Below are 57,671 nucleotides of genomic sequence, written 5' to 3'. Positions count from 1 at the left end.
GGGCCAGCGGGCCGCGCAGCAGCGGCAGCACGGCGATCGCGAGGGTGCCGCACAGTGTGACCAGCGCCACCGCGGCGGGGACGTCGTCGTCCTCGGTGTCCGTCACCTTCTCCATCGCCGCGATGGCGGAGGCGCCGCAGATGGCGAAGCCGGTGGCGACCAGCAGTGAGCGGGCGCGGGACACGCCGAGCAGCCGTCCGAGCAGCCGGGTGCCGGCGAAGGTGACCGCGACGGTGCCCACCACCACGGCGAGGCCGGGGACGCCGATCTGCGCCAGGTGGCCGAGGCTCAGTTGCAGGCCGAGGAGCACCACCGCGAGCTGCAGCAGGTGCCGGGAGGCCACCCGGGTGCCGGCACGCAACACCGGGCGGTGTGCGCCGAGGTTGACCACGACCATCCCCAGCGCCACGGCGACCGTCGACGCGGGCACGGCCGGCAGGACGCGTGCCACGGCGAACGCCACCGCGGTGGCCGCGGCGACCAGAAGCAGCCCGGGGGCGGCGCGCGGCATTCGGCGCGGTGCCGACCCGGGTGGATGCGCTCGTTCGCTCCCGCGCCGGCGGCCGGCGCCGCGTGCCGTCAGGGTGGGTCTGCCCAGGTCCTCGTCGACCACCGTGCCTCCCGGAAAGTGAGATCTCCTTGACAGTGCAGCAGCGGGGGCCGGGCCGGTAGGTGGCTCAGGGTGATGGGCCCATCAGGCCGCCTGATGGGTCGGCGTAGTGTCTGGGCGTGGAGTTGTCGCGGGTGCCGGATCTGGACGCGCTCGAGCTGTTGCTGCTGGTGGATGCCACCGGAAGCCTCGGCCGGGCGGCGCGGGCCCGGGGGCTCGGGCAGCCGGCCGTCACGGCCCGGGTCCGCACCATGGAGCGACTCGTCGGTTTCCCCCTGGTCGAGCGGGGGCCTCGTGGCTCCAGGCTCACGCCCGAGGGGCGCCTGGTGGCGGACTGGGCCCGCGACGTGCTGCAGGCGGCGGCGACGCTCGACGCCGGCATCCGCTCGTTGCGCGCGGAGCGGGACGTACGGCTGCGGGTCGCGGCGAGCCTCACCGTGGCGGAGCACCTGTTGCCGACGTGGCTCGTCCGGCTCGCCGCGCAGCGGCCGCAGACCGCGGTCAGCCTGCACGCGATGAACTCCACCGACGTCGCGCGGGCGGTCGGCGACGGCACGGCGGACCTCGGCTTCGTGGAAGGGCCGCGGGTGCCCACCGGGCTGGACTCGCGCATCGTCGCCCGCGACGAACTCACCGTCGTGACGCATCCGCGCCACCCGTGGGCGCGGCGGCGCCGGCCGGTCGACGCCGCCGAGCTCGCCGTGACCCGCCTGGTGCAGCGGGAGCCCACCTCCGGCACCCGGCACGCCCTCGAATCGGCCCTGCGCGACCACGCGCCGCTCGCTCCGCCGCTGCTGGAGCTGTCCACGACCAGCGCGATGCGCGCGGCGGTCGCCGCCGGCGCCGGCCCCGCCGTCCTGAGCAACCTGGCCATCGACGACGAGGTGGCCGCCGGACGTCTCGTCCGGGTCCCGGTGACCGGCGTGGACCTCAGCCGGCCGCTCCGCGCGGTCTGGCCGGCCGGTCAGCGACCCACCGGACCGGCCCGGGACCTTCTCGCCATCGCGGCTCGACACGGTCGAGGGCCCGGCTGATCCGGCGGGGCACGTCGTTGACGAGGGTGCCTCGGCGGGCCCCCGTGCGACGGATGGGCCTGGGTCGCGTCCCCGGTGACCCGGGCCCTCCGCATCAGGCGATGTCGTGCCGGTCCCCGTTCATCAGACCCGGCCCTTCAGGGCCGGGAGGATGTCAAGACCTTTCGGACCGGGGTGAGCGTGGCCCGGTGGACCGTCCCCGTCGCGGGCGTGCCCGCGGCGGTGGGGCCGGGTCCTGTCCCGACGGGCTCGGCCGTTCGACGCGGGTGGGGTTGCCGCGGACGAGTTCGTCGTGGATGCGCCAGCGGGCGGTGGTGGCGGCGCTCCGCGCGGCCTCGTCGCCGTGCTCGACGCGTTGCCGCAGCAGGTGGAGGGCGGTTCGGCGGTTGAGGCTGAACTGCCGCTCGGTGTCGACCACGACGACGAGGCCCGTGGGGCGGTGGGTCGCCCGTACCGCCGTGCTGGCCTTGTTCCGGTGCTGGCCGCCGGGTCCGCCGGTACGGCAGGCGACGATGTCGACGTCCGCCTCCGTGAACGTCGTGGTCGGGGTCTCGACCTGGCACGGGCGGGCGGTGACGTACCAGTTCTTCCGGCCCGTGCTCGCCCGGTAGGGGCTGGGAGCCTGCCAGCACAGCGTGCCGGTCCACGACGCGGCGAACGCCTCGGTGCCGGCCCCGGAGATCCGGATCAGCGCCGACCGGTAGGTGTCGGGCCGGTCGCCGGGCACGGTCTGCACCCGGTGGGCCGTCAGACCGCGCCGGGCGGCGTCCGCCTCCAGGCGACGCAGCAGCCGGGCCAGCGCCCAGGCGCACTCCTGCGGGCCGCGCCCGGCGGAGAGGAGCAGGTGGACGCTCACGACCGGCCCCGCTTGCGGCGGGTGTCCCGGCGGTCCGGTCGCAAGGCGGACCCGACGTCGGGCGTCTTGTAGGTGACCAGGGGGACCGTGGTGGCCACGGGGGTGGCGAGGTCGTGGTCGACGAGGTCGCCGACGACCTGCTCGATGCGCTTGTAGGCCGTGGGCGCCTCCTCGAAGAGCAACTGGCGGTCGCCGCACACCACCAGCGACCCCACCGGGGTGCGGCGCAGTTCCTCGACGGTGTGCTTGGCCCGGCCCCGGCGCAGGGCGTCGGCGCGGGACATCTTGCGGCCCGCGCCGTGCGCCACCGAATGGTTGGCCTCCGGGCCGGCGTGGCCGGCGACGAGGTAGGAGGGGGTGCCTCGCGTACCGGCGATGAGCACGTCGCGGCCGTCGCCCGGCGCCGCGCCCTTGCGGTGCAGGTAGATCCCGTCGCGGACCTCGACCAGGTTGTGGCACTGGTCGACGACCGGCTCGGTGGGCTCGGCCCCGAGGGCGTGGGCGACGCGGGCGGCCAGCAGCCGCCGGTTGAGCGATCCCCAGCGTACGGCGTCGTCGTGCACCGCCAGGTAGGCGGCGGCGTCAGGGGCGGGCCCCGCGCCGTGCACCTCGGTGTGCGCGCGCAGGATCCGCTCGCCCAGCCCCCGGGAACCGCTGTGGACGATGAGCACGAGGTCGCCGGCGGCGAGCCCGAGCCGGCTCGCGTGGCCCGGCTCGAAGACGGTGTCGATCCGCGACAGCTCGACGAAGTGGTTGCCCCGGCCGACCGTGCCAAGTCCCTCGACGTGACCGGCGGGAACGTCACCCGCCACGACGGCCCAGGCCGGGTCGTCGGCGTCCCGCTCGGGGTCGAGCGCACGGTCGAGGTCGGGGAACCGGGCGGCGAGCCTCTCGGGTACGGGGCGCTTGAGCCTGATGGGGAACACGGCGATGCCGCAACCGATGTCGGAGCCCACCAGGAACGGGTACAGCACGGTCGACGTCATGGCGGCGCCGATCGGGGCGCCCTTGCCCGGGTGCAGGTCCGGCATGGCGGCGACGTGGATCATGCCGTCGAGGGCGGCCACCTGCTGGCACTGCGCCAGGGCGTCGGACTCGATCCAGCTCGTGGGGGAGGCGAACACGGTGACGGTGGCAGGGGTGGACTGCGGCAGGGAATCCCGCCGCGACTGGTGCGGAGACAAAGACGCTCGCTTCTCGCTGAAGGGGTACGGGCGGACGGCATGACGGCGCCGGTCGGCGCCGTGGGGCCGGGGAGCAACGTGTGCTGTCCGTCAGAACGTCATGGACCCCACCCTCGCGGAACCCGCGGTGGGCGGCAAGCGACTTTCGGCGCTGCGGGCGGTGCTCCGACGAACGTCATGCGGCGACCGCCGACCGGGCCGACGGTCGCCGGCCAACCGGTGCCCTGCGCCGGTGACGCGCGAGCGGGAGATCACCGAACCGGTCGACCTGATCTCCGTTTCGCGACGCGTCGAGACTCGACCCGAGCCTGGCTGCCACTGTTGGCCGGACCGGCGTGCGGCAATGAGAGGATTGCCGGTGATGCGACGCAGTAAGGGAACCGCGCGGAGGTTGCCGCGCGTGGCGGGAGCGGCCGTCGTCCTCTCCGTCCTGCTGGTGCCGGGCGCCGTCGTGGCGAACCCGTCGCCCGCTCCGGTCCGCGGGACGCCGCTGTGCGAGGTGCGTGACGACCGGCTGACCGAGATCTCCGGCCTGGTCGCCACGGACGGCGGATACGTCGTGGTCAACGACGGCGCGGACAACGAGGCCCGCCGGCGGATCTTCTTCCTCGATCATGAGTGCGCCGTCGTGCGGACGGTGCCGTATCCGTCGCGGCCCCGTGACACCGAGGACCTCGCCGTCGGCGTGGACGGCACGGTCTGGGTGGCGGACATCGGCGACAACGACCGCTCCCGGCAGACGGTCGCGGTGTGGAAGCTGCCGCCGGGCGCCGACCGTCCGGTGCTGTACCGCATGGCGTATCCGGACGGCCCGCACGACGCCGAGGCCATGCTCGTGACCGGCGACGGCCGGCCGGTGATCGTGACCAAGTACTCGGCAAACCTGTACGCCCCGAGCGGCCCCCTGCGGCCGGGCACGACCGCGCCGCTGGCGAAGGTGGGACAGGTCCGGTTGCCGGCCTCCACGACGAGCAACCCGTTCTCGGTGCTCGGCCGGACAGCGGTCACCGGCGCCGCCACCGCGGCGGACGGGCGCAGGATAGTGCTGCGCACCTACGCCGACGCGTACGAGTTCGACGTCGCCGACGGCGATGTGGTCACCGCGCTGACCAGTGGGACCCCACGAATCACCCCGCTACCCGACGAGCCGCAGGGCGAGTCGATCACCTACAGCCGCGACGGGCGGTCCCTGCTCACCGTGTCCGAGACCGCCGGCCAGCCGCCGGGAACAAGGGCTGACCTTCTCCGCTACTCCCTGACCGCGGCTGACCCGTCGACAGCGCCGGTTGCCACCCCCGCGCCGACCGTCCGCGCCGGCGACGACGACAGAGCGGACCGGACCGACAACGTGGCCACGTCCATCGTGGCGGCCGGAGCACTCGGACTGGGTCTGGTCGTCGTGGCATGGGCTGTGGTGGCCCGCTCCCAGCGGGGCAGGTCGCGCTAGTCGTCGTGGCTCGGCGGGCCGCCGCGGATGCCGGACCTGACCCGGCGTTCGCCGGCCGCGTCAGCGCCCAGCAGGGCCTTGACGTTGTCGCCGAACGTCCAGCGCGTTGACCCGTCCCAGTTCAGCGACCAGATCATCAAGCCCTTCAGACCACCGTCGTAGTAGTTCCACGACTGGGCCACCGCCCCCGGGCCGTGCGGCCGCCCCCCCGGCACCGAGCTGCGCCGGCGGGGCCTGCGTGTCGTACGGGACGCGGATGGTGGCGCCCTGCAGATATCCCGCTCTGGACGCATATCCTGCTTCCCGATATATTGTGGCCATGGTGACTCGACCGATGACCGAGGCGGCGTTCTTCGTCCTGACAGCCCTGGCCGGTGCGCCCTGCCATGGCTACGGGATCGTCAACGAGGTGAAGGAGCTGTCGCAGGGGCGGGTGCACCTGAAGGTGGGCACGCTCTACGGCGTGCTCGACCGGCTTGTCGCCGACGGTCTGGTGGAGCTGGACCGCGAGGAGGTGCAGCAGGGCCGGCTCCGGCGGTACTACCGGCTCACCGACTCGGGCGGGCGAGCGTTGGCGGAGGAGGCTGACCGCCAAGTGGCCAATGCCCGTGCGGCCACTGAAAGGCTCGGTGTATGGCGGCCCGCCGCCGGCGGTGCGGCATGACGAGCCGTCTGGAGCAGCGGTACCGCCGGCTGCTGACGCTTCTGCCGGCCTCCTATCGCCGGAGGTGGGAAGACGACATGGTCCGCACCTTCCTCGAGTGCGTCGGCGCTGAGGAAGACACCGAGGACGCCGCGTACCTCCGGGACCACGGCCGACCGGACAGGTATGAAGTCCTCAGCGTCCTGGCGCTTGCTACGCGGCTTCGGCTCGGCGGCGTCGGCGCCGAGCCGAGGTCGCGGCTCTGGGGCGATGCGATCCGTGCGGTGGCGCTGCTCGGCCTGCTCTTTCATGCCGTCATGGCGGCGATGGAAATCGGCGTCATGCCCTGGCTCGCCGGCAACTTTCCGCCGCTGCCGTCGCCGCCCACCGAGCCGGCTTTCGACCTGCCCGGTGAAGCGTGGCGCCTGGCGTTCAATTCCGTTGGTCTGTTCGCGATCGCCGCGTTCGTCGCGCTCGCGGTGAATCAGCCCAGGCCGGCCCGCTGGCTGGCGGTGGTGCCCCTCGTCGCGGACTGGGTCGCCAGGACCTACCAGGCGGTCTCCCTGCCTGGCGGCACGCCCCCCAGCACCTGGTTCACCGTGCTCGTCAACACCGGCCTGGTGCTGGCGTTGGTGGCGTTCCATCGGGAGGCTCCGCGCGTGCACACGCGGGCCTGGATCCGTGCCTTCGTCGCCGGTGTCCTCCTGAGCCCTCTGTACGTCATCGGGATGTGGACGCTTCCCGTGGAGCAGGATCTGCGATTCGCCGCACTCGACTGGCCGGGCCTGTGTGCGTTGTCGGTGGCCGCAGCGGGTGTCGCCTACCTCGTCCTGCGCGCGTCGGCAGTGGCCCGGGCGGCCCACTGGCCGCTGACCCTCCTGTTCCTGGGGCTTGCCGCCCTCGCGCTGCGCGGCGTGTCCATCGCCGATTACGTCCTGCAGGGCGCACCTGCTGCCGTGATAGCGGCCTGCGCTGCCGAGGCGGTGATCCTGCTGGTGGTGTGCATGCCGCTGGCGCTGCTCGCGCAGCGGGCGACCCCAGAACTCCCCGTGAACCCCGCCGACGTGACGCGATGACGTGACACAGGTCGTGACGTGGCCAGCGACCCACTGAGTTGTGCGAGAGGAGACCCGCTCATGTCGGAACCTGACACGCCGCGCAGGACGCCGGATCCCGGCGGCGCGGAGAAGTACCGGCGGTTGCCGGCACGCGTGAGCCTCGACCAGGTCGTGACCACTCAGGCCGCGACCCCGGCCGGCCTGCTGTGGCTGGCCACTCTGGGCGACACCGGGGGCTGTGGCGGCGGCGACGGCGACGGCGATTGATGCAGGGCACCTCCGCACGGACCGCACCCGCGGTTCCTGCCTGGGAGGAGCCGCCGGAGCCGCCATTGCGGCAGGTGACGTGGCCGGCGGGCGATTGTTGACACGATCACCCCGCCGGGCCGCCGACGATCGACGCCTGCCTGTTTGACCTTGCCCCAGGGGCTGGGGACAAACTTCCGGACATGGCACGGTGGTTGACGAGCGGTGAGTTCCTGAATCGGTCACGACTCAGTCCGAAGGCGTTGCGCCTCTACGAGGAGCGGCAACTGCTGCGCCCGGCGCACGTCGACGCCCGAACCGGCTACCGGTACTACGGCGACGCGGAATTCGACCGGGCTCGCCGCATCACCCTGCTCCGCGCGATCGGCATGCCCATGGCGGACATCGCCGAGGTGCTCAGCCTTCCCGGCCCGCAGGCGGTCGGCAGGGTGGAGTCGTACTGGCGGGACGCCGAGGCCGCGCACGACTCCCGCCGACCGCTGGTGCGCCGCCTGCTGGATCTTCTCGACGATCGAGCGGCCCCGGCCGCCGCGTCCGGGGTCCGGTGTCGCGACGTGCCCACCCAGAAGGTGATCTTCATCCAGCGACACGTGACCGCCGATCACCTTCCGTTCTTCCTGCCCGAAGCGACGCGCCTGCTCTTCGACCACCTGACCGCCGCCGGCGGCACGCTGACCGGGCCCGTGTTCGTCGCCTACCACGGCCTGGTCACCGAGGACTCCGACGGGCCCGTCGAGGTGTGTGCCCCGACGGGTGATCCGGTGGAGCCCGAGGGGCCGGTGGGGGTCCGGATCGAGCGAGCCCACCGGCAGGCGTACGTGTCGCTGACCAGGGCGGAGGCGGCCTACCCGGCGATCCTGCAGGCGTACGACGTGCTGGGTACGTGGCTCCGGGATCACGACCAGCGGCTGAGTGCGTCCGCGCGGGAGGTCTACCACCAGAACTGGGCCACCGCCGCCGATGCCGAACCGTGCGTCGATGTCGCCTTCCCCTGCGAACCGGCAACGCACCGGTAGGCCGCGGCCCCTGTGCCGCGGCCCCTGTGCCGAGGTCACCAACCCCGGCCCGAGGGGGAGCGCCGCGTCGAGGACGCCCACGCCGCCGGCGACGCGGCCGTGGGCGGTTGGCGGTAGTGAGCGCCCGGCGGCCGATGCCCGCAGGTGCCGCGGCTGGTGGCGCCGGGCGGGCGTGATCAGCGGCGCCGCCAGCGGATCGGCAGGCGCTTCACCCCGCGCTGGAAGTTCGAGCGCAGGTAGTCGGGTGGGCCCGCGTACGTGACGCTGGCGGTGCGGGCGAGCAGTTCCTGGAACAGCGCCCGAAGCTGGCACCGGGCCAGATGCGCCCCGAGGCAGAAGTGCGGCCCGTGGCCGAAGACGAGATGCGGGTTGGGGTGGCGGGCGAGATCGAGCCGGTCCGGGGCGGCGAAGACGCGTTCGTCGCGGTTGGCGGACGCGAACGAGACCACCACCTTGTCCCCGGCCCGCACCGGCACCCCGGCGACGGCGGTGTCCACCGTGGCGGTGCGCCGGAACACCATCACCGGCGTCCACCAGCGCAGCAGTTCGTCGACGGCCGTGTCGAACAGGGCCGGCTCCCGGCGCAGCCGGTCCATCTCCGCCGGGTGCTCCAGCAGGGCGATCATCGCGCCGGGCAGGCCATTGCGGACGGTCTCGTTGCCGGCCACGGCGAACAGCCAGAACATGTTCTCGAACTCGTCCACCGAGAGCCGGTCGCCGCCGCGGTGCGCCAGCAGGATGGACATGACGTCCTGTCCCGGGCTGCGGCGCTTCGACCCGGCCAGCAGGTGCGCGTACGCGTAGAGGTCGGCCATGCCGGCCCGGGTGCGCGGATCCGGCATCCGGCCGTCGGCGTCCGGCACGGGCCGGTGCCGCAGCGCCTCGCGGGCCGCGGCGGTGCCGGCCCGCGGGTCGAAGGCGGCGGACACGGCGTAGTCCGGATCCTGGAATCCGATCACCCGGTTCGACCAGTCGTACAACAGCCAGCGGTCGCACTCCGGCACGCCGAGCACGTCCGCGAGGGTGAGCAGCGGCAGGTCGGCGGCGAGGTCGCGGACGAAGTCGCAGTCGCCCTCGTCCGCGTCGCCGAGCGCGCGCTCGACGAGGGCCGCCGCGTTCGCGCGGATCGCCGCCTCCAGCGCGGCCACCGCGCGCGGGGTGAACGAGCGGGCGACCGGCCGGCGCAGCCGGCCGTGCTCCGGCGGGTCCATGTTGAGCATCATCCGCCGGACGTAGCCCAGGTCCTCGGGGGTGGCCGGGTCGCGGATCTGGGTGGCGCCGAGCCGGGACGAGAAGAGCCGTGGCTGCCTGAGCACGTCCGTCACGTCGGCGTGCCGGAGCACCAGCCAGAAGCCCGGCCCGCCGGGCAGCCCGAGCAGCGGCGGCTCCTCGACCCACACCACCGGGCTGGTCGCGCGCAGCGTGGCGAGCAAGTCGTACGGGACGCCGTCGACGTAGGTGCGGGGATCGACCAGGCGCGCCGGATCGACGCTCACTGCCCGAGGAACTCCTCGATCACCGTGACCAACCGCACCGGCGTCTCGTACATCGCGTAGTGCCCCGCGTTGGCAAGCACCTCCAACCGGGCGTTCGGGTAGTGGCGCATCCAGGTCTCGCGCATGGTGTCGGCGCCCAGCGCCGGGTCGTGCTCGCCGACGACGGCGAGCGCCGGCACCGGGTTGCCCTTCACGTCGTCCGTGAAATCGGTGCGCGCCCACGCGGTGAGGTAGGCGCCGAACGCCTCCCGGGTGGAGTGGTCGAGGGAGAACCGCACCATCTCGTCCAGCCAGCGGCCGGACAGCCGGTTGCCGGTGGTGAGGTCGATGATGGCGCGCCGGTTGCCCGGGTTGGCGGCGGCGCCGTCGAACAGGGCCCAGCCCTGCAGGTCGAAGGGCACACCGCCGGCCGGGACGGGGCTGATGCCGACGAGGCGGTCCACCCGCCCCGGCGCGTCGGCGAGCACCCGCTGGGCGGCGCTGCCGCCCATGGAGTGCCCGACCACCGAGAACGTGTCCCAGCCGAGGGAGTCGGCGAGGGCCAGGGCGTCGCGGGAGATCTCGGCGATGCTGTGGTCGCCCGAGACTCCAGCACGCGCGCCGTAGCCCCGGTAGTCCATGAATGCCCAGGTGAAGCGCTCGGCGTCGATCAGTTCCGGCAGCCAGCCCCAGCCCCGCGCCGACCCGAACCACCCGTGCAGCGCCAGCACCCTGTGCGGCCCGTGCCCGACGGTGACCGGGCCGGCGACGGAGTCACCGACGCTGGTGTGGCTGATCGACATGACGGCGACCCCTCTCGCTGTTGCGGCGCTGCGCCGAAGTGAACAACCTGGAGTCGACGAGGTGAAGGCTGTAGTCGTGAAGGCGACCGTAGTCCGCGCCTCAGGTTGCGGCCCGCTGGAGCTCCGACCGGTGAGCGACGGGCTCCGCGCCGGCTCGACGGATGGGCGTGAACAGTCCACCGATCGCGACCAGAAGACACCCCGTTCCGGCGACGAGGGCCACCACGGTGACGCCGTACCGGCCGGCCGCCCAGGTCAGCACCGCGGCGCCGGCCGGGCCGAGCGAGTAGTGCGTGCTCCAGAAGGCCGACGTGACCCGCCCGAGCAGGTGATCGGGCGTGATCTCCTGGCGTAGCGACATGGAGCAGATCCCGCCCACGCTGACGCCGCACAGGTAGACCGCGGTCAGCAGGGTGACGCCGGGCACGGTCCCGACGACGCCGATGCCGGCGATGGCGAGACCGCAGATCGAGAGCGCGCCGATCCAGGTGACGCCGAAGCCACGCCTGCGGCGCATCGGCGCCACCAGCAGCGCGCCGGCGATCGTGCCCAGCGCCGCCAGCCCGAGCACCGTGCCGACGGTGCGGTCGGAGCCGCCGAGGTCGTGCTTGACGTGGTAGATGAGCACGTCGGTGAAGCCGTACGTCAGGAAGATGAAGACCGACAGCAGGACGGTCAGTGAGCGCAGCACGGGCTGACGCCAGAGGAACCGCGCGCCGGCCAGGAACTCGGCCAGCCGCGTCTCCCGCCCCGCCCCGCCTTCGGTCCCTTCACCGTCGGCGGGCTGCCGGAGCCGGACCAGCCAGAGGCCGGCGGCCGACAGGGCGAAGCTGGCCGCGTTGATGGCGATCGCCGCCGTGGGGCCGAACCGGGCGGACACCACACCCGCGAGCAACGGCCCGCCCACGGCCGCCGTCGCGTAGGTCGCCTGCAGCCGCCCGTTGGCTTCGGTGATCCGGTGCCGGTCGACGAGGTTGCGCACCGCGGTCACGGCGGCGACCTGGAACACCATGCCGGCCGCCTCGCAGATCGGCAGGACGACGAAGAGCAGCCAGATCTGCGGGCCGGCGAGCCAGACCAGGGGAATGAGGCTGTAGAGCACCAGCCGGGCCAGGTCGGCGGCGATCATGAGTGTCCGCCGGTCGTACCGGTCGACCAGGACACCGCCGAAGATCCCCGCGCCGACGGAGGCGGCGCCGGCCATGGCCGTGAGCAGGCCCATCTGGGCGACGGACCCGGTCGCGTGCAGCACGAGCAGCGGCACCGCGATGTAGGCGAACGAGTCGCCGGCGGCGGAGAGCGACTGCGCGGCCCAGTACGCGCCGAAGTTGCGATCCCGCCACAGGGGAGCCTGGACCGGGCCGACGCCACGACTCATAGCGGCGAGGATAGTCTCGCCGGCCTCGGACGACGTTCCCGTTCAGCCCCGGACGGCGGCGCCGATCCGGTCCCGCGAGGTGCGCCCCGGTGGCGCCAGCGGCGTACGCTGCCGCGATGAGCGCTCCCTCGCGCATCCTGGTCTACGCGGTGTACGGCGCCGGCAAGTCCACCCTGGCGGCGCGGCTCGCCCGGCACCTGGGGCTGCCGTGGTACCCGGTCGACGACCTGCTCTGGCAGCCCGGCTGGGTCGAGGTGCCGGTCGCGCAGCAGCGTAGCCGGATCGAGGCGATCTGCCGACGCGACCGGTGGATCCTCGACGGCGCGTACCACGGGTGGCGGGACGTGGTGTTGGCCCGCGCCGACCTGGTCGTCGGTCTGGACTACCCGCGCTGGCGCTCCTTCGGCCGACTGCTGCGTCGCACCGTCCGCCGGCTGCGGACGGGGGAGGAGATCTGCAACGGCAACCGCGAGTCGCTGGGCAGCGTCCTGTCCCGCGACTCGATCCTGGTGTGGCACCTCACCGCGTTCGGGCGGGCCCGGCGGCGGATGCGGGCCTGGCAGGCCGACCCGACCGGGCCGCCGGTGCTGCTGTTCCGGTCGCCGGAGGCCCTGGACCGTTGGGTGGCCGGCCTGCCCCGCCGGTGAGACGGGGCAGGCGCGTCCGCACCGCTCACGCCACCATCCGCTGCTCGGCCAGCTCGGTCAGCGTCACGGTGCACAGGCCGCCGCGTTCCGCCTTCACGCCGGTGACCTCGAGCTGGGTGCCGGGGGCGAGAATGAACTCCTCCTCGCCGGTGAACGCGGAGAACCGGCGGATGCCCACGGCCCGCACCGGGTGCACCTCGAAGAGCGTCCGCTTGCCGCGACCGCCGAGGAACGCCCGGGCCACGCTGAGCTTCGACGTGCACGAGGACACGCCCCACCACGTCACGGTCTGGCCCAGCGGGTACTGCGCCCGCAGGTCCAGCGACACCCCGCGCCACAGCGGCTCCGCGCGGGTCGGAAGCCGCGACACGGCCGAGAAGAGCAGTCGCAGGTACGGCAGGTACGGGACGATGCGGCTGCGGTCCGGGTTGCGCAGGGTGGCGTTGATCTGCCGGTAGAACGCCGACTCGCAGGTGTAGAGGTAGAGCGCCGCGACCTCGTCGGAGGACAGCGCCCCGGCCGGGCCGTCGGCCTGCTTCTCGCCGAACTGGTGCGACTGCTCCACGTGCCAGTCGAGCCCCGACAGCAGCTTGGCCACCGGCGCCACGGCCGCCCGGAAGTCCATGAGCGGGGTGTCGTACACGCCGGTGATCGCGGGAAGGACGAGCCCCTCGTCCTTGACGCTGGCGAGCCGGTCGAGGTAGAGCTTGTGCAGCTCCATGGTGGAGGCGATGAACGCCCCCATGCGGTCGGCCGTGTCCGGGTCCGTGCCGCCGGCATGCCCGGTCGACGTGCTCCACCCCTTGTTGGGCAGCCAGTCGATCTCGTCCGCCCCCAGCGTCCTGAGCGCCGCGTTCACGTCGGCGAAGTGGTTCCCGTCGCAGAAGATGTCGCCCTGTGCCGCGGGGTTGGGGTGGTCGATGTGGCGGACCTCCACGTCGGGGTACTTCTTCTCGAGCCTGAGCACCACCCTCTTCAGGTTGCGGGCGTGCGCGCCCCACCAGGCGAACACCACGCCCCGGTCGGCCTCGTCGGCGTGCTGCTTGGCCTTCAGGATCTCCTCGACGAGCGACTCGACGACCGGCCGCCAGAACGCGGTGTGCTGGTCGGTGGCCATCGTGCCGTCGCTGCTGGCGGTGAGTGCCGCGTTCAGGAGCAGCACGCCCTGGGTGAGCATCGCCTGGAACCACTCCGGCGGCTGCACCGTGTCGTGCTTCTTCAGCAGGGCGCGGATGTCGGCGATGGGCGTCTTCTTGGGGATGCCGTGCTTCCACATCGCCGCCGCCTTGATGATGCAGCGGATGGTGACGACCCTGCCGAACTGGCTGTCGTCCCAGTCGTGGAAGGTGTTGTCGAACATGGCGATGCCGGTGGCGCTCTCGGTCCGTGGGTACGGGTTCTGACCGAAGACGACCACCTTCCACTTGTGCGGCGGGTTCGGCTTGAGCGCCTGGAACGTCAGCTCCCGCACGGGGACGACCTTCGGGCTGCGGCCGGGGCCGATGAACGTCTCCGCGCCCGGCTGCGCCTCGACGACCGGCTTGAGCAACGGCAGCCACGGCTCGCCGCCGCCGGTGAAGAGCTCGGCGAGCGCCAGCGGGTCGTTCGGGTCGGGCGGGGTGGGGGCGGTGGTGTCGCTCATCGAGGGCTCCCGGAGTGGCGCGCCGTGCCGGTCCGCCGGCGCGGGTGATCAAGGTGGGGGCATTGTGCCGTCGACGGGTGACAGTCACGACGTCGGCGACGCCACCCGGAAGGTCGCCGCCGCTGGCAACCGGGTCGGTCGGTCCACGGGCGACGGGGATCGACCGCCGATTTTCCGACCGGCGGGGATGTCGGTGGGCCGCGTTAGCTTGATCCACGTCGGAGACACCCTTCCCGCCCTGGAGTGAGCCATGACCGTCGACCGTGAGAAGCCGCTGCTCAAGGTGGTGCTGACAGACGTCAACGCGAAGGTGGTGCAGGCCTGGCAGGCGGCGTTCGCGGACACGCCCGAGGTCGAGATCCACAAGGGCTCGATCCTCACCCGGCACGTCGACGCGTGGGTCAGCCCGACCAACTCCCGCGGGCGGATGGACGGCGGGGTCGACGCGGTGATCAAGCGGCACCTCGGCGCCGGGATCCAGTTGCGCGTCCAGCACGCGATCCGCGACGAGTTCGGAGGGTCGCTGCCGGTGGGCAGCGCCGTGTGCGTGCGGTCCGGGGCGACCAACCCGACGTTCCTGATCTCCACGCCGACGATGGAACAGTCGGTGCAGAACGTGAGCGAGACGCTGAACGTGGCGCTGGCGTGCGCGGCGGCTTTCCAGGCCATCCACGTGCAGAACGAGAAGGCGCCGGGCAGCATCGGGTCGGTGGCGCTCGTCGGCCTGGGCGCGGCGACGGGCCGGGTGCCGGCGCGGGTCTGCGCCAACCTAATGTGGACCGGCTACACCCTGTTCCACGACCACTACTTCCGCGACTACGACGACCTGCGGCAGACCGTCTGTGCGCAGCTCGACGACATCGACAGCCGCCCGGAGGAGGAGCGGGTGCGGATCGCGGCCCCCACGCCGCCCGGCTCCCGCCGCTGACGGGCGCTCCACCGGTAGAGTTCGTGGTGGCGACGAGCAGGTGACACGGGAGGCTGACGATCTCCACCCTCGACCAGGTTGTGCTCACGCTGCCGTTTCGCGGCACGTGGCTCGCGCGCAACAGCCCCGCCCGGCGCGTGCCGAGCCACGGCACCCACCTGTTCGCCACGACGTACGCCATGGACTTCGTCGCGGTGCGGGGCCGGCGCACGGCGCGCACGCGGGACTGGCGCGCGCTGTTGTCCACGGAGCCGGTGGAGCGGTTCTTCGCGTTCGGTCAGCCCATCCTGGCGCCCGCCGCCGGCAGGGTGGTGTCGGTCCACGACGGCGAGGCGGATCTCGTGGCGCGGCGGTCGCCGCTGGCGCGGGTGCCCTACGCCCTGACCCAGGCGTCCCGGGCGCGCGGCGGCGCCGGCGCCCTCGCCGGCAACCATGTGATCATCGAGTTGGAGGGCCGTCGCGGTTACGTCGTGCTCGCCCACCTGCGTGCCGGCTCGATCCGGGTGGGTGAGGGCGCGCCCGTCGCGACCGGCCAGGAGGTGGCCACCTGCGGCAACTCGGGCAACTCCACGCAGCCGCACCTGCACATCCAGGTCATGGATTCCGCGGATCCGTTCGCCGCGCGTGGCCTCCCCATGTCCTTCCGACAGTATCGGGCCTGGCGTCGACCCGGCGGGCCGCCGGTCGTGGTCGAGCGCGGCATTCCCCACGAGTCGGAGGTCGTCGAGCCGTTGTGACGCGCCGGACCCGGACGGTGGGGGAGCGGCGTGGTGGCCTCAGCCCACCTTGGGTACGGCCCGGGAGATGATCGCGGCGAAGTCGACCCCGGCCGGCAGCGTCCCGAAGGCGTTGCCGTGGTCGCCGCCGAGGCGCGAGGCGCAGAAGGCGTCGGCGACGGCGGGGTGACCGTGCCGCACCAGCAGCGAGCCCTGCAGGACCAGCGCCAGCCGTTCGACGACCCGGCGGGCCCGCAGTTCGAGGTCCCCGTGGTCGGCCAGGTCGGCCCGCACCTGTCGTACGGCGGCGTCGAGCCGCCGGTCGGCGCCCGCGGCGGCGGTCACCTCGGCCTCGAACGCCGCCATGACCTGTGGTTCCTTGGCGAGGGCGCGCAGCACGTCCAGCGCGGCGACGTTGCCGGAGCCCTCCCAGATCGAGTTCAGGGGCGACTCGCGGAACAGCCGCGGCATGCCTGACTCCTCGACGTAGCCGTTGCCGCCGAGGCATTCCAGGGCCTCGGCGGCGTGCGTCGGCCAGCGCTTGCAGACCCAGTACTTGCCGACGGCGAGGGCGAGCCGCTTGAACGTGGTCTCGTCGGCGTCACCGCGCGCGGACCGGTCGGTCGCCCCGGCGAGCCGCATCATCAGGACGGTGGCGGCCTCGGACTCCACCGCGAGGTCGGCGAGCACGTTGCGCATCAGCGGCTGGTCGACGAGGTACCGGCCGAACGCCTGCCGGTGGGTGGCGTGGTGGACGGCGGTGATCACGCCCTGGCGCATCCCGGCCGCCGCGCCGATGACGCAGTCGAGGCGGGTCAGGTTGACCATGTCGATGATGGTGCGCACGCCACGGCCCTCGTCACCGACGCGCCAGGCCACCGCGTGCTCGTACTCGACCTCCGCCGAGGCGTTGGACCGGTTGCCGAGCTTGTCCTTGAGGCGCATCAGCCGCATCGGGTTGCGCGTGCCGTCCGGGAGGACGCGCGGCACGAGGAAGCAGGTGAGCCCGCCCGGCGCCTGGGCGAGGGTGAGGAAGAGGTCGCACATCGGCGCCGACGTGAACCACTTGTGCCCGAGGAGCCGGTAGGTGCCGTCCGGCTCGGGGCGGGCGGTGGTGGCGTTGGCGCGTACGTCCGAGCCGCCCTGCTTCTCCGTCATGGACATGCCGGCGAGCAGCCCCCGCTTGCCGAGCGGGGCACGCAGCCCGAAGTCGTACGTCGCGGCGGTGAGCAGCGGCTCGTACCGTGCGGCCAGCTCCGGGTCGTGCCGCAGCGCCGGCACCGCCGCGTAGGTCATGGAGATGGGGCAGCCGTGCCCGGCGTCGGGGCGCCAGGTGTAGAACTTGGCGGCCCGGGCCACGTGTGCGCCCGGCCGGTCGTCCGCCCACGGCGCGGCGTGCAGCCCGTGCGTGACCGCGGTGCGCATCAGCTCGTGCCAGGCGGGGTGGAACTCCACCTCGTCGATCCGGTGGCCGTAGCGGTCGTGGGTGCGCAGGACCGGCGGGTGGTCGTTCGCCAGCCGCCCGTACTCGATCGTCTGCTCGGCGCCGCCGATCCGGCCGAGTTCGTGCAGCTCCGCGGCGGCCCAGCCGGCGCCCTCCCGGGCGAGCCCGTCGAGCAGCGCCGGGTCGTCGGCCGCGTCGTAGCCGGCCAGCGGGGGGACCTGGTTGAGAACCTCGTGCGTCGTCACGGCGATACTCCAAGCGCGCGGTGGATGAACGTGATCAGGCTGGGGATGGTGTTCGGGCCGGCGACCCCGGCCGCCAGCGGGCCGACCATCGCCTCGGCCAGGGCGCCGACGAGAGCGGTCGCGGTCAGCTCCGGGTCCTGCGGGGGCAGTTCACCGGTCGCCACGCCGGCCGCGATGTAGCCGGCGATCAGTTCGGCGTACGCCCGGCGGAAGACGAGCCGTTCGGCGTCGACCGCCGGGTCGACCGGCTCGGCGAGCAGGGCGTACGCCAACCGCGGGGACTGCAGCGCGCGGCCGGAGAACGTCTCGATGACGGCGGACACCTGCGCGGCGACGGTGGACTCCAGTGCCGCGGCGCGCGCGACGGCGTCCACCTCCCGCCGGGAGGCGGTGCGGAACACCTCGGCGAACAGGTCGGCCTTGGTGGGGAAGTGGCGGTAGACGCTGCCGGTCGCCACCCCGGCCCGCTCGGCGACGGCGGCGACCGAACAGCCGGCGTACCCGTGCCCGGCCATGATCTCCAGGGCGGCGGCGATGATCCGGTCGCGGGACGCGCTCAACCGGGCTTTCACCCGGTCGGTGCTCCGGTAGACCACGCAAGGATTGAACCACCATTCAAACCTTGGCCACAAGATGGCGGCGGGGGCGTCGGCCGCGCCGATGCCGGTGTCCACCGTGGTGGTCACGATCGGCGGCGGCCGGCGGCGACGCACCGCTCAGGTGAGGGTGGCCACCGCATAGGCGGCCGCCTCGGCGATGAGGGCCTGGTCGTACTCGGCGTCCCTGGTGGCCTTGCTGGACATGATCGAAACGACCAGCGGCGCGGAGCCCGGGGGCCACACGACGGCGATGTCGTTGAGCGTGCCGTAGTCGCCGGTCCCGGTCTTGTCGGCCACGGTCCAACCGTCCGGCACGCCGGCTCGGACGCGTCGGGCGCCGGCGCCGGTGGCGTTGCGTTCCAGCAGGTCCCGCAGGAACGCGCGCTTGTCGGCCGGCAGCGCGTCACCCAGGACGATCCGCTGGTAGTCGGTGCCGATCGCCCGGGGGGACGTGGTGTCGCGCGGGTCTCCCGGGACGGCCGACACGATCTCGGGCTCGATCCGGTCCATCCGGGTGACCGTGTCGCCGAGGCTGCGCGCGTACGCCGTCAGTCGAGCCGGCCCGCCAAGGTCGCGGAGCAGGAGGTTGCCGGCCGTGCCGTCGCTGTAGCGGACGGCGGCGTCGCAGAGCTGGCGGATCGTCATCCCGGTGGCCACGTGCTTTCTGGTGACGACTGCGCTCTTCAGCAGCTCGCCTTCGGTGTACCGGACGACCGTGTCCAGGTGCGAGAGCGGGTTGTGCGCCAACACCGCCGCTGCCGCCAGCCCCTTGAACGTCGAGCAGAACGCGAACCGTTCGTCCGCCCGGTGGGCGATGGTGACGCCGGTGCCGGTGGCGAGGGCGTACACCCCCAGGCGTGCGTCGAACCTCCGTTCCAGCTCGACCAGGCGATCGTGCTGGTCGTCCGCCGCGGCAGTGGGAAAGGAGGACGCGGAGGCGGCGGGAGAGGAGGACGCGGAGGCAGCGGGAGCGGAGGGCGCGACAGCGGATGGCCTGTCCTTCGCGCATCCGGCCAACGGCGAGAGTGCCGCCATCCCCAGCAGCGCACGGCGGGTGATGGTCGGTTGCGACGACGGGTCGCGGGTCATCGGCACTCCATTCGCGGGTCGTGAGCGACGAGCCGATCCGCCGACTTCTGCCGTCGGACGGCTTCATGATCTTTCCGATCGTGGGTTACACGCACAGTCACCCCTGCGCGGTTGCCGACGCTTCCGCCGCTGACTGATGTCGTGACGCGCGACGCCCGGGGCTGGCCGCGCTCGTTCCCGTACGTGGTCGACGACGTCGCCTGGGCCCGGGCACGTCCGCCGGGTCCCGCTCGCCCGGTCGCGCCGCCGTCCACGGTGGTCGGTCGCCGGCGGGCGTGGTGGCGTCCCGGCCGCCCGGGCGTCGCGGGCAGCCGATCTTGTCGGACCGTCGTGTTACGGTCGCTCTCGGTCGAGGTTGTGGTGGGCCGACGCTGGGGGCTGTCGTTGGGGTGGGACTTCTCCGTGCTCGGCACGTTGCGCGTCAGTCGTGACGACCAGGCGGTGCCCGTGCCGGCCAACCGGCAGCGGGCGCTGCTGGCGGTGCTGCTGCTCAACCGGGGCGAAGCGGTGAGCGTGCCCACCCTCGTCGACCGGGTCTGGGGCGGCGGGCTGCCCACGCACGCCAAGGCGTCCCTGCACTCACTGGTGCGCCGGCTGCGCGCCACCCTCGGCGGTGACGACGGCCGCGCCGAGCTGATCGCCACCGGCGCCAACGGTTACCGCATCGACCTCCCGCCGGACAGCCTCGACCTCGCCCGGTTCGACGCGCTGCTCACCGCGTCGGAGGCGACGGACGACCCGCGGCAGCGCGCCGAGCTGCTGCACCGGGCGTTGACGCTGTGGCGCGGCGATCCGCTGGCCGACGTCGTCTCCGACGTGCTGCACCGCGAGGACGTGCCGGCGTTGACCGAGCGGTGGTCCCGTGCGACCGAGGCGTACTTCGACGCCGAGCTGGCCGTCGGCCGCCACGTCGAGATCATCCCAGGGCTCCGGCAGGCGACCCGGCGCAACCCGTTGCGCGAGCGGTTCTGGGCGCAGCTGATGCTGGCCCTCTACCGCAGCGGGCGGCAGGCCGAGGCACTCGACTCCTACCAGGAGGTCGCCTCGCTCCTCGCCACCGAGCTGGGGCTGGACCCGTCTCCGGCCCTGCGGGAGCTGCGCACCACCATGCTCCGGTCCGACCCGGCGCTGCGCTGGCGGCCGCCGGCGTCCACCGCCACCGTCGGCCCGACCACCCCTGCGCCGCCGGCGAACCCGATGTTCCAGCTCCCGGCCGACCCGGGCACCCTGCACGGCCGGGCCGCCGCGGTGCGGTCGGTCCGGCAGACGATCGCCACCGCCGCCGCCGAGGGGCGTCTGCCGCTGGTGGCCCTCTCGGGCGCGCCGGGCGTGGGCAAGACCGCGCTGGCCGTCCACGTCGGCCACCAGTTGTGCGAGCTGTTCCCCGACGGCCAGTGGTTCGTCCGCCTGCGCGGGCAGCAGCCGGATCCCGCCCGGCCTGCCGACCTGCTGGCCGAGCTGCTGACCTATGCCGGCATCCGCGGGGCCGCGCAGCCCGGCACGACCGACGCGCGTGCGGCGGCGCTGCGCGCGGTCCTGGCCGAGCGCTCCGTCCTCCTCGTCCTCGACGACGCCGCCTCGGCCGAGCAGGTCGCCCCGCTGCTGCCCGGCTCGGCGAACTGCGCGGTGATCGTGACCAGCCGCCGTACGCTCGGCGGCCTGGTGGCCCTGCACGGGGGACGGGCGGTCAACCTCGACCCGCTCGCGCCGGACGAGGCCGTCGGCCTGCTCACCACCGTGCTCCGCCAGCACGCGATGGACGTCGCCTCGGACGCCGTCGCCGACCTGGCCGCGCTCTGCGGCTACCTCCCTCTGGCGCTGCGGATCGCGGCGGCCAACCTGGCGACCGCCGGCGAGGCCGACCCCCGGGACTACCTGCGGCGGCTGCGCGACGGCGACCGGCTCGCCGGCCTGTCCGTCCCGGGCGACCCGCAGGTGGCGATGCGCGCCGCGTTCGCGCCGTCCTACCGTCGCCTGGGCGCGCCCGAACGGCGGGCGCTGCGGCTGCTGGCGTCGTCGCCGATGGACTGCTTCACCGCCACCGACGTGGCCGCGCTGACGGGCGTCGGCTGGGCCGAGGCCGACGCCGTGCTGCGGACGCTGACCGCCTGCCACCTGGTGCGGCCCGGACACTGCGACCGCTTCGTCATCCACGACCTGATCCGTCTCTACGCGGCCGAGCTGTCCCAGGCCGAGGACACCGCCGACGAGCGCGCCGCCGCCGTCGACCGGCTGCTCCACTCCTACCTCGCCACCGCCGACGCCCTGGCCCGCCGGGGCCATCCCCGGATGGCGTTCCTGCCCCCACCGCCGGGAGCGGTCCCGGTGGCCGGGGCCCCGGAGCCGGCCGCGCCGGCCCAGTGGTTCCACGCCGAGCACGGCAACCTGCTGGCGGCGATCCGCCACGCCGCCCGGCACGGCCCGCCGCAGCTCGTCTGGCACCTGGCCGACCGGATGCGCGGGCACCTGCAGGAGATGGGCGCGCACGCCGAGTGGCGGTCCGTCGCCGAGCTGGGCCTCGACCAGGCCCGCCGGCAGGGCGACGACGAGGGCATCGCGGCGATGGAGCTCAGCCTGGCGACGCTCGCCGCCAGCCGCGCCGACTACCCCGACTCCCAACGGCGGTTCACCGCCGCCCTGGAGATCCAGCTCCGCCTCGGCAACCGGGCCGGGCAGGCGTCCATTCTGAACAACCTCGGCATCGTGCACCGCGAACAGGGCAACCTCACCGAGGCCGGCGCCTGTTACACCCGCGCCCTGGCCCGCTACCGGGAGCTGGGCAACCGGCACGCGGAGTGGAGCTGTCTGGTCAACCTCGGGGTGGTCCAGCTGGAACTCGACCGGGTGGCCGAGGCGGTACGCGCGCAGCGGACGGCGCTGGACGGTTACACGTCGCTGGAGCCGGCCGCGCAGCCGCACGACGACATCGCCACCGTGCTGCACAACCTCGCGGTCGGCCTCCGCGCCCTGGGCCGCCCGGCCCTGGCCGTGATCCACCTGACCCGCGCCCTGGCGATCCGGCGACGGACGGGCAACCGCTACGGCGCCGCCACCGACCTCGACCAGCTCGCCGCCGCGTACGCCGACCTCGGCTACCACGCCAAGGCGCTCTCCCTCGCCGAGGAGTCCCTGACCACCGCCCGCGCCATCGGCCGCCGTCGGGTGGAGGCCGAGTCGCTCACCACCCACGCGACGATCGCGCTCGGCCTGCACGGGCCGGCGGCCGCCGTCGACCTCCTGGACCGGGCGCTGCGGCTGAGCCGGGAGATCGGATATCGCCGCGCCGAGGTCTGCGCCCGCATCGGTCTGGCCGCGGCGCACCGGGCGGCCGGGCGGCACGCGGAGGCGGCGCGGCACGCCCGCCTCGGCGAGCAGCTCGCCCGGCGCTCCGAGCACCTTCTGCTCGCCCGCCAGGCCCGGGACGTGCTGACCGACGGCGGGGCGCTGGCGTCGGCGAGCTGACCGCCGAGGTGGCAGCTGCCGCCCCGTCTTCCCAGAGAATGTCGAGATCACGCGATGGGCGGCCGGCCACCGCCGTCACGTCAGCTCGTCGAGGCGGTCGTCCGCCCGCAAGGGAAGCGTCAGCTGTTGACACCGGGGCAGGATGGGCAGGTGTTCATCGAGCCGGTCGACCAGGCGCCCGAGCAGGCTTTCCCGCGAGCGATCCTGCGGCAGCGCTGGGTGGACCTCACCTTCCTGCACTGGGCGGTCGCCCCGGAACTCGTCGCGCCGCTGCTGCCGGCCGGCACCCGCCCGGACACCCTCGACGGGCTCAGCTACGTGGGCCTGATCGGCTTCCGCATGGTGGGGCTGGGCCTGGGCCGCGGGCCGGGGGTGCCCTACCTCGGCAGCTTCTGGGAGACCAACGTCCGGCTCTACTCGGTCGACGGCACGGGCCGGCGGGCGGTGGTGTTCCGCTCGCTCGACGCGTCCCGGCTGGTCCCGGTGCTGGTCGCCCGGGCGACCCTGCGGCTGCCGTACATGTGGTCGGCGATGCGGCTGGACCGGGACGGCGACCGCTACACCTACCGGTGCCGGCGTCGCTGGCCCGGCCCGCGTGGCGCGACTAGCCGGATGGTGGTCCGCGTGGGTGCGGCGATCGCCGAGCCGACCCCGCTGGAACACTTCGTCACCGCCCGGTGGGGGTTGCACACCCGGGCGTACGGTCGTACGCGGCACCTGCCGAACTGGCATCCCCGCTGGCCGCTGCACCGCTGCGAGCTGCTGCACCTGGACGACGAGTTGGTCACCGCCGCCGGGCTGCCGGCGCCGGCCGGGCCACCGGCCAGCGTGCTGTACTCCCCGGGCGTACCGGTCCGGTTCGGTCCGCCGGTCACCCTGCGCCCACCCGGCTGACCACCGAGCCGAAGACGCCGCCGTCCTCGTCGTCCTGACTCTTAATGGCGACGCCGTACCGCATCTGGCCGACGAGCAGCCGGTTTCCCGGCAGGTCAGCCGCCGAAGCCCTCGCGGATGCTTTTCGTCTCCAGCTTGCGGATCTGGAGCGTGCGCGGGCGGCGATCCCGGGACCGTGCGCGGCGGCGTGCCCCGTCGGCGCTAGGGTCGGGCCCTATGCGGACGAAGCAGGAGTTGAGCGCGGCCATCGGGCGGGAGCGGCGGGCGGCGCTGGTCGTCAACGCCCACTCCCGCCGGGGCCGCCAGCTCTACGAGGAGACCCGGTCGCGGCTGGTCGCGGCCGGCTTCACCCTGCTCGGCACGTACCCGGTCGACCGGCCCGCCGAGCTCGAGCAGAGCCTCGCCGCGGCCGCCGACCTCGGGCCGGACCTCCTGGTCGCCGGCGGCGGCGACGGCACGATCGGCACGGCCGCGCGCCTGCTCGCGCACCGCGACATCGCACTCGGCCTGCTGCCGCTGGGCACCACCAACAACTTCGCCCGTACGGTGGGTGTCCCGCTCGACCTCGACGCGGCGGTCGCGGTCCTCACCGACGGTAAGGTGATCGACGTCGACCTCGGACTCGTGGGCAGCATGCGGTTCACCAACCACGTCGGCATCGGCCTGTCCGCCGACGTGATGCTCAGGACGCCGCCCCGGCTCAAGCGGGTCGTCGGCCGGATCGCGTACCCGATGACCGCCATGGCGCTGCTGACCCGGCACCGGCCGCTGCGCGCCGCCGTGCGCGCCGAGGGGCGGCGGCACGAGTTCCTCACCCACCAGTTGTACGTCGCGAACGGTGGCTTCCACGCCGGTCGGCCGATCACGGCGGACGCGGACGCCGACGACCGGCTGCTGGTCGCGTACCCGGTGGGTGGCCCCACCCGCCGCGGGCTGCTGCGCGACACGGCGCGCAACGCGGCCACCGGCCATCGCCGTACTCTCGTCGACGAGCCGTTCCTCGCCGTACGCGAACTCTGGCTGGAGACCGACCGGCCGGCGCCGGTCGAGGTGGACGGGGAGCCGTACGGCGAGACCCCGATCCGGATCGGCCTGGACCCCAACGCGCTGCGCGTCATGGCCGCCGCCGACAGCCCGGACCGCTAGGACGGGGCCGGGGCCGCGGGGACGTCGGGGGCGCTGGCGAGCGCGTCCCTGCCCGCCACTACCCGACCGCGCACCGCTTCGCAGGTGATGGACCACGATGCGGACTGCCCAAGTCAGGCAGGCATCAGGAACCGCTGACCCGCGGCTGCTGATGGTCGGTCAGCCGGAACCCCACGCCGCGTACCACGTCGATGGTCACGCCGGTGCCGAGCCCGGTGAGCTTGCGCCGTAGCCGTTTCACCAGCGACTGCACGTCGCCCTTGCGCTGCAGCCCCTCGTCGCGCCACACCGACCGGTGCAGGTCGGTGTAGCTCCAGACCCGGATCGGCTCGGTGGTCAGGCAGGTCAGCAGGTCGTGCTCGAGTCGCGTCAGGCCGACCTCCCGGTCGCGGCAGCGCACGGTCGACCGGGCCGAGTCGATCAGCAGGGTGCCGTCGGCCGCGTCGGGCGCGGCGCCGGGGGTCTGCCCGGACGGCGCCGGGGGCAGCCGCCGGGGGGCCGCGATCAGCCTGCGCAGCTCGTCGAGATCCGAGACCAGCAGCAGCGGCGCGACGCCCTCGAGGCGTTCCGCGAGTCGGATCCGCTCGGCCGGCGACGGCGTCACCGCGATCACCAGCGGAAATTGTTCCTCGGCCGGATCGCGCCCGTCCGGCACAGTGCCTTCGTCGTGTGCCCCCACAGCACCCACCCCGAACGATGGGCAGGTTTCTGCCCAGTTTCGTCATGATCGTGACAAGAATCGGCAAGCTCCCCGACGATCGGCCAACCGTTAGTGACAGATTGCTTACGACGAGTTCTTGATCGTCCATTCATGTCGATCATAGTGTCCAGACGGGCAGTCGGCGTGACCCGCGCGGTTGCCTGGGGGCATGGAGGGGTGCATTCGGCTTCGTCCAACTGGGGGAGGCGTGTTCCCCGCACCCTCCACCATGGCTCGTTCCGGTCTGGGTCGTCCTGGAGGAGGCACCACCAATGTTCAGACGTCCATCCACAAGACGCACAGCCAGATCCCTGGTGAGTGCCGGCGCGGCCCTGGTCCTCGCCGCAACAGGCCTGGCCGCCTTCGGATCGAGCGCACAGGCCGCGCTGGCCGGGACAGGAGCAGCCTCCGCGGACGGCAAGATCCGGCCGGAACTCAGCAAGCAGCTCCAGGGCAAGACCGAAGGCGACTTCTGGATCCGCTTCACGGACAGGGCGGACCTGAACCAGGCCGCGGCGATCAAGGACTGGGACGAGCGTGGCGCCGCGGTCGTCGCGGCGTTGAAGAAGACCGCCGCCGAGAGCCAGGCCAAGGTCCGTGCCGAGCTGGACAGCTCGGGCGCGAAGTACGAGACCTTCTGGGCGACCAACGCGATCAAGGTCAGCGGCGGCTCGCTGGCGATGGCGGAGAGCTTCGCCTCCCACGCGGAGGTCGAGGGCCTGTACGCCCCGGTCGCCTACCAGGTGCCCGAGGTCACCAAGGGCACCGACGAGAAGGCCGTGAACGCCCTCGAGTGGGGCATCGCCAACATCAACGCCGACGACGTCTGGTCCCAGTACGGCGTCAAGGGCGCCGGCATCACGGTGGCGAACATCGACACCGGCGTCCAGTTCGACCACCCGGCGCTGGTGAGCTCCTACCGCGGCAACAACGGCGACGGCACGTTCGACCACAACTACAACTGGTACAACGCCGCCGGGACCTGCGCCGCGGCGCCGTGCGACAGCAACGGCCACGGGACCCACACCATGGGCACGATGGCCGGCGCCGCGGGTGCGAACCAGATCGGTGTGGCGCCCGAGGTCACGTGGATCGCGGCGAACGGCTGCTGCCCCAGCGACGCCGCCCTGGTCAACTCCGGCGAGTGGATGCTCGAGCCGACCGACCTCAACGGCCAGAACCCGGACGTCAGCAAGCGGCCGAACATCATCAACAACTCGTGGGGGACCACGAGCCCCTCCAACGACCCGTTCATGGAGGACGTGACGCTGGCCTGGACCGCGTCCGGCATCTTCGGTGTCTGGTCCAACGGCAACAACGGGTCGGCGTGCCAGACCAGCGGCTCCCCGGGCAGCCTGGTCAGCAACTACTCGGCCGGCGCCTACGACATCAACAACAACATCGCCGGTTTCTCCTCGCGTGGCGTCGGCCAGAACGGCGAGATCAAGCCCAACATCTCGGCGCCCGGCGTGAACGTCCGGTCGAGCATCCCGGGCAGCAGCTACGCCAGCTACAACGGCACCTCGATGGCCGCCCCGCACCTCGCGGGCGCGATCGCGCTGCTGTGGTCCGCGGCACCGGCGCTGGTCGGCGACGTCACCGCGACCCGAGCGCTGCTGGACAACGCGGCGGCCGACAAGGCCGACGCCCAGTGCGGCGGCACCACCGACGACAACAACGTGTACGGCGAGGGCCGGCTGGACGCGCTCGCGCTGCTCAACGCGGCCCCGATCGGTGACACCGGCACCCTGGCCGGCAAGGTCACGGACGCGGCCAGTGGCGCCCCGATCGCGGGTGCCACGGTGGCCGTGACGGGTGCGGCCGACCGCGAGCTGACCACCGCTGCCGACGGGACGTACTCGTCCCTGCTTCCGGTCGGCGACTACCAGGTCGCCGTGACGGCGTTCGGCTACGCGGGCAAGACGACGCCGGCGACCGTCACCCGCGACGCGACCACGACGCTCAACGTCGCGTTGACGGCCGTGCCCAGCGTCACCGTCAGCGGCTCCGTCACCGACGGCTCCGGCCATGGTTGGCCGCTCTACGCCAAGGTGACCGTCGTGGGTCCGTCCGGCGTGTCCGACTACACCACGCCCGTCAACGGCCACTACAGCGTCACGCTGCCCGCCTCGGCCACGTACAGCCTCAAGGTCGAGGCGCAGTACCCGGGCTACCAGACCGTCACCAAGGAGGTCGTGGTCGGCAGCGGCAACGTCACCGCCAACATCGCCGTGCCGGTGGACACCACCTCCTGCACCACGGCGCCCGGCTACCAGTTCGGCTCGGACGGTGTGTACGAGACGTTCGACGGCACCACGGCGCCGGCCGGCTGGTCCGTGGTGGACCACGCGAACACCGGCCAGGTGTGGAAGTTCACCGACGACGGCGGCCGGCGCAACCTGACCGGCGGCACCGGCAACTTCGCGATCATCGACAGCGACGAGTACGGCTCCGGTGGGCGGCAGGACACGTCGCTCGTCAGCCCGGTCGTCGACCTGACCGGGGTCGCGGCTCCGGTGATCCGGTTCAACCAGGACTACAACTGGCTGGGCAGCGACCGCGCCGACGTCGACCTCAGCCTTGACGGGGGCGCCACGTGGACGAACGTGCTCCGGCAGGCGGCCGACGTCCGCGGGCCGCGGGTGACCGAGATCCCGATCCCGCAGGCCGCCGGCCAGGCGCAGGCCCGGGTCCGCTTCCACTACTACGACGCCTCGTACGAGTGGTGGTGGGAGGTCGACAACGTGCTGATCGGCAGCCAGGTCGTCTGCCAGCCGACCGGGGGTGGCCTGGTGCTCGGCCACGTCCGTGACAGGAACACCGACGGCTACGTCAACGGTGCCACCGTCACCAGCGACGACCGGCCGGCGGAGAAGGCCACCACCGTGGCGACCCCGGACGACCCGGGGCTGGCCGACGGCTTCTACTGGCTGTTCTCGTCGCTGACGAACACCCACAAGTTCACCGCGAAGGCCGGCAACTACGTCAGCCAGAGCAAGCAGGTCGACGTTCAGGCGGACGGGGCGACCGCGGCGGACTTCCAGCTGGCGGCCGGCCGCCTGTCGGTCGAGCCGGCCCAGGTGAGCGGAACGGTCCGGATGCCCACCGGCAAGGTCAGCACGCCGTTCACGGTGACCAACACCGGCGGGGCCCCGGTCGACGTGGAGTTCAGCGAGCGCGACGGCGGGTTCACCCTCCTGCGCGCCGACGGCTCCCGGATCAGCAAGCAGCAGGTGCTCGGCTCCGCCGGCGCGCCGGAACAGCGGCTCACCACCCCGACGTCGTTCGCCGCGGCGGCGTCCGACAAGTCGGCGACGGCGGCCCCGGCCGCGGTCGGGCCGCAGGCCGCGCCCTGGACCGACATCGCCGACTACCCGGCGAACGTGATGGACAACCGGGTGGTCAACCTCGACGGCAAGGTCTACTCGATCGCCGGCACCAACGGGTCTGCGTCCACGACGAAGAACTTCGTCTACGACCCGATCGCGCAGACCTGGACGCCGATCGCCGATCTTCCCGGCGCCCGCAACGCCATGACGGTGGGCGTCGTGGACGGGAAGATCATCGCGACCGGTGGCTGGGCGGCGTCCGGCCCGGACGGCACCACCTGGTCGTACGACCCGGCGGCGAACACCTGGACGGAGAAGGCCGACAACCCCGCGCCGCGCTCCGCGGCCGGGCAGGCGGTCGTCGGCGGCAAGCTGTACGCCGTCGGCGGCTGCACCACGTCGTCCTGCACGCCGATGTCGAACGACGTGGTCCGGTACGACCCGGGCAGCGACAGCTGGGAGACGCTGCCCGACTACCCGAAGTCGGTGGCCTTCGCCTCCTGCGCCGGGATCGCCGGCGTCGTCTACTGCACCGGTGGCAACGACGGCTCCGCCGCGCAGAAGTCCAGCTACGCCTTCGACCCGGGGGCCAACACCTGGACGGCGATCGCCGACGCGCCGGTCGACAGCTGGGCCAGCTCGTTCGCTGTCGCCAGCGGCAAGCTCCTGGTCGTCGGCGGTGTGCAGGGCGGGGCCATCACCAACGCCGGCTTCGCCTACGACCCGGCCACCGACTCGTGGTCCAACCTGCCGAACGCCAACACGGCGCGGTACCGCGGTGGCGCGGCGTGCGGTTTCTACAAGGTCGGTGGCTCGTCCGGCAGCTTCAACGCCACGCCCGACAGCGAGGTGCTGCCCGGGTTCGAGGAGTGCGCCGAGGGCGGCGCCGACGTCAGCTGGATGACCATCGACAAGACGGCGGTCACGCTGGCGCCGGGCGAGCAGGTCACGGTCACCGTCGGGATGACGGCGAACGTCGACCAGCCGGGCACCTACTCGGCCTCGGTCGCCATCAAGGAGAACACCCCGTACACGGTGCAGCCGGTGGCGGTGACCATGAACGCGCAGCAGCCGAAGACCTGGGGCAAGCTGATGGGTACGGTCACCGGGACGAGCTGCCAGGGTGCCAGCTCGCCGCTGGCCGGTGCCGTCGTTCAGGTCGACTCGTGGGCGCAGTCCTGGACGTTCGCCACCGACGCCGAGGGCAGGTACGCCTACTGGATGGACCGTCGGAACAACCCGCTGACGATGATCGTCGCCAAGGACGGCTGGAAGCCCCAGACCCGTCAGACGACGATCAACGCCGTCACCCCGACGGTGGAGGACTTCGCTCTGTCCCCCGTCCGTTGTTGACAGTTGGCCGCTAGCTGACAGTCCGGCCCGCCTGGTCATCGACCAGGCGGGCCGGATCAGGTTCGAGGGCTGCGAGCGATGCGCGCCCGAGGGCTGCGAGCGCGCCTGAGGGCAGGAGGCGCGCCTGGGGCGCGAGGCGCCGCCTCCGAGGGCCGCGAGCCGCGCGCGGGCAGCGACCGGCAGCGCCTGCGGGCTCCCGCCCGGCGACGCGGGATGCCGTCAGGCCGGGGCGAGGCGGAAGCCGACCCCACGGACCGCGTGGATCGTCGCCGAGGCGTTCAACCGGGCCAGCTTGCGCCGCACCCTCCGTACGACCGAATGGATGTCGGAGCCGCGGCCGAGGTGCTCGTTGCCCCAGACCTTGAGGTGCAGCCGCTCGTAGGTCCAGACCCGCCCGGGCGCGCCCACCAGGCACAGCAGGAGATCGTGCTCCAGGCGGGTCAACTCGATCTCGCGGTCCCGCCAGCGCAGCACCCGTCGGTCGGAATCGACGCTGAGGTCGGGTGGTGGCGAGGTGGCGGCGACCATGGTCTGGACGGCCGGGGCCGCGGCCCCCGGGGGCGGTGTCTCCACCACGTCGAGGAACTCCCGTGCCCGGTCGACGCTCGAGACGATCAGAAACGCCTCCGTCCCGCCGAGCAGTCGCGCGAGCTGCCGGCGTTCGGCCGGCGAGGAAGCGATTCCGATGATCAAGGACGCGGCCGGGATCCCACTCATGCCCCCACCCTTCCGGCTCCCACCAGCGGTTATCATACGACGTGCATCAATCGATGTCGTGACCCTAACAGGATGCCGTCCCGCTCCGGTAAAAGCTGGTTAGGTTTTGGCATTCGTAAATGTGTTGCCGCCGCACGGGACGGCGGTGCGGGGTTCTTTCGTGGCGGGTTGACCGATCTTTCGGACATGGGCGCTCCGGCCGGCGACCGGGCGAGGGTCCCTGCCCCGCCTGCGTTCCGGCTTTCGTCTCGAGCGCTTCGGTCGCTGCGGGACGCGCGTGGCCGACTCGGGATGACGGCAGCCGACGTCCCGTGTGCGGGACGGTCGTCGTCCGCCTCAGCCGACATCCCGTCGAAACATTCGTAGGCCAATTACGGTCACGGTCGGACGGTATTTCGGCGCGGGTCCGAGCCCCGTCCGAGCCACCCATTCGCGGCACCCTGAATTGCGTGACGGACAATTCCGGTACCGCGATGGCGCCGCCCCACCCGCTGTCTCCGCCGGTCACGGACGCGCGGCGTCGCGGCCGTCGCGCGGGCCGGCAGCGGCGCGCCGGGCCGCGGCGAGGAAGGCGTTGTACCGGGCGAGATCGTCCTCCTCCCCAGTGGCCTCGGCCCGCTCGGCCGCCCGGTCGAGGCGGCCCTGCTCGCGCCGGTCGGCGCGGATCCACTGGCGGACCAGCACGATCATGACGAAGGCGGCGGGTATCTCCCCGAAGGCCCAGGCGATCCCCGCGCCCAGCTTCTGGTCGTCGAGCAGCGAGGACGCCCACGCGGGGTGGACGGCGGAGTACCAGTCCGGGGCGATGACGGTGGTGCTCTGCATCAGGACGAGGCCGAAGAAGCCGTGGGCCATCATCGCGGCCAGGTGGACGATGACCAGCAGGGGAGGGGCGATCCTCGGCCGGCCGGGGTCGACCCCGATGAGCACCCAGAACAGCAGGTATCCGGCGGCCACGTAGTGGATGAGCATGGCCAGATGGCCGACGTGTGACCGCATCAGCATGCCCAGCAGGTCGCTGAAGTACAGGCCGAAGAGGCTGCCGGAGTAGATGCCCAACGCCACGACGGGGTGGGTGAGCACCTTCGCCGGCCGGCTGTGCAGCACCACCAGCAGCCACTCCCGGGCGCCGCGGACCTGCGGATCCGTGGGCCGGCGCAGGGCGCGGAGGGCCAGGGTGACCGGGGCGCCGCCGACGAGCAGGATCGGCACCAGCATCGACAGCACCATGTGCTGCACCATGTGGGCGCTGAACAGCACGTACGCGTAGCGGGCCACGCCCAGGTCGGTGATCGCGGCCAGCAGCAGCATGCCGGCCAGCCAGCTCGCGGTGCGGGTGACCGGCCAGCGGTGCCCGGCCCGGCGCAGCCGCCACACGCCGGCCAGGTAGCCGCCGACGCCGGCGACGGTGAGGGTCAGGAAGAACATGTCCGGCAGCGGCTGGCCCACCAGGAGCGCCGGGGTCGGCGGGGCGGGCATCGGAAAGCCGAGCAGCTCGGTGATCGGATCGGCGTCCAGCGGGTCCGTCACCACCGGCGTGGGGCTGCGGGACAACGCCACCGACAGCCCGACGGTGGCGGCGAACACGACCAGTTCGCCGGCGGCCAGCCGACCGAACGCGCCGGGGCGGCCCGCGCGCAGGGCCGGCAGGGTCCGCGACCGGTGCACGGCGCCGAGGACGCCCAGGATCGTCAGCGCGACGAGCTTGCCGAGGACCAACCAGCCGTAGCGGGACTGCCACAGCTCCGCCACGGAGCCGAGGCGCACGACGGCGTTGGCCGACCCGCTCACCGCGACGGCCGCGAAGCAGCCCAGGGCGAGGCGGCTGTACCGGCCGGCGGCGTCGGCGAACTGCCGGCTGCGCCGGATCATCAGCAGCGCCGCCAGCCCGCCGGCCCACAGCGCGGCGGCCAGCACGTGCAGGGCGAGGCTGGTCACCGCGATCTGGTGGTTGCCCGCCCCGGCGGCGTGCCCGGTGAACGCCGGGGGCAGCACCGCGACCAGGGCGACCAACGCCACGACGGCGGCGAGCCCGCGCGACACCCCCGTCCGGGCCAGCACCGCCGCCGTCAGGGCCAGCCCCGCCTGCAGCAGCAGCGCCTGGCCCTGGGAGATCGAGGAGGCGAAGCTGACCACGGTGGCGAGGCTGAGCCCGTCCACGGGTACGCCGAGCAGGTCCGAGACCGTCAGCACGATCAGTGCCGACGCGGCCACGGCCCAGCCCGCGGCCACCATGCCGGCGCGGCGCAGCAGCAGCCAGCCGTGCGGGGACACGCTCGGACCGTCGCCGGGCAGCAGGAACGCGGCCGTCACCACCATCCCCACCGTCAGGGTGGCGAGGCCGTCGGCGAGCAGCCGGACGACGGGCAGCGCCCACGCCGTGACCGGCCCCGGGTCCGGCAGGCCGGGTATCGCCGCGGTGAGCGCGTCGCCGGCGCGCAGGCCGAGCAGGAGTACGGCCACCGCCGACGCCACGGCCGCCACCGGCACGAGCCACCCGCCGCGACCGCTGGCCGCCGGTCGTGCACCGCGGGCGGGCGCCCCCGCGGTGGGGCCGGCATCCGCCGCCGTACGCCCGGCGTCCGGGACGCGGGCCGGGTGGGCCGGGTGGGAGATGGTGTCTGGCACGTCGGTTCCCTTGCTGGTGGGGAGGGCGGCGGTCGCCTGGTCGGGCTGCCCGGCGGGGCCGCCGATGGGGCGTCGACCTGTCTGGCCGGCGGGGCGCGCGTCAGGCGCCGGCGCGGCGACGACGCCACACCATGGCGGCACCGCCGCCGACGACGGCGGCCAGGACCCCGGCGGCCACCACCAGCGCCGTGGCGCCCGGGCCCCCGTCGGAGCCGTTCGCGGCGGCGGGGCTGGCCGACGCGGTGGACGGGTCGACGGCCGGTGGGGCGCTGCTCGGCGCGGTCGCCTGCGGGCCGGCGCTAGCCGACGGGTCCGCGACGGTGAACCGGTACGAGCCCTGCACGGGGTGCCCGTCGGCGGAGACGACCCGGTAGGCGACGGTGTAGGTGCCGTTGGCCAGCGGTCGGTCGATCGTCACCGTCCCCGTCGTCCCGTTCACGACGGGCTCGCCGGTGGCGACCTTCGTCTGGGCGGCATCGGTCAGCGCGATGGTGGTGAAGGCCGGGTCGAGCTTCTGCATGAACGTCAGCTTGACCTGGGTCGGCGCGGTGGTCAGCCGGGCGTCTTTGGCGGGGCTGGCGGACTGCAGCGTGTTGTGCGCGGCGGCGGGAGCGGCCGGCACGAGCAGCAGCGCGGCGGCGGCCAGCGCGGCGGCGACGAGACCGGTTGCGGTCGGGCGGCGAAGTCGGGTGGGCATGTCTGGTGCTTCTCCTGGTGGGATGGTGCTCAGCCGAGCAGTTGTTGGCCGATCCAGCCGCCGTCGGGGCAGCCGGGCGGGATGGCGAAGACGGCGGAGCCGATCGGGGTGGTCCACTCGTTGAGCAGGTCCCGTTCGGCGAGGCGCCGCTGGATGGGGAGGAACTGGCGGGCGATGTCGGCCTGGTAGGAGGCGAAGATCAATCCGCTGTCGGCGGCGCCGTCGGCGGTGGGCACGCCGTCGTAGTTGTAGGGGCGGCGCAGGATCTTCAGCCGGTCCTCGCCGACCCGGGCGCGGGTCAGGTGGGAGAAGTCGGGGATGACGGCGAGCCCGTCGGGGCCGGTGGCGGCGAAGTCGGGCACGTCGTGTTCGGCGGTGCCGGTCAACGGGGCGCCGGTGTCGAGGCGACGGCCGACGGCGAGTTCCCGGTCCGTGCGGCCGAGCAGGTCCCAGGTATCCAGGTTCATGCTGATCCGGCGGACGACCAGGGTGCTGCTGTCGCGCAGCCACGGCGGCCCGTCGGGCACCCACACCGCGGTTTCCAGCGGCCCACCCGGCCTGGGGTTGGCGGTGCCGTCGAGTTGGCCGAAGAGGTTGCGCTGGGTACGTCCGCCGGGTTCGACGCCGGCGCCGCGCCGGAAGCCCTGCTGCACCCACCGGACGGCGGCGAACGGTCGGCTGTCCTTGACCAGGACCCGTTGGGCGTGGGCGACGGTGACCGGATCGTCCGCGCAGATCTGGAGCAGCAGGTCCCCGCCCGACCAACGGGGCTGGAGCCGGTCGACGCGGAACGAGGGCAGGTCGGCCACCGACGCCGGTCGCCGGTCCGCCAGGCCGGCGGCGGCGTAGAGGCCGGGGCCGAAGCCGAAGGTGACGGTCAGCCGGGCGGGCAGCAGGCCGAGTTCCGGCTCGGTGTCGGCCAGCGCGGGCCGCCCCTGGGTGAGGCGGGCCGCGTCGTCGGTGAGCAGCCGCAGCATCCGGCCCAGCGCGGCCCGGTCGGTGCCGGGCCGCAGGGTGAACGCCACGAACGACGCGTGTGCCTGCGGTTCGGTGGCCACGCCGGCCTGCCGGGGCCCGTGGAACGGCTCGACCACCCCGCCGACCTCGGCCACGGGCACCGTCTCGGCGGGCCGTACCCCCGGGTCGGAACGGGTGGCGGTGACGGCGGCGGCGCCGGCCAGGGTGCCCCCGGCGGCCAGGGCGCCGCCGGTGAGCAGGCCGCGCCTGCTCACCGGGCGGGCGGTGGGTGCTCCGGTCACGACGCCGGGCCGGTGGTCGTCGCGGGCTGGCCACTCGTGGCCGGCGCGGGCTCGCCGTGGCCGGGGGCGTAGCTCTCCTGCGCGCCGGTGAACGGCTTGGCCACCGCGGTGAACGTCTGGGTCCGGCCGTCGGCGAAGGTCAGCGTGAAGCTCACCTGGTCGCCGGCCCGCACCGGCTGCCTGAGGTTCGTCAGCATCAGGTGGTCGCCACCGGGCTCCAGCACGTGCGTGCTCCTGGCCTTGACCACGATGCCGCCCTGCTTGGCCCGCATGACCATCTGGCCGTCCTGCATGGCCATCTCGTGCAGCTCCATCGGCGACACGTCCGTGGCGGCGCCGGTGATCGTGACGTCGGTGTCGCCGTCGTTGACCAGGCTGCCGAACGCCGCGGTCATCCCCGTGTCGGCCGCCTTGACCCACGGGTCCCGGACGCCGAGCACACCCGCCGCGCTCGCCGTGGCCGACGGTGACGAGCTGGCCGCGGCGGCCGACGAGCCGTCGGACGAGCCGCAGCCGACCGTCCCGCCGAGCAGGAGGGCGACGCAGGCGAGGAGTGCGGCCGGGCGGTGACGCGAGCCGGCTGGCGTGGTGCGGGGCATCGGGCAGGTCCCTTCGATCGGTGACGCGACGTCCGGTTGGTCGGCCCGGCGGCCGGGAAAGTTCCGGCCGGGAGCCGATCCTGTCCGAAATTGATCAGGCCGCCCAGCGATCGGGGATGCGCGCGGAACCGGGGTGGGGCGGCAGGAGCCGCAGCCCCGGCGATTCGGGCTGCTCCTCGGCGGGCAGGTGCCAACGGGGCTCGTCGGGGCGGTCGCGGCGCGCCGGGCCGTCGGGACGCAGCCCGGGGCGGGACAGCGCGACGACGAGCGCGTAGCCCACGAGCAGGAAGACGTGGCTGACCAGTCGGGTGGTGTCCACCCGCCCCGTCGCCAGGTCGTTGACCGACAGCAGCACCAGCGTGCCGACGAACGCGCTCAACGTCGGCACCAGCCCCGTCGGGGGAGTGCGTCGGGCCGCGACGAACAGGAAACCGGCGCCGACCGCGACGTTCCAGGCCGCCGACTCGTGCCACAGATGCCCCGCCGCGAGCCCGTCGGCCGCCGGATGCACGTGCGGGCCGGCGACACCCCGCCCGATCTGCGCCAGGCCCAACACCAGTTGCAGCGCCCCGACCAGCCCCAGCGCCGCCCGCAGGGTGAGCGCGGCCCGCCCCCGCAGGGTGAGCGCGACCCGTCCCCGCCGGCGGCGCGGCGGCAGCGCGGGCAGCGCGTCGAGGACGACGTCCGTGAGGTCGTGACCGGCGGGCAGGACCGAGAGCCGCGCCCGCCGGGTCACCGCCGCGGCCTGGTCGAACCACGTCCGGCAGTCGCCGCACCCGGCCAGGTGCGCCTCGGCCGCCGTCCGCTCGGCGGGGGACTCCTCCCCGTCCAACTGCGCCGACAGCACCTCACGCCACTGCTCACACCCCATGCACGGGTAGTCGTTCCGATCCCGCCGTCGGTTCCCGACGATTTTTCGCCGGCCGCCGCCGTGGCCCTGCTCAACCGGGGTGCGGCCCGCTCAGCCCGCCACGTCGCCGCCGAGTCGCGCGGCCGTCGACCGGCCGTGGCCGTCCATGGCGTGAACGAGGTCCTCCCGGGCCCGGGCCACCCGGGAGCGGATGGTGCCGACGGGGCAACCGCAGACCTCCGCCGCCTCGGCGTAGGACAGGCCGAGCACCTGGGTGGCGACGAACGCCTCGCGCCGGTCCGCCGGTAGCGCCGTGATGAGCTGCTCCAGCACCACCTGCCGGTCGAACGCGCTCCGCGACGCGTCGGCGGTGTCATGCCCGTCGGTCAGCGGCACGGTCCGCGGACGGGACGTGGCGGTGCGGATGTGGTCGGCGGCGACCCGGCGGGCGATCGCGAGCAGCCACGTCCGCCCCGACGACCGTCCGGCGAACGACCGCAACGACCGCACCGCCCGCAGGAAGGTCTCCTGCGCGAGGTCGTCCGCCTCGGCGGGGGAGACCAGCACGGCGAGGAAGCGCCGGACCTGCTGCTGCGTCGCCCGCACGAACCGGGCGGCGGCGTCCCGGTCACCCCGGCCGGCGGCCAACGCCCACGCGGTGATCTCCGCGTCGTCGTCGGCGGCCATCCGGCACCTCCCGTCAGCCCGCCTGAGGACGGACACCCCCACAGCGGTCACGACAAGTCGTAGTAGTAACGGACGGTACCGTACCGCGGGCGATGCGACGTATCCCACTCGAGGGTAGGTCGCTGGACCGAATCGGATCAGTCGGGCCGAGGGCCGTCGGCATGACGCGGCCGCGCGGGCGGGGCGCGGCGCCACGCCGACGGTTGGTCCGTCGCCCGGGGCGGTGCCGGGGACGGCCCGGCGGGTCGGAGACCCGCCGGGCCACCGACCGGTGTCAGGCCGTGGTGAGCGCCCTGTGCAGGCGCCGGGCCTCGGTGACCAGGCGGGACGACCCGCCCCGGCCGGCGACCTCGCCCAGGCCGGGCACCTCGATCCGGGCACCGGTCGCGGTGGCCGTCTCCGTCGCCAGGGTCAGCAGCTCCGGCAGGCCGCGCGGGGGCCTGGGCGCGGCCAGCACAGCCGGCAGCGCGGCGGCGACCAGCCGCCACACGGTCAGCGGCGCCCCGGCCAGGGCGGCGTCCCGCAGCGGCTCCACCGCCCGGGAGAGCTTCACCAACTGCCCCGCGACCAGCCGGCCGAGCTGCTCGCCCGTCCCGACGGCGTCGAGCTGCCCCGCCCCGGCCAGCCCGAGCAGGGCGTCCAGGGCGGCGACCCGGTCCGCGCCGTGCCGGGCCCCGAGACCGTAGGCCAGGGCGAGGTCGACGGCCACCCCGCCGGCGCCGCCGCTCTCGGCGAGCAGCGGCAGCACCACGGCGCCGTCGCGCTGGTCCATGTCCGCGGCGCCGGCCACCAACGGAAGGGTGTACGCGGCCACCACCCCCCGGTGCCCCGGCAGGATCGACGGCCACAGGTTCACCCAGCCGGAGTATTCGACCCCGATCGGCGCCGGATCGGCGGTCAGCAGGCCGTACCGGTCGTCGTACCCGTCGGGCGGGCGCAGCTCGACCAGGATCCGCTCCGGCGCCAACTGGTCGAACTCCCAGTCGTAGCCGGCCCGGCGGGGCCGCCGGGTGACGGTGGTGGCCCGCATCACCGGCTGCGGCAGCCCGCCGTCGCGCAGCCAGGCGGCGAGCCGCTCGCCGGCCGGGGTGCCCAGCGCCGCCGCCTTGTTCGCCACCGCGTCGTCGGCGTCGGCCGGTAGGCGCAGCAGGGCCTGGGTCAGGTCCCAGTACCAGGGCGTCCGGTCGCCCCACGCCGCGAGCCGCTCCACCAGCGCGAGCGGGTCGAGCAGTCCGTTGGCGCAGGTGGGGGCGGCCAGCAGGCCGGGCTGCCCCGGACCGTCGAGGTGCGCGCCGACCTCGGCGAGCCGGGCCCGCAGCAGCCGGTGCGGCGGGGGCACCCGGGGATCGGTGGCGGCCAGCTCCGACGCAGACGGCGCCCGGTCGGTCCGGCGTACGGCGGCCAGCAGCGCCGCCCACCGGCTGCGGCGCCGGGACTGCTGCTCGCTGGAGCCGGCGGTGAGGAGCACGTCGACCAGCACCTCGCAGAGGCAGAGCGGGTCGTAGCGGTGCTCGTTGCCCCACGACCAGTGGCGGCGGTCGACGACGGGGGCGAGGGCGGCGTGCACCCGTGGGCCCTCGGTCGTGGTGAGCCGGACCAGCCCGTCGAGGATCCGGTCCAGCGGTGCGCCCTGCGACGGCGTGCCGAGCAGGGCGGCGACCTCCTCGGCCAGCTCGTCCACGTCGGTGATCGGGTCCGGCGCCGGCGCGGGCGGCGCGGGCGGGGGGAGGTCGTCCCCGCGGGGCCGGGTGACCGCAGGGCCGGTCCCGACCGCCGCCGCGTCGAGGCCGTGCCGGGCGGCCAGCGTGCTCGCCCGGTCGCGCAGCTCGACGGCGGGATGCCCGAGCGCGACCCCGATCACCTCGGCGACCTCCACCGCCCGGTCCCGGTGTTGGCGGGCCAACCGGTCCAGCCAGGCCAGCTGGGCCCGTACGAGCGCCTTGTCCGGCCGCAGCAACACCTCACGCGAGGCGTCGAGCACCGCCTCGACCTCCAGGTCGGGCAGGTCCCGCAACGCCTTCTGCGCCATCGTGGCGACCGGGGCCGGCGCGTCGGTGAGCAGGCGCAGGTAGTCGGTGACCCGGGCGGCGACCTCGGCGGTGGTGGGGGCCAGCTCGTGGAGCAGGGTGGTGAAGGCGCGCAGCGCCGCCGCCCGGTCGCCGCGCAGCAGTCGACCGAGCGAGCCGTCGACAAGCATCGCCCGGTCGACGACCCCCTCGGCGGCGAGCCGCGCCAGCGCGGTCGGCAGGACGTGCCGCTCCCGCTCCTCCCAGGTCGTGGCGACCTCGTCGAACATCATCCGCGAGCCGAGGCCGTCCACCTCGAACAGCCGGGGCAGCATGGCGGCCAGGAACGGGTCGTCGCGCAACCGGTCCAGCAGGGGCGTCGGCGGCCCGGATCGGCGCCGGTCCGGCGACTCCACCGCGCCGAGCCACAGCTCCACGAACCGGTCGTCCGTCGGCGGGGCGACCTCCTCCGCACGCAGGAGCGCGGCCACGAACCGCCACCGCTCGATCCACGTCTGCTGGTTGACCTTCGCGGCCAGCCGGTGCGCCAGGTCGCCGAGCCAGGTGATGCCGCGCTCCTCGGCGACGCCGGACAGCAGGGCGGCGGCCCGCTCGCCGTCCGGGTTGACCGAGTTGCGGGCGAGGACCGCCGCCGCCTGTGCGGCGCTGGGCAGGCAGCCCACCACGGCGACCGCGAGGGCGGTGCCCGACCCGACCGGCCACCAGGTCGACCGGCTCCGCTCCTTGAACCAGGCGGTCAGCTCGACACCGATCTCCCTGCGGCGCTGCTCGGGCAGGCCGGCCAGGGCGGCCGCGACCAGTTCGGCGGAGCCGTTCTGAACCAGGTCGAACAGGTCGCTCGTCCCCCCGGCGGCCAGTTCCCGACGCCGCCGTACGGTGCTCTTCATCAGCAGCGTCTGCCGGGCCCGGCTCACACCAGCTCCTCGGCCTGGTCGGTGGTCAGCATGCGGGTGGCCAGCGCGTGCCGGCACGGTCCCCGCTGCCCCCGGTGCTTCGCCCACCACGGGCAGGTGCAGGTGAACTCGCCGTCCGGCAGCCGGCGGACCCGGTACACCTGGTCGCCGCTGCGGATCGTGGCGGACGTCCCGTCCCACTCGACGGCCCCGGCCTCGAGCAACGCCCGTGCGCCGACCAGCCTCGGATTGTCCCGCTCCGCCCGGCCGGCGTCGTACGGCATCACCCGGTGGAAGTACGCGGCCTCCGAGACGTCGTACCCGACCCGCCCGGCGGTGCCGAGCTGCGCCAGGGCGGCCCGGACCCGTGCCGCGTCGATCCCGGCCTCCGCCGCCAGCCGATCCACGTCGATGGCCGGATCCCAGGAGAGCAGGGCGGCGACCAGGTCGGCGTCGTCGACGACCTCGTCCCCGGCCAGCGCGGTGAGCGCCGCGCCTTCGCCGGAGAACCCGCGGTACGGCTCGGGGGAGAGGGTGAGGGAGAGGCGCAGCGCGCCCGTGTCCAACTCCCAGGTGCTCGGCACCGGGGCCGACCCGGCCGCGACGGTCGGCCCGTAGACCCGCAGGGTCCGGGCGAACCGCAGCATCGGACGCAGGGCGGCCAGCCGGCTCGCCCCGGCCAGGCAGACCGCGCCGGGCACGGGCCGGGAGGTTAGCCGCAGCGACCGCCCGGCCGGCACCACCCAGAGCACCGACCGGTCGGCGGTCGTGGGCAGCCGGCGCAGGAACGTCGCCGCCTCGGCCGCCGGGACCTCCGCCCGGGGCTCGAACCTCGCGGCCAGCACCTGCACCTCGGCGAAGCCGCGCAGCCAGCGCACCGGCAGCGGGACCTTCTTCTCGACGACGGCGCCGTCCATGGTGGAGACCGTCAGGTCCTCCGGGCCGACCGACAGGTGCAGCGGGTCGAGGCCGCCGACCCGGGCCAGGGCCTCCCGGAGCGGGTTGTTGACGTCGACGTTGGTGGTGCCGTGCTCCACCACGTCGCCGTCGAGGCCGCCGGGCAGGGCGTCGAGGCGGGCGTACACGCCGCAGCAGCCGGAGAAGGACTCGAACCGGAGCCGGTCCCGGCTGCCGGTCACCACGGGGTCGAGGCTCGCCGGGCTGACCGGCCGGTGGTACCGGGTCCGGGCCACCTCCGCGACCGCCAGCAGGCCGACGGCAGCCGCCTGCGGGGTGGTGAGGAAGCCGGTGAAGAACCGCGGGTTCGGCGCGGGCCCCCCGCTCGTCTGCAGGGCGAGTCCACCCTGTCCCAACGCGGAGGACCCGAGATACCGGTACGTCTGCACTGCGTTCACGCCCGCGGACAGTAGAGGACCCCACCGACAGGAACCGGCCTCGTCGTCGCCCGGCGGTCCTGACCCACCACGCCGGCCCGGCGAGCGGTGCGTGCGGTGAATCGGCCCGGGACAGGGGTGGGCCGGCGGCGGTGTGGCCGACGCAAACCCGGTTGCCGACCGGGCACGGGTGCGATTACGTGTGGTCATGCCCGGGGACCGTGTCGACTCGTACTTCGTCTGCGCCACCCCGCGCACCGGCAGCTCACTGCTGCTCGGGTTGCTGGAGTCCACCGGTGTCGCCGGTCGCCCGCAGGCATACTTCCGCTCGCCGGACGAGCCGCTGTGGGCTGACCGGTGGCGGCTACCCCGCACGGCCGACGGCGGCGTCGACTACGCGGCGTACGTGCGAGCCGCGCTCACCGCCGGCCGGACCGACAACGGCGTGTTCGGTGCGAAGCTGATGTGGGGAACGCTGGACGAGGTGGTCGCCAAGCTCGCGCCGCTCCACCCCGACCTCGGCGGCGACGACGTCGCGCTGCTGCAGCGGGCGTTCGGCCGCACCCGCTTCGTCTTCGTCCGGCGTGACGACGTGTTGGCGCAGGCGGTGTCCTGGCTGCGCGCCGAGCAGACCGGCACCTGGTTCGTCGGCGGCAACGGCGAGATCAGCGGCGCCGCCGGCAACGGGCGGCCGCCCCGCTTCGACGCCGACGGGATCAGGCACTTCCTCGCAACGATCCGGGAGCACAACGCGGCCTGGGAGGCATGGTTCGGCAGGTGGGGCATCCGGCCGCATCCCGTGCGCTACGAGGACCTCGTCGGGGACATGGCCGCCACCACGAACGGCATCCTCCACTTCCTCGGGCTCGACGTGCCGAAGGGGGGACGCCCGGTCGTGGCCCGGCACCAGCGCCAGGCCGACGAACTCAACCGGCAGTGGATCTGGCGCTACCGGGCGGAGACCGCCGACGGATGATCCGCCACGGCGTAGGCCTCCGGACGGGAGGCCGACGCCGTGGCGCGGATCAGAAGGGCCACTGCTCGCGGGACCCCGCCTCGATGAGCGGGATCATCGCGAACGCCGCGTCGGACAGGCCGCCGAACGTGTGCCGGTTCCCGGCCGTCGGCGCGTGCCCGACCCGGTATCCGGCCAGGTTCCAGGTGTACACCGGCACCTGCCCGGGGACCGCGGCCGTCACGTCCACCGAACGGTGCCAGTGCGCCTGCTCGTCGGTGAGGATGACCACCCGGTCGTGCCCGGTGTAGTGCCGACGCACCGCCTTCTCGGTCTCGGTCCCGCCGCCGTAGAAGTAGCCGTCCTCCTTGAACCGGCGCACCGCCGCCAGCACCGACTCGCCCGCGACGGCCGGGAACAGCCGGGTGTCGTGGGAGAAGGACACGACCGTCGCGTCCTGCGCGCGGGCGGCCAGCGCCAGGCCGAACACGGTGGCCGCGTCCCAGCACCGCAGCGTGCCGTCCTTGCTGAAGGCGCTGTTCATCGAGCCCGACGTGTCGATCAGGACCAGCGTCCGCCCGTCCAGGGCGGGCACGTTCGCCAGCGCGTGCTGCAACGCCTTCTCCAGCGGGTACCCCCACCGCAGGCTCGGGGCCGCGTTGTACGCCGACAGGAAACGCATCGGCAGCACCCGCGACCTGGCGACCTCGCCCGGGTCGGACAGCTTGGCCGCCACCGTCTCGGCGACGGCGTCGCTGACGCCGGCCTGGTCGAAGTTGCGCAGGTTGCGCAGCAGCGCCAGGTAGCCCATCGACGGGATGATCGCCTCCCACGCCGCGGCGTCCATCGCCGTCTGCCGCCAGCCGGCGAGGGCCTCCCACGTCATACCGGCCGCGCCCAGCACCGCCGGGTCGATGATCTCCTGACGCCGCTCGACCGGCAACGCCATGAGCTCGGCCCGCGCCGCCAGCACGGTCAGCGACGCCGGCAGCGGGTTGTCCCGCTGGTGCCGCCGGTCCAGCGCGTGCCGGAACAGGTCGCCCTGCCGCTCGTCCCGCGTGGTCGGGTGGGTCAGGTCGACGACGTCACCGAACCGGACCGCGTTGCGGTCGGAGTCGTACTTGAGCAGACTCCGCTCGTGGTACAGCCGCACCGCCGCGTCGGCGATGCCCCGCTTGACCGGCTTCGGCAGCGCCCGGCCGTGGCGACCCAGCCAGTAGGCGAGGGCCTCGCCCGGCTCGTCCGCGCGCTGCAACGCCGAGTCCACGATGGAACGCGATCCGGGAATGCCGGCCGCCACCTGCGCGCGGGCGCCCTCGAGGGCGGCCACGACGGACGCCGAACGCAGCATCGCGCCGGTACGCAGCCACGGCACGAAGCGGGCGAACCAGTCGGGGTCGGTGACGGCGACGGTGGCGACCAGCTCACGGAACCGGGCGTCCCGGTCGGCGGCGCCCTCGTAGAAGGTCTCCTCGCCGACCATGTTCGACACCGCGAGCAGGAACAATTCCGTGCGCGGCTCGCGGGCGAAACCCGGGGCGCCCTCGGCGGTGACGAGATCGTAGTCGTCTTCGTGCCGGTTCCTGCGCAGCGTGAGGTTGAACTTGGCCATCACGTCCCCCATGTTTCGTACGGGAGGACGCGGCCACACGCACACCCGAGATCAGAGTCGGCGACGGACTTGTCCGCCGCTCTGTCCGATTGAGCTACCCGCCCGAAGGCATGGGGGGACTCGAACCCCCAACCTGCGGATCCGTGAAGTAACCGTCGCCTGCGCACCGGGTGTGGTGTGGTCGCGCCTCCCGAGATCGGAGCCGGCGACGGACGCGTTCTGCACCGGGTCGTCCACCCCTCCAGATGTGACCGTCGCCTTCGCACCGGGAAGTGCGGACCCGACCGTAGTGGCGGCATCGGCGGCCGGGCAACGGAGTTTGCCGTCCCGCGGCGGTGGGCGGCAGGAACGGTCGCGCCGCGCACCCGAGACCAGAAGGTCGACGACGGAAATGCCTATTGCTCTGCCGACTGAGCTACCAGCACCACGGCTGGAGGGGACTCGAACCCCCGACCCATAGATTAGAAGTATCCGTCGTCTGCGCACCGGGTACGCGGCGTGAGCACGTCCCGAGACCGACAACGGCGACGGGCTCATTCGGGAAAGGAAGTATCCGTCACCTTCGCACCGGGACGTGCGGCAACAACGTACGGCGGCGACTCGGGAGCGGCAAGGGATTTCGCGTCTGTCAGGCGTTCACGCCGCTCACCCGAGACCAAGGTCGGACACGGCGTGTGCGGACTCGAACCGCAGAGCCCTCTGTGGACCCTCTGCCGGAAGTAACCGTATCCAGCGCACCGGGTGAGCGGCGTGAACGCACCTCCCGAGGTCGAAGCGGCAACGGAAACCGGCCCTCGCGGGCCAAGGCGACCTGGGCCGCTGGTCGACACCGCGTATCGGCGGCGGCGGGATTCGAACCCGCGTCTCCCCGTGGGAAGCGGAAGTAGCCGTTGCCTGCGCACCGGGAGGTGCCCCACGACGGTAGCGACCCCCGTACACGTGAGCCAAGCGCATTTGTCGGGCCGCCTGAGCGACGGAAGGTCAGCGGCCGCCGCGCTTGTGCTTGGAACGGCTGGTGAACGCGGCACCGTCCCGCTTCGGGGCGGCCGACGACCGCCGCGGTGCACGCCGGGGAAGCCAGCGCGCGAACGGGATGCGGGACAGGGTCAGGGGGACCGCCACGACCAGGATCCCGATCCCGACGGCGCCCAGCCCTCCCTGTAGGCGGCCCCGGTGCCCGCTCAGCTGGCCGAAGTCGGTGACGAAGTCGCTCGGATCGCCCCGGTCGACCCAGATCGGCACCTCGTCGCCGGCGGACAGGCACACCTCGAAGCAGGCGACCTCCTGCGTGTACGTCCGGCCGGACAGTTCGTACCGGACGTGCATCGTGGTCGACGTGCCGCCACGCTTGGACACGCGGTCGTAGACGACAGCCCGCGTCGGCACACCCTGCGCCCGCAGGTCGGTCTTCCAGTCGTCGAGCGCGTACTGGGTGTGGAACGGCAGCCAGAGCAGCGCCCCGCCAGCAACCAGCAGCAGCACACAACCGGCGGTCACCCAGGCCGGGGACCGTTGCGGTGTGATCGCGGCGCGCACCCGGTCATCGTGCCGGCCGCACGCAACCCCGACCGCGAGCGGGGCGGCGCGGCCCGCGGGGTGGCCAGCGGCGTCTCGCCGTGCCGGTCGGCGACGGGTGGCGTGGATGGCGATGGTGGTGGCGGTGACCGGGTCGCGACCAGCGAAGGGGATGCTGTGCGTGTGAGCGCCGTCCGTTCCGTGGTCCTGGTGGGCTTGTTCTCCGCGAAGGACCGTGACTACCAGGCCCGCCTTGACGCCCTGGAGGCGCGGGTGACGGCGCTCGGAGGACAGGTCCTGGGCCGGTTCGCTCAGCGCAGAGGCGTCTCCGACGGCGGCGTCCGGCTGATGGCGACCCCACTGTCGCGACGTTTCCTCATCCGTCGGGGAAAGCTGGAGCAGATCGCTGCCGCCTGCTCGAGCATGGACATCGACGCCGTGGTGTTCATCAACGACCTGAACGACTATCAGCGCCGATGGCTGTCGACCCGGCTCGAGCGCCCCGTCCTCACCCAGGCCGACCTCGACCGGCCGGTGCGGAGCCTGGCAAGCCTGGCCCGATCCCAGTCCCGTGCGCGCCAGAGATCCACCCACCGTCATTGCTAGCAGGTCGTCGAGATGCTGCCCTGACCGCGGGCTCCTCAGGCCCGCCGGGAGTGGTCTGCGGCGAGGCAGCGCCGACGCGGAGGCCAGCCAGGACGGCGACCGTCAGCGGACGGACGCCGGCCCCTCGTCGTCCTCCGCCGTTCCGCTTCGACGTCTGCCGGCCGAGCCGGCAATGGTCACCGTCGGCGTTCGGGCGAAGCGGCCCAGGCCGCAGCGACAGCGCAGAGCATCAGACAGACGAACAGGCAACTCAGCGCGCCGCAGAGCACGAGGCCGAGCGCTCCGAGACTTTCCACGGGCGTGATCGTATGCCCCCGGGCCAGCAGTCCCGGTTAGCGTGTCCGGTGCGCGGTCAGCACGGGGCGCGAAGAACGAGGGAGTGGAGGCAGGACCCGGTGAGCGATGATCGCGTCATGCGACGTTCGGGAGCTGGGATGATCGGCCAGAGCCGACCGTCTGCTCTACCTCGGGTTGGGGCTCGGCGCGCTCCTGCTGGTTGCTGGCATCGGGGTGGTCGTCCGAAGGGCGATCATCCGCCGCAGACCGCCACCTCGGTAGCAGCCCCAGCAGGCTATGACGCAGCCAGTTTCGTCGAGGAAGGCCTCATCCCGGCAGCCGTTCGACGACCTCGGCGGTGGTGGCCACCTCGGCGAGTTGGCTCCACGTCTCCAGGCTGGCCCGATGAGCCTCGTCGGTCGCGGCCGTGCACGCGTCGGAGACGATCACGGGCCGGTATCCGTGGTTGACCGCCTCGAAGGCCGTTCCCGCCACGGACAGGTTGGTGGCGACGCCGGTGAACAGGACCGTCTCGACCTGCCTGCGCCGCAGCACCGTGTCGAGTTCGGTGCCGAAGAAGCCGGTGAGCCGCACGTGGGTGATGACGACGTCGCCCGCCTCCGGCGCGATCTCGTCGACGATGCGGGACTTCGGCGCGCCCTCCAGGAAGGCCTGCCGCTCGGGGATCATGGCGAAGGCTGGCGTGTTGGGGATGAGGCCGGGGTAGCCGGGCCGATGGGCGACGCGCGTGTAGACGACCAGCCCACCGCTGGCGCGTACCGCCCCGGCGACCTGAGCGGCGTACGAGGCGACGCGGTGTCGGGCGACCTGCTCGGCGAAGAAGGGACCGAACAGCCCGTCGGGACTGACGACCTCGTGCTGCCAGTGGACGCCGATCACCGCCGTGCGCGCCGGGTCGATCTCTCGCATCGATCCTCCCGTCACGGGGCGGAGAGTTGTTGCGGTGCCGGCTGGTAGCCCGGCCTGCCCGCGGCGGCCGGCCCCTTGCCGTAGGCGTCGAACCGCCCCCACCGGCCGGGGATGCCGTGCAACGCCAAGAAGTCGAGGTTAGCGGGAAGGACGGGCCTGACCACGAGGTCTTCGCCCACCGGCCTGAGCCCGAGCATCGTCCTCAGCAGGAGGAGGGTGGTTCCGGCGGACCACGCCTGGGGGCTGCAGGCGGTGGGATAGTTGACCGGGTACCTGGTGTCGGTGCGGCTGGATCCGGAGAATGCCTCGGGCAGCCGGCCGTCGTAGAAGACGGCGGCGTCCAGGATGCCGGCGGCGATCCGCGCCGCCTCGTCGGCGTACCCGTACCGCCGCAGCCCCCAGGCGATGAAGGAGTTGTCGAACGGCCAGACGGTCCCCACGTGGTAGCCGATGGGGTTGTAGCGGGCCTGCCCCTCGGCCAGCGTGCGGACGCCCCAGCCGCTGAACAGGGCGGGCGACATCAGGTGCCGCACCAGGGCCGCCGCCTTCGGTTTCTCGACGATGCCGCTCCACAGCAGGTGGCCGATGTTGGAGGAGAGGGCGTCCACCTGGCTGCCGTCGCCGTCGAGGGCGAGCGCCATGTACTCGCCGTCCGCCACCCAGAAGTCGCGGTTGAAGCGCTGTTTGAGGTCGGCGGCCTCCCGCTCCAGCCGGTCCGCGTACTGCGGGTCGTTCCAGACGGCGCGGGCGAGTCGCGCGGTGCGCATCTTCGCGTCGTACGCGTACCCCTGCAGTTCGCAGGTCGCGCGGGGGAAGCCCGGCAGCCGACCGTCGCGGTAACAGATGCTGTCCGGGGAGTCCTTCCAGCACTGGTTCTCCAGGCCGTTCCTGGTGTTCCGCCGCTCGTAGGAGATGTAGCCCATGCCGGTCAGGTCGGCGTAGTTGTTGATCCAGTCGATCGCCGCGCGCGCCTCGTGCTCGACCGAGCGCACCAGGTCGACGTCGCCGGTCCATCGCTCGTACTCGTCGAGCAGCACGAGGAACAGGGGAGTGGAGTCGGCGCTGCCGAAGTAGGGCGTGTGCGGGGTCTCCTCGAAGATGCTCATCTCGCCGTACCGCATCTCGTGCAGGATCCGGCCGGGCTCCTCCTCCCGGAAGTCGTCGACGCGGCTGCCCTGCCGGAGCGCGAGCACCCGGAGGGTGGTGGCGGCGAGTTCGGGTGTGAACGGCAACGCCTGGAGGCTGGTGAAGATGCTGTCCCGGCCGAACATGGCCATGAACCAGGGCAGGCCGGCGGCGGGAACCCGCTTGTCCTCGGCGAGGAAGGGACTGAAGCGCAGCGCGGCCAGGTCGATCAGGCTCCGCCGGTACGTGCCGCTCAGTGGCTCCCAGCCGGATTCCAGGCGCGGCGCGCGGTCCAGCCATTCCAGGAGGTCGCGTTCCTTGTCCCTGCCCTTGCCCGCCGCCCGCCCGGCAATCGTGAGACGCTCCAGCCCGCGGGGCATCGGAAGGTCCGGCAGGGCGCTGAGTCTGACGGTCCATCGGCTGTGGGGTTCGAGGTGGACCTGGAGCGTCAGGCCGTCGTCGTCCCACGCCGCCGGCGCCGACGCGGAGATGAACGTCTCCCGTCGGAACCGCTCCCGTTCGTAACCGAGGACGAGGCGCCCGTCTTCGACCCGCCGGTAGTGTCGGCCCTTCTTCCTCGCCGTCGCGTCCTTGACCTCGAAGAGGTCCGCGAAGTCGGCGTCCGCCTCGATCCTGAGGGTCACGTCGACCGGGTCGTTGGCATAGTTGATGACGGTCAGGTCCTCGTGGAGGCCGGTGTCCAGGCTGTGCAGTCGACGCACCCCCACCGTGCTGTTGACGTAGACGTCCTGACGCCCCGGAACCTGGAAGAACCGGTTCTCGAAGTAGTGGATGTCGTCGATGGAAAGGGTGGTCAGTCGTTCCCCGTTGACCGTCAGCACCCACTTCGACAACAGCCGGGTGTCGTGGGCGAACAGGCCCATGGGAGTGTCGGGTGACGGGATGATGTCGCCCGAGCGGTCACACACCATGAAGGTGGTGCCGTCCAGGATGCCCACCTCATTCTCGCTCATGGTCACCTCCTCGGCGTCCCGTCCCCGTAGACCTGGGCGGCGGCGGGAACAACCTCCGGAGAGTCGCGAAGAGTCGGGGGCTGCCCGCCACGGTCGCCTCGCCGCGCAGGACGGTGGTCAGGAAGTACGCCTCGCCGCTGGCGATCCGGTCGAAGACCGCCCCGTCCGCCTGGACGACCGCGTCCCCGCCGGTCGCCTGCTCCGAGACCGTGATGTCGCCCCGGTCGACGGAGACGAGCCAGTGATCGACCCGCCCGTCCCGGCTGATGTCGAAACGGACGCTGCCCTCGTCGATGGCCGTCAGGCGGCGGTCGTGTCCACGCCGTGCCAGGCTGCGGAAGAAAGTCTGGGTGGCATTCGCCATCGCGCCACCTCCTCAGGGCCACCTTTCCCGCGAATCGCGGCGTCCGCCTCACCCGGAAGAGGTGATTTCCGCGCCGCCGCCCGCTGCCGCCGCCCGCCGCTGCCGCCGCCCGGCGTCCTCGACGCCGCCGACCAGCGCCACGTCGCCCGCGTGTCGGCGCCCCGGCACGGCCGTCGGACACCGGCCCGGCCCGCGGGCAACGCCACTAGCCTGGGACTCGATGGATCCCATCCAGGCAACGCTGCTTCTCGCCGCCGGTGTCGCCACGGGCGCCTTCAACGCGGTCGCGGGGGGCGGCTCCCTGATCGCCTTCTCGGCACTGATCGGTGCGGGCATACCGCCGCTGACGGCGAAGCTGACCAGCACGGTCGCGGTGTTCCCGGGCAACGTGGCCAGCGTCGTCGGGGGATACCGGGACCTGCCACCCCGGCGAGACATCAGGCGAATCCTGCCCGCCGCCGTGCTCGGCGGGGTCGCCGGGTCGGCGCTGCTGCTGCTGACGCCCAGCCACGTCTTCGACATGATCGTGCCGTTCCTGGTGCTCGGCGCCTCCGCCGTCCTCGGTCTCCAGGGCCGCCTGGACAAGCTGGTCAGGCGCTCCGCGCTGCGTGGCCGACGGGAGCACCCGGCGACGCTGCAGGCGTTGGTCGCCCTGGGCGGGGTCTACGGCGGCTACATCGGCGCGGGGTTCGGCATCGTGCTGGTCGCCACCCTGGCTCTCCTGCAGCACGAGCCGCTCACCAGGACCGTCGCCCTGAAGAACCTGCTCTCGGCCGTCATCTCGTTCGCGGCGGTGGTGCTCTTCGTCTTCTTCGGCATCGTCGACTGGGCGGGGGTGGCGATCCTGGTCCCGGCGACCGTCATCGGCGGCTACGTCGGGGCGCGGTTGCTCCGCAGGCTCCCCGGCGGCCTGCTCAAGGCGGTGGTCGTCACGTTCGGGACGGTCTTCGGCCTGGTCCTGCTGTGGCGCAACGTGCTGTAGACCGGGCCACCACCCGCAGGCGCCCGGCGCCGCAGGCCGTCCGGTCGGGGCGCGGTGACGTCCACCGGGTGGGCCGGCGCCGTCCCTGGCCGACGGGTCCGCGGCCCGGCCGGGTCAGCCGACGACCGGGGGTGGTTCGGCGCCGGCGAGGTGTCGCAGGACCGCCCGCGCGGTGGCGTCGTTGTGCCGGAAGGTCGGCGCGTCGACCCGGGGCGGCGCGAACGCCATGGCGTGCCGGCCGTCGGTGTACGGGCCGAGCGCGTACCGGCACGGGTGGGGCGTGCCCGTCCGGTCGATGACCCGGCCGTCCTCCGGCCGCACCCGCAGCCGGCCGGTCGGCACCGGGACGCCGCCGCAGTCGCGCACTTCCTCGACGACGTCACCGGCGACGTGCAGGGAACGCAGCAGCGGATCGGCGAGCCGGTCCAGCGCGGGGCCGGGCAGCCACGCCTCGACCAGGGACCGCGCCTCGACGGTCTCCGGGGTGGTCGCGCTGCCGGCCCGGAAGGCCCGGCGCGGGCGGGCGGGGGTCACCCACATGCCCGCCCCGAGGAACGACACCACGCCGGCGTCGGCCGCCGCCCGGAGCTGGTCCAGCCGGTACGCGGGCGGCCCGCTGACCAGGTGGCCGAGGAAACCGGGCCACCATCCGTGCACGTCGCGGCGTACCGAGTCGGCGGAGAGCCGGCCCGCCGAGACGAGCGCGTCCAGCTCGGCCCACGCGGACAGGGCTGCGAGCAGCGCGCCGAGGTCCGGGCTGCGGGCCGGGTCACCGCCCCGGAGCGCCGCGTCGGCCAGGGTACGCCGCACGTGCGGCTGGAGTTCGGCCAGCGAGCGGGCGGTGACGTCCCGCAGCGGGTGGTGGAGGCGGTCCACGTCCAGCGCGTCGCGGTGGTCCGGCACGGCCCGGCGTACCAGCGCCGCCCGCCCGGCGGAGTACCAGGGGAGCGCCGCGTACCGCTCGGCGAACTCCGCGAAGCCCATCGTGGTGCGTTCCGGATGGCCCGTGAACAGTTCCTGGTAGTAGCCCCAGCCGATCTCCTTCGCGATCAGCGGCCACACCGTGTCACGGAAGTCGAGCTGACCCGGCAGCGCCTCGAAGGCGGTGCGGTGGAAGAACCGCGGCAGCGCGGCCGGCTGACCGGCGAGCTGGTAGGTGACCTTCGCCCGGTGGGGCAGGCCGCGTCGGGAGCCGGCCAGCAGCAACGGCTCGCGGCCCGACGGCCGGTAGCGGAGCACGCCGGTGGCGTCCCTGCGGTACTCGCCGCCGCGCCCCTCGGTCAGCAGCACCATCAGGTCGACGAACGTCAGTCCGAGGCCGCGTACCAGCACCGGTTCGCCGGGCGCGAGCCGGGACAGGTCGGCGTCGGCGGGGCTGCCGGGCGGCAGGTAGGTCAGGCCGTGCCCGGCGGCGAAGTCCCGCAGGGCCGCCTGCTCGCCGTCCAACTCCACCTCAGGGTGGCCGACGGCGAGCACCACGACGTCGGCGGCCAGGGGTTCGTCGCGGCCGTCCAGGTGTAGGCGTTGTGGCCCCCGCCGGTCGCCGTGCAGCGCCCGCGCCCGCGTCCGGTGGGCGTGGACCCGGTCGGCCGGTCCGAGCTGGTCCACGGCCCGGCGGTAGGCCCAGTCGAGGTAGCGGGCCTGGGTCAGGCGGGTCGGGAAGGTCCCGGCGTCGACCCCGGCCCACTCCGCCAGCGTCGGTCCGGCGCGGACCGGTCCGGCGCAGGTCGCGCTCGCGTCGGTGAACAGGGTGACGTTCCCGGCCGCGGTGTTCAGGGTCAGCAGCGGGGACTGGTCGGCCCGCCAGATCCGGCCCGGACCCGGGGGGTACGGGTCGACCAGGTGGATGTCGAGCGGCCGGTCGCCCAGCAGTTCCGCGCGGCTCGCGCCGATCCGTTCCAGCAGTCCGACGGCGCGTGGCCCGGCCCCGACGATCGCCACGGTCGCCGGCCCGCCCGTCACCGGCCGTCCGCGTCGTCGCTCGCGCCGGCACGCAGGCCGCGGAAGCTGACCAGCAGCTCCACCAGCCGGCGCGTGCCCGCCCGGGTGGCGGGCAGCGGCGCGTCGGGTCGGGACCCGTCGGGCGCACCCGCCCAGGACCCGCCGGCCGCCGCCGCGCCGGACCTGTCGGGCGCGGGCCCGCCGGACCCGTCGTGCGTCGCCGCGCCGGCACCGTCGTCGGGTCCGGCCGCGAGGAGGCGGCCGACCCGCGCCGGCCGGCCGTCCGCCAGCGGCGCCAGCAGCCGCTCGACGGCGGCCGGCCGGGCGGCGGTCCACACGGTGTGGCCGTTCGCGCCGACCACCGTCGCCGACCCGGCGGGGGACCACAGCACCGGTGACCCGGGCACGGCGCGCACCCACGCGTCGTCGTGGAGGGGGCGCGCCGGAGCCGGCGGCGGCACCGGCCGGAACCCGGCGGCCGTCCAGAACCGCACGGACAGCGCCGCCGTGCGGGCGCGCAGCCCGCCGTCGCGGGCGAAGCCCCGCAGGCGGGCGGTCGCCTGCCGGAGACCGGCCGGCAGGGTGGCCGGCAGCCGCCCGTCCGGCCCCGGACCCGGGGCGAACGGCGTCGCCGGCAGCGGGCTCAACCGGTCGACGCCGGCCGCGGGATCGCCGACCCACAGCGGGTCGAGGTCGCCGAACAGGTCGGGCACCGCCACCGCGCCCGAGACCTCCCGGGGCACGCCCACGTTGACGCTGGTGGCCGGCTCGTCTCCCGCGCTCTCCCCGACGTGGTAGTAGCTGGCCGGCCAGTACAGCAGGTCGCCGGGGCCCACCTCAACGGCGAACGAACCGGAGCGGTAGCGGTCGTAGTCGAGGACCGTCGTCACCGGCTCCGACCAGGGCCGGGCGGGCCAGAACCGCATCCGCTTGCGGCCGCGCAGCACGAACATGAACGTCGCGTACCGGTCCCGGTGCACGCCCACCGGGCTGTGCTCGTACGTGCCGTGGAACAGGGTGGTGATCGCGCTGACGTAGGGCAGGCCCACGTGGTGCCACAGCGGGGCCCAGAAGGACCGTTGCCGGCTCCACAGGCCGAAGTCGAAGGCGTGGAAGCAGTGCGCCACCAGCGCGTACCGGCGACCGCCGAGCAGGCCGGCGAGCCGCTGCTCGTACCCGTCGAACGATCCGTCGCCGGCGGCCGGCAGGTGGTCGCCGGGGGCGGTCCGCTGGACGCGTTCGACCGTGAACTGCACGTTGGGCGTCAGCACCGGGCCGCCCCGGGACGGGTCGGCCGCGCGCACCGCGGCCCGGAACGTGTCGACCTCCCCGTACGGCGCGTCCCGCACCGCCCGGTACAACACCGGCCGCCGGTCCCAGTACGCGGAGACGAACGTGGGCCAGTCCAGGGCGTCGGCGACGGCCGGGGCGTTCAGGCCCGGGGTGTGCGCCATGCTCACCGCTCCTCTCCCGCCGGCCCGCCGTGCCCGGCCAGCACCTCGACGCCACGCAGCCGGTACAGCGTGGTCAGCAACGCCAGGGCCCCCGGGTCGGGTCGCCCGTCCTCGGTCAGCCCGCACAGGTCGTCGACCCGGGCCACGCGGCCGGCGCGCAGCCGGCGCAGCAGCGGCCCGGCGTCGCCCTGCACCGCGAACGCGTGCCCGTTCACCGCCCAGATCCAGCCGGACCGCCCGTCGCGGACCCGGATCACCTCGGCCGTGCGCCGCACCCGGTGCCCGGCGGACAGCCGTACGGGCTCGCGGGGCTCCGGCACCGGTTCCAGCCCGCCGGCGCTGACGCGGGCCGTCCAGCGGGTGCGCAGGGTGCGGGTCAGCTCCGGGCCCCCGCTCAGCTCCCGTACCGCGGCGGCGGCGCGGGCCAGCGGTGCCGGCGTCAGCACGCCGCCGGGACCGCCGGCCGCCGCCGGCACCGGAAGGTACGGCACCGCCTGCTCGGCGGCCGGGCCGGCACCGGCCAACTCGACGACGGTGTCGTGCACCGCGCCGACCGGCAGCCGGCTGTCACTCGGCACGCGCAGCAGCAGCGCCAGGCAGTCGTCCTCGTACGTCTCGGCGTGGCGGAGCCCGGCCGGCCAGTAGGCGAGCTGACCCGCTCCCGCACGGATCGCCGCCGTGCCGGTGTCGGGAAAGCGGACCCGCAACCGGCCGCGCAGCACCCAGGCCAGCACGGCGTGGCGGGACGCGCGCGCGAGCCCCCGGTCACGGGACACCCCGTCGCCGAACGCCAGCTCCGCGCCGACCGGGAGGACCGGGTACCCCACCCTCCGCCAGAGCGCGCTGACGGTGTCCCGCACCCGCGCCCACAGATCGAAGTCCAGGAACAGCGGCTGCTCCACGCCGAGCAGCCAGCCCCGCCCGGCCGACTCGGCGCCCAGCCGCTTCCGGTAGGCGTCCGGATCCGGGTCCTCGGCACCGGGCAGCAGCTCCCCGGGCGCGCGGAGCCGGCCGGCGGCGGTGTCGAACCGCACGTCGGGCAGCACGCGGAACCGGGTCCCGCTCCGGAACGGTGCGCTGGCCCACGCCATCACCCGGTAGGCGTCCGGGACGGCCACCGGTGCCGCCGCCGGGACGACCGCCGGAGCGCGACCCCAGCACCGGTCGACGAATCCGTCCCACGATTGGTCGCTGCTCACGCCGCCTCCGTCCCGGTCAGGGGATACCTCTGCCGCAGTCGTCGCGCGTAGCGGCTCAGCGGCTCCAGCCGCACCCGCCTGCGCCGCTCGTCCACCGACTCCGGATGCTCGATCGGATAGGGCACCAGCGCGCCGCCGCCGTCGACGAACTTCGTGCCGAACACCTGCGGCCTGCCCTGGCGTACCCGCAGCGCGTCGGTCAGGTACGCCACCTGTCGCCAGGGCACCTCGCCCCGGCGGGCCGCCGCCCGTACCAGCCGCAGGTAGGTGCGGTGGCACCGGATCGGCACGGCCGAGTGCTGGACGAGCCGGGAGGCGGCCTCCGACGCGGCGGGACCCACCACCGCCGCGGTGGGCCACCCCTGACACCGCACGACGTCGTGCAGCCAGGCCGAGGCCGCACCGGTCAGCTCGCGCAACCGTTCCTCCAGCCCGGGCTCGGCGGGGCCGTACACCAGTCGGGACCGGATCGCCGCGTCCACCCGCTGGACCCGCAGCAACTGCCGGCGGACGCCGCGCCAGTCCGGCTCGGCCCGCTTCCCGGCGGTGGGCAGCGGGTCCAGCCGGATCCGTACGACGGTGTCGGTCCAGACGTAGGTGATCCGGTGTCCCTGCTCGGGCCAGTCGAAGCTGGCCTCACCGCACTGCGAGTCGGTCAACCGCACGGCGACGCCGTGCTCGTGGTCGTCGAACGCCGTCCCGGACAGGTCGGGGTGGGCGTACTCGACGGCGTCCCGGATCGCCACGCCGAGCCCGACCAGGTCGAGGTCCGCCCCGGTGCGCACCTCGGCCGAGGGGGACGGCCGCCGGTCCGGCCCGAGCGTCGTCCCGGCGGGCACCGTCCGGAAGCCGGGGGAGGGCGGCGCGAGCCGCCGCAGCGGCCCGCCACCCGCCGGCCGGACGAAGTAGGGCACGTCCATCCCCCGTAGCTGCGCGAGTTCCCCGGCGCCGTACCGGATCGCCGGATCGGCGGCCCGCGGCGCGGCGCCACCGCCGGAGTAGCGGCGGCGACAGATCGCGTCGAGGTAGTCGACGGTGGGCCGGGCCAGCACCCGGACGAAGTTGTCGCGGCAGCGCCGTTCGATGAACCGGCGGATCCGCGTCCGTTCCGTGCAGAGCAGCGTCCAGACGTCGAACATGCCGCGCAGGAAGGCCGTCAGGTACGGGGCGTACCCGATCCGGCCGCGGCTGTCGGCCACTACCGAGCGGGCGTCCCGACGCGTCCAGGAACGGTCGGCGCGGCAGAGCCGGAGCGCGCCGTCGGGGCCGTCGCGGAGGTACTCCAGCGGGCCGGCGATCGTGCACCACCGCGCCTCGCGTTCGATCCCGACGTGGTGGTGCCCGCCGTTGACGGGGTCCATCACCAGGCCGGTCTCGGAGAGCCGACGCACCGGGAAGAAGTAGACCTCCAGGTCCACCGGGTACAGCATCGGCTCCGGGTCGTCCGGCCGGCTGCCGGCGAGCAGGTTGGTCTCGAACAGGTCGGTGATGCCGAAGGCGAAGCAGGCCGCGGTCAGCGAGCCCGCGCGGTGCCAGAAGCGCCCCGCGTGCCGGGCGTCGAGCCGGGTGCCGGACAGGCGGCGCGTCCCGGACCGGCGGATCGTCCCCCACCGGGCGGGCGGGCCGATCCATTCCTGCCAGCTGTACGCCTGGCGGTCCCTGCCCCGCCCCCGCCAGCACGTCATCACCGGCAGGCGGACCGGCCCGGATGCCGCGGGAAGCCGGTTGAGCAGCTCGAAGACCGAGCCGTCGCGGCCGGGCCGCCCCTGCGCCAGGAAGAGGACCTCCCCGTTCGCCGGCCGTGGCTTGTACGCCAGCTCCCCGCCCCCGTGCAGGCGCAGCCGCAGGACCCGCTGCCGGCCGTTGTGCGTCTCCTCGCCCTGCGCGTGCAGCCCGACGACGGGGCCGCGGAACTCGGGGCGTTCCGGCCAGCTCGACCGCATGTCCCGGCGCAGCCGGCGCAGGAAGGTCTCCAGGAACGCCACGCAGCGGGCGGACTCCTCGGCGGCCAGCCGGCGGGTGTGCCGGAGCCGGCCGGCGGCGCAGGCCACGAACATCTCGGCGACGACCGGGCCGAACAGT

General features: G+C 73.8%; 45 protein-coding genes and 1 pseudogene (2 of these 46 cut by a window edge). 16 read left to right on the top strand and 30 right to left on the bottom strand.

All coding sequences use genetic code 11. The annotated features are described in order from the left end of the window. A protein-coding gene (locus ACFY23_RS23215; RefSeq protein ID WP_350680030.1) for a putative sulfate exporter family transporter crosses the window boundary here: on the bottom strand, positions 1-511 show its 5' portion. Its footprint begins 470 nt before the window's first position; 511 of the gene's 981 nt are visible here — the first part of the coding sequence; its start codon is at positions 509-511; its stop codon lies off the left edge, out of view. Positions 512-729: 218 nt separating this feature from the next. On the opposite strand from ACFY23_RS23215, the gene ACFY23_RS23210 reads away from it, so the two are divergent. Continuing rightward, complete coding sequence (locus ACFY23_RS23210; RefSeq protein WP_350680032.1) at positions 730-1,644, top strand: LysR family transcriptional regulator; 915 nt, start codon at positions 730-732, stop codon at positions 1,642-1,644. A gap of 154 nt (positions 1,645-1,798) precedes the next feature. Here ACFY23_RS23210 and prfH read toward each other — a convergent pair whose 3' ends face one another. Both prfH and ACFY23_RS23200 read right to left on the bottom strand, forming a co-directional pair. Then, positions 1,799-2,500, bottom strand: a complete 702-nt coding sequence (gene prfH, locus ACFY23_RS23205) for a peptide chain release factor H (protein WP_350680034.1) — start codon at positions 2,498-2,500, stop codon at positions 1,799-1,801. Further along, positions 2,497-3,684: an RNA ligase RtcB family protein gene (locus ACFY23_RS23200; RefSeq protein ID WP_350680036.1), complete on the bottom strand. Its 1,188-nt coding sequence runs from the start codon at positions 3,682-3,684 to the stop codon at positions 2,497-2,499. Before ACFY23_RS23200 ends, prfH begins: the two co-directional genes overlap by 4 nt. Positions 3,685-4,084: 400 nt before the next feature. Between ACFY23_RS23200 and ACFY23_RS23195 the strand changes: the two genes are divergently transcribed. Then, positions 4,085-5,131, top strand: coding sequence for a hypothetical protein (locus tag ACFY23_RS23195; protein ID WP_350680038.1), 1,047 nt, complete (start codon positions 4,085-4,087; stop codon positions 5,129-5,131). Here ACFY23_RS23195 and ACFY23_RS23190 read toward each other — a convergent pair. Next, entirely contained in the window at positions 5,128-5,313 is a 186-nt protein-coding gene (locus ACFY23_RS23190; RefSeq protein WP_387037671.1) for a hypothetical protein, read from the bottom strand. The genes ACFY23_RS23195 and ACFY23_RS23190 overlap by 4 nt on opposite strands. A 152-nt stretch (positions 5,314-5,465) precedes the next feature. Between ACFY23_RS23190 and ACFY23_RS23185 the strand changes: the two genes are divergently transcribed. The 4 genes and pseudogenes from ACFY23_RS23185 to ACFY23_RS23170 all read left to right on the top strand — a co-directional run. After that, a complete protein-coding gene (locus ACFY23_RS23185; protein WP_350680042.1) occupies positions 5,466-5,795 on the top strand; it encodes a PadR family transcriptional regulator in 330 nt (109 codons plus the stop codon). Then, a complete protein-coding gene (locus ACFY23_RS23180; RefSeq protein WP_350680044.1) occupies positions 5,792-6,850 on the top strand; it encodes a hypothetical protein in 1,059 nt (352 codons plus the stop codon). Before ACFY23_RS23185 ends, ACFY23_RS23180 begins: the two co-directional genes overlap by 4 nt. A 60-nt stretch (positions 6,851-6,910) precedes the next feature. After that, positions 6,911-7,099 (top strand): hypothetical protein, encoded by a 189-nt coding sequence (locus tag ACFY23_RS23175; RefSeq protein WP_350680046.1) that lies wholly within the window; start codon positions 6,911-6,913, stop codon positions 7,097-7,099. Between the two features lie 182 nt (positions 7,100-7,281). After that, positions 7,282-7,488, top strand: a pseudogene (locus ACFY23_RS23170) (MerR family transcriptional regulator); the annotation flags it as partial. Between the two features lie 803 nt (positions 7,489-8,291). On the opposite strand, the gene ACFY23_RS23165 reads toward ACFY23_RS23170, so the two are convergent. From ACFY23_RS23165 to ACFY23_RS23155, 3 genes are all read right to left on the bottom strand, one after another. Continuing rightward, complete coding sequence (locus ACFY23_RS23165) at positions 8,292-9,611, bottom strand: cytochrome P450 (RefSeq protein WP_350680050.1); 1,320 nt, start codon at positions 9,609-9,611, stop codon at positions 8,292-8,294. Continuing rightward, a complete protein-coding gene (locus tag ACFY23_RS23160; protein ID WP_350680052.1) occupies positions 9,608-10,393 on the bottom strand; it encodes an alpha/beta hydrolase in 786 nt (261 codons plus the stop codon). The genes ACFY23_RS23165 and ACFY23_RS23160 overlap by 4 nt, the downstream gene beginning before the upstream one ends. Before the next feature lie 100 nt (positions 10,394-10,493). Then, positions 10,494-11,771 carry an MFS transporter gene (locus tag ACFY23_RS23155; RefSeq protein ID WP_350680054.1) on the bottom strand — a complete coding sequence of 426 codons (1,278 nt, stop codon included), beginning with the start codon at positions 11,769-11,771 and terminating at the stop codon, positions 10,494-10,496. A gap of 116 nt (positions 11,772-11,887) precedes the next feature. On the opposite strand from ACFY23_RS23155, the gene ACFY23_RS23150 reads away from it, so the two are divergent. Next, positions 11,888-12,418 (top strand): adenylate kinase, encoded by a 531-nt coding sequence (locus ACFY23_RS23150; protein ID WP_350680056.1) that lies wholly within the window; start codon positions 11,888-11,890, stop codon positions 12,416-12,418. A gap of 25 nt (positions 12,419-12,443) precedes the next feature. Here ACFY23_RS23150 and ACFY23_RS23145 read toward each other — a convergent pair whose 3' ends face one another. After that, positions 12,444-14,060, bottom strand: coding sequence for an ADP-ribosyltransferase domain-containing protein (locus ACFY23_RS23145; RefSeq protein WP_350680058.1), 1,617 nt, complete (start codon positions 14,058-14,060; stop codon positions 12,444-12,446). Positions 14,061-14,310: 250 nt separating this feature from the next. Here ACFY23_RS23145 and ACFY23_RS23140 point away from each other — a divergent pair, with 250 nt between their 5' ends. Continuing rightward, positions 14,311-14,988, top strand: coding sequence for a macro domain-containing protein (locus tag ACFY23_RS23140; protein WP_350680060.1), 678 nt, complete (start codon positions 14,311-14,313; stop codon positions 14,986-14,988). Between the two features lie 80 nt (positions 14,989-15,068). Continuing rightward, positions 15,069-15,725: a M23 family metallopeptidase gene (locus tag ACFY23_RS23135; RefSeq protein WP_350680062.1), complete on the top strand. Its 657-nt coding sequence runs from the start codon at positions 15,069-15,071 to the stop codon at positions 15,723-15,725. A gap of 39 nt (positions 15,726-15,764) precedes the next feature. Here the strand turns inward: ACFY23_RS23135 and ACFY23_RS23130 are convergent, their stop codons facing one another. From ACFY23_RS23130 to bla, 3 genes are all read right to left on the bottom strand, one after another. Further along, positions 15,765-17,393, bottom strand: a complete 1,629-nt coding sequence (locus tag ACFY23_RS23130; RefSeq protein WP_350680064.1) for an isovaleryl-CoA dehydrogenase — start codon at positions 17,391-17,393, stop codon at positions 15,765-15,767. Next, positions 17,390-17,989, bottom strand: coding sequence for a TetR/AcrR family transcriptional regulator (locus ACFY23_RS23125; protein ID WP_350680066.1), 600 nt, complete (start codon positions 17,987-17,989; stop codon positions 17,390-17,392). Before ACFY23_RS23125 ends, ACFY23_RS23130 begins: the two co-directional genes overlap by 4 nt. Positions 17,990-18,109: 120 nt before the next feature. Beyond that, the gene (gene bla / locus ACFY23_RS23120) at positions 18,110-19,081 is read right to left on the bottom strand and encodes a class A beta-lactamase (protein WP_350680068.1); all 972 of its coding nucleotides are present in this window, start codon (positions 19,079-19,081) and stop codon (positions 18,110-18,112) included. 360 nt (positions 19,082-19,441) lie between these two features. Here bla and ACFY23_RS23115 point away from each other — a divergent pair, with 360 nt between their 5' ends. The 3 genes from ACFY23_RS23115 to ACFY23_RS23105 all read left to right on the top strand — a co-directional run bounded on the left by ACFY23_RS23115 (position 19,442) and on the right by ACFY23_RS23105 (position 24,583). Beyond that, entirely contained in the window at positions 19,442-22,543 is a 3,102-nt protein-coding gene (locus ACFY23_RS23115) for a BTAD domain-containing putative transcriptional regulator (protein ID WP_350819345.1), read from the top strand. Positions 22,544-22,693: 150 nt separating this feature from the next. Next, positions 22,694-23,437 carry a DUF2071 domain-containing protein gene (locus ACFY23_RS23110; RefSeq protein WP_350685146.1) on the top strand — a complete coding sequence of 248 codons (744 nt, stop codon included), beginning with the start codon at positions 22,694-22,696 and terminating at the stop codon, positions 23,435-23,437. A gap of 216 nt (positions 23,438-23,653) precedes the next feature. Further along, complete coding sequence (locus tag ACFY23_RS23105) at positions 23,654-24,583, top strand: diacylglycerol kinase family protein (RefSeq protein WP_350685147.1); 930 nt, start codon at positions 23,654-23,656, stop codon at positions 24,581-24,583. 124 nt (positions 24,584-24,707) lie between these two features. Here the strand turns inward: ACFY23_RS23105 and ACFY23_RS23100 are convergent, their stop codons facing one another. Next, positions 24,708-25,196 carry a winged helix-turn-helix domain-containing protein gene (locus tag ACFY23_RS23100; protein ID WP_350819346.1) on the bottom strand — a complete coding sequence of 163 codons (489 nt, stop codon included), beginning with the start codon at positions 25,194-25,196 and terminating at the stop codon, positions 24,708-24,710. 401 nt (positions 25,197-25,597) lie between these two features. On the opposite strand from ACFY23_RS23100, the gene ACFY23_RS23095 reads away from it, so the two are divergent. Further along, positions 25,598-29,965 carry a S8 family serine peptidase gene (locus tag ACFY23_RS23095; protein ID WP_350685149.1) on the top strand — a complete coding sequence of 1,456 codons (4,368 nt, stop codon included), beginning with the start codon at positions 25,598-25,600 and terminating at the stop codon, positions 29,963-29,965. Between the two features lie 219 nt (positions 29,966-30,184). Here the strand turns inward: ACFY23_RS23095 and ACFY23_RS23090 are convergent, their stop codons facing one another. The 9 genes from ACFY23_RS23090 to ACFY23_RS23050 all read right to left on the bottom strand — a co-directional run bounded on the left by ACFY23_RS23090 (position 30,185) and on the right by ACFY23_RS23050 (position 41,677). Further along, positions 30,185-30,682, bottom strand: coding sequence for a winged helix-turn-helix domain-containing protein (locus ACFY23_RS23090; RefSeq protein WP_350685150.1), 498 nt, complete (start codon positions 30,680-30,682; stop codon positions 30,185-30,187). Positions 30,683-31,186: 504 nt separating this feature from the next. Next, entirely contained in the window at positions 31,187-33,172 is a 1,986-nt protein-coding gene (locus ACFY23_RS23085; protein WP_387037690.1) for a cytochrome c oxidase assembly protein, read from the bottom strand. 238 nt (positions 33,173-33,410) lie between these two features. Next, entirely contained in the window at positions 33,411-34,007 is a 597-nt protein-coding gene (locus tag ACFY23_RS23080) for a copper resistance CopC family protein (RefSeq protein ID WP_350685152.1), read from the bottom strand. A gap of 29 nt (positions 34,008-34,036) precedes the next feature. Then, positions 34,037-35,239, bottom strand: a complete 1,203-nt coding sequence (locus ACFY23_RS23075) for a Dyp-type peroxidase (RefSeq protein ID WP_387037658.1) — start codon at positions 35,237-35,239, stop codon at positions 34,037-34,039. A gap of 23 nt (positions 35,240-35,262) precedes the next feature. Continuing rightward, positions 35,263-35,865 (bottom strand): copper chaperone PCu(A)C, encoded by a 603-nt coding sequence (locus ACFY23_RS23070; RefSeq protein WP_350685154.1) that lies wholly within the window; start codon positions 35,863-35,865, stop codon positions 35,263-35,265. 94 nt (positions 35,866-35,959) lie between these two features. Next, the gene (locus tag ACFY23_RS23065) at positions 35,960-36,736 is read right to left on the bottom strand and encodes a zf-HC2 domain-containing protein (protein WP_350685155.1); all 777 of its coding nucleotides are present in this window, start codon (positions 36,734-36,736) and stop codon (positions 35,960-35,962) included. A gap of 90 nt (positions 36,737-36,826) precedes the next feature. Continuing rightward, the gene (locus tag ACFY23_RS23060; protein WP_350685156.1) at positions 36,827-37,402 is read right to left on the bottom strand and encodes a sigma-70 family RNA polymerase sigma factor; all 576 of its coding nucleotides are present in this window, start codon (positions 37,400-37,402) and stop codon (positions 36,827-36,829) included. Positions 37,403-37,676: 274 nt separating this feature from the next. Beyond that, positions 37,677-40,343 (bottom strand): DUF6493 family protein, encoded by a 2,667-nt coding sequence (locus ACFY23_RS23055; RefSeq protein ID WP_350819347.1) that lies wholly within the window; start codon positions 40,341-40,343, stop codon positions 37,677-37,679. Next, positions 40,340-41,677, bottom strand: a complete 1,338-nt coding sequence (locus tag ACFY23_RS23050) for an SWIM zinc finger family protein (protein ID WP_350686767.1) — start codon at positions 41,675-41,677, stop codon at positions 40,340-40,342. The genes ACFY23_RS23055 and ACFY23_RS23050 overlap by 4 nt, the downstream gene beginning before the upstream one ends. Positions 41,678-41,864: 187 nt before the next feature. Between ACFY23_RS23050 and ACFY23_RS23045 the strand changes: the two genes are divergently transcribed. Further along, positions 41,865-42,632 carry a Stf0 family sulfotransferase gene (locus ACFY23_RS23045; RefSeq protein ID WP_350686765.1) on the top strand — a complete coding sequence of 256 codons (768 nt, stop codon included), beginning with the start codon at positions 41,865-41,867 and terminating at the stop codon, positions 42,630-42,632. 49 nt (positions 42,633-42,681) lie between these two features. Here the strand turns inward: ACFY23_RS23045 and ACFY23_RS23040 are convergent, their stop codons facing one another. Together ACFY23_RS23040 and ACFY23_RS23035 are read right to left on the bottom strand one after the other, a co-directional pair. After that, positions 42,682-44,235, bottom strand: coding sequence for a TROVE domain-containing protein (locus ACFY23_RS23040; RefSeq protein ID WP_350686763.1), 1,554 nt, complete (start codon positions 44,233-44,235; stop codon positions 42,682-42,684). Between the two features lie 969 nt (positions 44,236-45,204). Further along, the gene (locus tag ACFY23_RS23035) at positions 45,205-45,759 is read right to left on the bottom strand and encodes a DUF3592 domain-containing protein (protein ID WP_350819348.1); all 555 of its coding nucleotides are present in this window, start codon (positions 45,757-45,759) and stop codon (positions 45,205-45,207) included. Positions 45,760-45,768: 9 nt separating this feature from the next. Between ACFY23_RS23035 and ACFY23_RS23030 the strand changes: the two genes are divergently transcribed. Next, positions 45,769-46,344 carry a hypothetical protein gene (locus ACFY23_RS23030; RefSeq protein WP_350819349.1) on the top strand — a complete coding sequence of 192 codons (576 nt, stop codon included), beginning with the start codon at positions 45,769-45,771 and terminating at the stop codon, positions 46,342-46,344. A gap of 603 nt (positions 46,345-46,947) precedes the next feature. Here the strand turns inward: ACFY23_RS23030 and ACFY23_RS23025 are convergent. From ACFY23_RS23025 to ACFY23_RS23015, 3 genes are read right to left on the bottom strand one after another with little or no spacing between them, the layout of a single operon-like run. Further along, positions 46,948-47,550 (bottom strand): cysteine hydrolase, encoded by a 603-nt coding sequence (locus ACFY23_RS23025; protein ID WP_350685510.1) that lies wholly within the window; start codon positions 47,548-47,550, stop codon positions 46,948-46,950. 11 nt (positions 47,551-47,561) lie between these two features. Then, the gene (locus ACFY23_RS23020; protein ID WP_350685512.1) at positions 47,562-49,649 is read right to left on the bottom strand and encodes a glycogen debranching N-terminal domain-containing protein; all 2,088 of its coding nucleotides are present in this window, start codon (positions 49,647-49,649) and stop codon (positions 47,562-47,564) included. Then, a complete protein-coding gene (locus tag ACFY23_RS23015; protein ID WP_350685513.1) occupies positions 49,636-50,013 on the bottom strand; it encodes an SCP2 sterol-binding domain-containing protein in 378 nt (125 codons plus the stop codon). The genes ACFY23_RS23020 and ACFY23_RS23015 overlap by 14 nt, the downstream gene beginning before the upstream one ends. A 220-nt stretch (positions 50,014-50,233) precedes the next feature. Here ACFY23_RS23015 and ACFY23_RS23010 point away from each other — a divergent pair, with 220 nt between their 5' ends. Continuing rightward, positions 50,234-50,995, top strand: coding sequence for a sulfite exporter TauE/SafE family protein (locus ACFY23_RS23010; RefSeq protein WP_350685515.1), 762 nt, complete (start codon positions 50,234-50,236; stop codon positions 50,993-50,995). A gap of 114 nt (positions 50,996-51,109) precedes the next feature. Here ACFY23_RS23010 and ACFY23_RS23005 read toward each other — a convergent pair whose 3' ends face one another. The 4 genes in view from ACFY23_RS23005 to ACFY23_RS22990 are tightly spaced (at most 2 nt apart) and all read right to left on the bottom strand, a layout consistent with a single transcriptional unit that may run on beyond the window. Further along, positions 51,110-52,957 carry an FAD/NAD(P)-binding protein gene (locus ACFY23_RS23005; protein WP_350685517.1) on the bottom strand — a complete coding sequence of 616 codons (1,848 nt, stop codon included), beginning with the start codon at positions 52,955-52,957 and terminating at the stop codon, positions 51,110-51,112. After that, complete coding sequence (locus ACFY23_RS23000; protein ID WP_350685519.1) at positions 52,954-54,390, bottom strand: JmjC domain-containing protein; 1,437 nt, start codon at positions 54,388-54,390, stop codon at positions 52,954-52,956. Before ACFY23_RS23000 ends, ACFY23_RS23005 begins: the two co-directional genes overlap by 4 nt. A 2-nt stretch (positions 54,391-54,392) precedes the next feature. Continuing rightward, positions 54,393-55,589, bottom strand: a complete 1,197-nt coding sequence (locus ACFY23_RS22995; RefSeq protein ID WP_350685520.1) for a hypothetical protein — start codon at positions 55,587-55,589, stop codon at positions 54,393-54,395. Then, positions 55,586-57,671: the 3' portion of a DUF4135 domain-containing protein gene (locus ACFY23_RS22990; protein ID WP_350685522.1), read on the bottom strand. Its footprint extends 347 nt past the window's final position; the window shows 2,086 of its 2,433 coding nt (coding positions 348-2,433); the start codon falls outside the window, past its right edge — the gene reads right to left on this strand; its stop codon occupies positions 55,586-55,588. The genes ACFY23_RS22995 and ACFY23_RS22990 overlap by 4 nt, the downstream gene beginning before the upstream one ends.

This window comes from Micromonospora sp. NPDC000121, assembly GCF_042899165.1.
In the GTDB taxonomy this organism is placed as follows: domain Bacteria; phylum Actinomycetota; class Actinomycetes; order Mycobacteriales; family Micromonosporaceae; genus Micromonospora.
The sequence above is the reverse complement of the archived record's forward strand: the minus strand, read 5'-3'. Positions and strand labels throughout refer to the sequence as shown.

Coding starts and splice junctions, on each gene's coding strand:
- ACFY23_RS23185 (WP_350680042.1), top strand. CDS start 5,466: ATGACCGAGGCGGCGTTCTTCGTCCTGACAGCCCTGGCCGGTGCGCCC.
- ACFY23_RS23180 (WP_350680044.1), top strand. CDS start 5,792: ATGACGAGCCGTCTGGAGCAGCGGTACCGCCGGCTGCTGACGCTTCTG.
- ACFY23_RS23175 (WP_350680046.1), top strand. CDS start 6,911: ATGTCGGAACCTGACACGCCGCGCAGGACGCCGGATCCCGGCGGCGCG.
- ACFY23_RS23160 (WP_350680052.1), bottom strand. CDS start 10,393: ATGTCGATCAGCCACACCAGCGTCGGTGACTCCGTCGCCGGCCCGGTC.
- ACFY23_RS23155 (WP_350680054.1), bottom strand. CDS start 11,771: ATGAGTCGTGGCGTCGGCCCGGTCCAGGCTCCCCTGTGGCGGGATCGC.
- ACFY23_RS23150 (WP_350680056.1), top strand. CDS start 11,888: ATGAGCGCTCCCTCGCGCATCCTGGTCTACGCGGTGTACGGCGCCGGC.
- ACFY23_RS23145 (WP_350680058.1), bottom strand. CDS start 14,060: ATGAGCGACACCACCGCCCCCACCCCGCCCGACCCGAACGACCCGCTG.
- ACFY23_RS23140 (WP_350680060.1), top strand. CDS start 14,311: ATGACCGTCGACCGTGAGAAGCCGCTGCTCAAGGTGGTGCTGACAGAC.
- bla (WP_350680068.1), bottom strand. CDS start 19,081: ATGACCCGCGACCCGTCGTCGCAACCGACCATCACCCGCCGTGCGCTG.
- ACFY23_RS23105 (WP_350685147.1), top strand. CDS start 23,654: ATGCGGACGAAGCAGGAGTTGAGCGCGGCCATCGGGCGGGAGCGGCGG.
- ACFY23_RS23090 (WP_350685150.1), bottom strand. CDS start 30,682: ATGAGTGGGATCCCGGCCGCGTCCTTGATCATCGGAATCGCTTCCTCG.
- ACFY23_RS23080 (WP_350685152.1), bottom strand. CDS start 34,007: ATGCCCACCCGACTTCGCCGCCCGACCGCAACCGGTCTCGTCGCCGCC.
- ACFY23_RS23070 (WP_350685154.1), bottom strand. CDS start 35,865: ATGCCCCGCACCACGCCAGCCGGCTCGCGTCACCGCCCGGCCGCACTC.
- ACFY23_RS23065 (WP_350685155.1), bottom strand. CDS start 36,736: ATGGGGTGTGAGCAGTGGCGTGAGGTGCTGTCGGCGCAGTTGGACGGG.
- ACFY23_RS23060 (WP_350685156.1), bottom strand. CDS start 37,402: ATGGCCGCCGACGACGACGCGGAGATCACCGCGTGGGCGTTGGCCGCC.
- ACFY23_RS23045 (WP_350686765.1), top strand. CDS start 41,865: ATGCCCGGGGACCGTGTCGACTCGTACTTCGTCTGCGCCACCCCGCGC.
- ACFY23_RS23040 (WP_350686763.1), bottom strand. CDS start 44,235: ATGGGGGACGTGATGGCCAAGTTCAACCTCACGCTGCGCAGGAACCGG.
- ACFY23_RS23025 (WP_350685510.1), bottom strand. CDS start 47,550: ATGCGAGAGATCGACCCGGCGCGCACGGCGGTGATCGGCGTCCACTGG.
- ACFY23_RS23020 (WP_350685512.1), bottom strand. CDS start 49,649: ATGAGCGAGAATGAGGTGGGCATCCTGGACGGCACCACCTTCATGGTG.
- ACFY23_RS23015 (WP_350685513.1), bottom strand. CDS start 50,013: ATGGCGAATGCCACCCAGACTTTCTTCCGCAGCCTGGCACGGCGTGGA.
- ACFY23_RS23010 (WP_350685515.1), top strand. CDS start 50,234: ATGGATCCCATCCAGGCAACGCTGCTTCTCGCCGCCGGTGTCGCCACG.
- ACFY23_RS23000 (WP_350685519.1), bottom strand. CDS start 54,390: ATGGCGCACACCCCGGGCCTGAACGCCCCGGCCGTCGCCGACGCCCTG.